Below are 57,671 nucleotides of genomic sequence, written 5' to 3'. Positions count from 1 at the left end.
TGCAATACCAGCAATATCGCCCCCGTTTTAGAGCGCTTTAATGCACTTAATATCGGTTTAATTTCTGACATATTTGCACTCCTTTACTGTACTTTTAGATGTGTTGCAGGTGAGGTTTTACACACCACCCAAGCTGGAAATAACCCTGCAATTAAGCAAGCTAAGATGGAGATAACTGGAGCAACCAGCAGCATTTTCCAATCCATTATCGCGATTAAGTCATACCCGCTCATAGTACCTCGAATGCCAGCAAGGCCGACTTGGGCCAGCAATACCCCTACAATCGAGCCAAGCAGTCCAAGTAATGCGACCTCAACTAAATGCTGACTAAATATCTGTGTTTTACTGGCACCAAGTGCACGTCTAACCCCTGCATCCGGTGCGCGTTTCATAAATTTTGCCAGCAACAGGCCTAAAATATTGGCGACGCACACAGCCAAAAACATAAAGCTCAAACCGACAAGGATTTTATTGTCTGAGCTGACTACATGGTTATATTCCAGCCACTGCGGTACCGTTTTAAGATTGTAATCAAGCGCCTTTCTATTGAATCGGCCAAGCTTTTGCTGCTCAGTCATATAATCCATGACGAATTGCCCATACATGCGCTTTTGCGATTCTGAATCAAACTCGACCCAAAATTGCAACCATACGTTTTCCGAGTTTAAAAAGTCCTCAAATGAATCAATATCCTCACTTTTCCAGCCATTGGTGTTGCCCCAGCTTGGCACCTTGTACGCTTCGATATGAGTAAAAGGCACAAATACTTGCTCCGACGCCTCAAAAGGATCATTATTTACATCGTAGAATTTAACTGTGGGCTGAAAAGTTTTTGTTACGCCAACCACTTCATGTAGGCGTTCACCTAAATATATTGACTCTCCAAGCACATCTGTTTTTCCAAACAGCGTGTTTGCGAGATCTTCACTTATCACAGCAACCAGTGCAGCTTGCTCACTTTGAGACTCACTCCATACATTACCGTGCAAAAAAGGCACATCAAACAGTTCAAAAAAGTGGCGACTGGTTACCCGTAAACTCTGAATAAAGGGCACACTGTCAGGTCTGTCAATGTGCACAGCAGCGCCGGACTTGACCATAGCGACCCGTTTTTCCAGCGGTGAGTTTTCAAGTAAATACTTGGCATCCGGATAAGTTAACTGCAAAGGCACGTCATCTTCTGTCCGCCATGTATAACCGTCATCTAGTACTTGCAATTGTACAGCATGTAATTTGTCACTTTTGTGTGCAATAGGGTCTGCACTCATCATGTGATAAACGGAGAGTGTCGTCATAGTCACGCCGATACCAATGCCAATAGCGATGATCATCAACATGCTGACAAACGGCGTTTGCTTTATATTTCGCCAAGCCAGATCGCAATAGTGTAGCAACATATTAAGCCCCTACCGTTTTGTTGATTGCCTCGCGAGCCACATGTCCACCTTGATAAAGTGTAAAATCAGCAACCTGCCCATCTACAATCTGGATATTTCGCGGTGTTCTTCTTGCAAGCTCTTGGTCGTGCGTCACCATCACAATGGTGGTACCGGATTGATTTAACTCTTCAAGCAATGTCATGACTTGTCTTGCCATTAAGCTATCAAGATTACCAGTTGGTTCATCGGCGAGTAAAAATCGCGGCTCTCCTGCCAGTGCACGTGCAATTGCAACACGCTGCTGTTGACCACCAGAGAGCTGCTGAGGTAAGTGACGCGCTCGACCTGCTAACCCCACTTGCTCAAGGCATTGTTCAACACGCTTTTTGCGCTCTTTGGCTTTAATGCCGCGATAGCGCAGTGGCACTTCAATGTTTTCAAATAAATCCAGATCGGGAATTAGATTAAAACCCTGAAAAATAAACCCTATTTTTTGATTACGTAAATCTGAGCGTTGATTATCATTGAGTTTACCGATATCAATGCCATCTAAGGTATATTGACCTGATGAGTAAGGCTCTAAAAGACCAGCGATATTCAAAAACGTTGTTTTACCAGAGCCTGATGGCCCAGTGACTGCAATAAACTCGCCTTCTTCAACGGTTAAATTAAACTCTCTCAGTGCCTGTGTTTGAACCATTTCAGTTTGGTATAACTTTCCAATATTTTGCATGTGTAGCATGATATGTTTCCTTTATTTTTATCTAATTAGCACTGAGTCAGCATTGCTGAACGCATCATAGCCAGAGATGATGATTTCGTCACCTTCTTGTAGACCAGTGATGATCTCAATGTCTTTTAAACTGCTTGAACCTGTTGATATTTCAACCTTTTGAGCAAAATTGTCGCGCACTCGATAAGCGAAATAGCCGCCATTATTTAAAAATGGGCCACGCCTGACTTTCAGTACGTTTTCTTTATTTTCTAATTGAATACGGCCATGCACACGCTGGTTTTGGCGAATGCCTGTAATATCTTGATTGGTGAACTTAACTCTGGCGGTGACTTCACGGTCACTCACTTCAGGCGAGATAGCACTCAGTTGACCAACAAACTCTGTTGCCCCAACTCGCATCAGTACGACCATTTCTAGCCCCAGCTCATTGGCATAACTTTCTGGTACTCTCAGTTCGGCTTCATAAGCGGACAGGTCGACTAATGTCATCAATGATTGGTTTTGGCTGACTGCAGCTTTATTTTGCACCAGCAAATTACCTACGATGCCATCCACCGTTGCGCGCACTTGTAAATTGTTGACGCGTCGTTTTATTTCCTCTACCACCAGCGCTTGTCTCTCAAAACGGCTCTTTGCGGCAGCAAGTTCAAACTTAAGTGTATCGCTGCCTATTTCCGCTTCTTTTTGCGCATGTGAGAAGTTAACTTTTGCTTTTGCGTAATCGTCTTGCGCTTGCTCTAAGTCAATCTGGCTAATTAAGCTAGATTGAATTGACAGCTGAGCACGGCGGTTTTCACGCTCGGCAGCCTCAAGGGACACTTTTGCCAAATCAAGAGATTTCTCAAGTGTCAGCGCTTGACGACGCGCTTCTAGTTGCTGTCTCTGCCACTCACTTTCAAGACGTGAAAGTTCAGACTCTTGCTGTTTGAGTTCACTGCTCAGCTCTGGGCTGTGTATGTGTGCAACAAGCTGCCCCACTTTAACGTTATCACCAGCGCTGACATGCAAAGTCGTCACGCCGACTTCTGGGCTATATACAGTTGGTGCATGTGCTGCAACTATTCGCCCATGGGCACCAATTTCCCGTGTTAATTTACCGACTTCAACAGTTGCAATATCAAGCTGTCCTTTGTCTACAGAACGTTGCGCTTGTGGCGACATAAATACCCACAAAAATGTTAATAGGAGCACGATTAATATCGCACCACCCCACACTGACTTGCGCTGAAAAAATGCTCTGCGCTCTGGCACATACTGATCCTGTCCACTGGTATCTTTAATCATCTTAGCCTCTCGTTTTATCCTAGTGGATCAAGTGATACCAATAGCATGCCAAAATTAAACCACTGAATATTAGACACTTTTTATTTTTATTGTTATTTAAAAGCGTCCGCGGACAGAAAATGTGTCCGCAGCGGACAGGTTGGTGTAATACGATAAATTTATGGCGCAGCAATCGATGCAAGCTACTAAAGGTGCAGTTATAACGAGAACAAGATATAGTAGTAGATAGAAAAACTGACAGGAAGCCCGATGCGTACTCTTTTTATAATAATCGCTTTTTTGCTGAGCTTTTCAAGCATAGCGATGCCGGAAAATATCATACTGGTTCGCCATGCCGAAAAACAAAAAGGTGTCGATCCAAGTTTAACTCAGCAGGGAATTAAACGCGCTCAAATCATTGCGCAAATGATGCTGCCTTATGAGCCCACTAAACTTTATTCCACAGATTACAATCGAACAAAAGCCACATTGGCACCTCTTGCAGATTTAATTGACACACACATTTCACTATACAACCCTGGTAGGCTTGATGAATTTGCACATATGTTAAAGAAGCAGGCGGGAACAATCATCGTTGCGGGCCATAGCAATACCACACCCGTTCTAGTGAAGCTTTTAACAGGTCGAGATGTCGAAATAGCGGAAGATGAATTTGATAAGGTATTTGTTGTAACATTTGAAGATGAGATGGCTAAATTAAAGATCCATAGCTCAAATCAGTAAGCAATACCTAAACCCGCACCTAATTGCCGTGTAATAATGTGTAATGTTTATACAGGCACAATCTCAATATAATCCTCACATCACGTTGTGGCGCCATTAAGTTAACTTAATGGTGTCGTTATATATAGATAAATGGAGTACTTGAGATATGTCGTTCATTTCACCCCCGGGATCTTATAAATCGAGCTGCCGTAATATCCATTTTGAGGGCATTCCCGGCGAGGAAGATTGCTATATCATCGCATTATGTCAAAAAGAAGATGGTAGCTGGGTTGAAAGCAGACTCAAGTATGATATCGCGAATATCAATGGCAAGCTCACATGGGCGCCAGATAGAAAATAGTATTCCCTTTTAAACACATGCAATTCTATGTCGATACCGGGTCTAGGCATGGACCCTTTTTTCCCTTCAAAGTAACGCAAAAATCGCATCAAGTCCTGCTGTTATTCTCTCTGGTTCTTGCCCTGCAAAACCAAGTCGTATGTGCGTTTCTCTCTCTATTTTAGTGTGGCAAAACGCCTGTTCAGTGTGGGCAAATACCTTTGCTTCCTCAAGCTTGGCAGGTAAATCTGATATATCTCGTTTTAAATCAACCCAAAATGCCATCCCACCATCCGGTTGTTTAAATTCAATATCAAACCCTTGTGCTTTAAGTTCACCGAGTTTTTGTGCCATCAAGTCGCACCGCTGTTGATATAATTTAGTCATTCGACGCAAGTGCCTTTCAAAATTGCCCGTTGCCATCCAATCAGCGATGGCAAGCTGCATCAAAACGTCATTCTTATGATTTATCAGCCTTTTTAATCCTACCAGCTGTTCAAGTACAGCGGGTGCTGCGGTGACATAGCCTAACCTTGCGCCCGCGAACATGATTTTTGAAAAGGTCGAGAGATAAATCACAATTTGCGCGGGGTCATTCGAAGCCATTGGCTGAAGTGGAGGACAGCGGTAGTGAAACTCATGATCATAATCGTCTTCTATGATAAAAACGCCGTGCTGCACACATAACTTATATATCGCCATTCTTCTCGCAACCGACATAGTGAGTGTGGTGGGATATTGATGCAAAGGTGTTAAATACAATAAGCGAATAGCCGAGCTGGCAAAACATTCCGCCAAGGCTTCAACACACAAGCCCTGCTCATCTTGTTTAATATCGTAAATCACACCACCTGCTGCCATAAAAGCTTGCCTTGCTGGCGGGTAGCCAAGTAACTCCATTGCAACCCCTTCACCGGGGTTCAAAAACGCTTGCGCTGTTAAAAACAAGGCTTCCTGTGAGCCATTACAAACCAGTACATCATCACAGGGTAATCCTCGCGCTTTGCGTAAATATGCTTGTAATTGTGCACGTAATTCTGGCTCTCCAGCCACATTTTGATAATGAAGTGCATGGGCATTGCTACTACGACACACTTTATTGATACTGCGCCTGAACTCATCAAATGGAAACTGCGTTATATCCGGCAGTCCACCTGCAAAATTATAGGTATATTCTTCTAAAGACGGTGACGGACTTTTAGGGATGACGGCAGCAAATTTTGGCGTTACAGGCTCAAATGTCACGTCTTGTTCATGGACTTGTTTGCTATGCACGATAGGCAATTGGCTATTAGCCTTATAGCCTTTTCGTAACTCAGACACCAACCATCCTTCAGCAACCAAGTTTTGCAATGCATTCATTACTGTATGACGATTCACAGAAAACAGCTCACCTAAAGCCCGTGCTGAGGGTAACTTTTCGCCGGGCTTAATGCGGCCGCTTTGAATTGCTGAGCGCACTTGCTCTGCAATTTGAATATGTTTTGCTTTATTTTTTTTATCTAATGGGCGCCCTGTAAACATCATTTTATCGCAGCAGTATTAAGTGCTATTGAGCGTATAAAAATCTCAGCCTGCTAGCAAGCTGGTATAGGCAGTTTTTAAAATCTGGTTGTTTAAACCTGACCACAAAAGCGTAATCTTAATTCATAGCAACCATGTATCGCCATAGCCTAAGGAGAAATGTATGTTAAAACCGATATCACTGTGCTCTAACAAAGTGCGCTTAGAACCCCTATCCCATACACACCTTAATGCATTACAAAAAGTTGGTGAAGCCAAGGCGCTTTGGCGTTGGGTCCCGACCAACTATTGTCAAAGCCCTGAGATATTAAAAGACTGGTTTGAGCAAACCGCTCAATTTGACCCACAGGAGCAGCTCGTCTTTGCCATTATTGATATTGCAACTAACCAAGTGACTGGTAATACACGCATATTTAGACTGGATCCCCAAAACCTTCAAGCAGAAATTGGCCATACATTTATCGGCTTAGACTGGCAACGCAGTCACATCAATACACAAGCAAAATACTTATTATTAAAACATGCTTTTGAAACACTAGGATTAGTCAGGGTTGAATTTCAAACGCATGAGCAAAATCACAAATCGCGCAGCGCAATTGCTCGACTAGGTGCACACTTTGAAGCTATCCATCTAAAAAATAGAAAACTACCGGATGGCAGTTTTAGAAATACAGCCCGCTTTTGTATCACAGATGATATGTGGCCCGACATTAAACAGCGTCTAGAGTCTTGGCTATGAAATACCCATTCAAAGAGTATGTTCAACAACAAGATAGCGCGCTTTTTGATGTGATTGAGCGCTTCCCCTTAGCCACTTTTTTTTGTAAAAGTGAAGATCAAACACATATTTGCCATATACCCGTTAGCCTTTGCAAAGGATCAAAAACACTCTTTGGCCATGCGACGGGTTCAAACCCCATAAAGCACTTTGTAGGAACCACCGTGGATATTGTATTTAGGGGACCGGATACCTACCTCTCACCGAATCAAGTAGAGGGCCTGGGCTTACCAACTTGGGACTATGTGACAGTGCAAGGCCAAGGGAAACTGGCTTCTATAGAAGATTATGACAAGCAACTAGAGGTAATGGGACATATACTGCAAGCCTTTGAAGATAAGCGTAATCCTTGGCAATTAACAGCTGTGCCAGAAAAGCGGCTAAAATCTATGTGTAAAAGCTTATTATTTTTCGAGATAAAACTTGAAGCTTTATCTGGCAACTTTAAATTAAGTCAGAATAAAACAGCAGAAACTCGGGCTGGCATTGCCGATCTGTTAAGCAACACCAACCCAGAAATGCGCTCCTACTACGAATAACCCCGTGTTTTAGAGTGCACTGCCATCACAATAGCTTACTGCTTGCCAAGGGTCGTAAGGTCCTGCTCTATCAGGCTCAAAATTGTAACTCCAATGTCGAGCTTGATAGATCACACCTTTATAAGCAACTTGTTGTCCTTTTTTATTGTAAGCAAGGTCCGCTTGCCAAGCAGTTGCTGCACAGCCTCCCATTTCATAGCCGACGGTAACAGGAATAGCTAGCTCACGACCAAAGTCAGGCTGTAATACCGTTATTGCTGAGTCTGCGGCATCACTGTGATGTAACACGATTTCGCCTTTACCCTTGCGCTGATTAAAAAATGGAAATGCAAGGCCATCATGCGCACTGTCTTGGATTTTCAAGGTATAGCAACCCACCGGCACATCCAAAGGCAGGTCATGCCAACTGGCATCTGTAAATTCATCCCAATGTTTTACTGTCGATTGTGTGCGGTCGAATAAAGAAACACGGGTTTCGTCGCCCTGCTTGCCTGTCAGCAGCCGTAAAACCGCACTGGACTCAATCGCAATCGGGCGATTAAACCGAACTGTTTGGCTGTTATTCGCAATTTTTTGGTCATCTGTACTTCGCACAGTTACATTCAACTTCGCTTGCTCTGTGTTAAAAATCCCCAAAAATTCAGCGCCAAATGTAATGCGTTTCTTATCACCTGCTGCAATTTCACCCTGCCAGTAATATTGATTCGCTTGCTGTCCCTCAACGCCATAGTCAAACCACAGTTCATTGATTTTTGTATTTCCTTGGTTTGCTACTTCAACCTCTATCTCACCACATGACAAACCAATGCGATCTGGCATGGCTGCATTTGGTTTAACGATGGTGGTGAGTGCGATATCTTCTTCAACGGTCTGCTCGCCATAGGTGACTAAAACCGCATTAACGATATATCTCGGTGCATCTTTACCATACTGAGAAGGTGCCCAACTATATGCCTGCCAGTTCAAGTCAAATTCTGAATTCACATTAGATATATCAACAGGATAACTAAAAGGCGTAACGGCTTCTCCTGGACACCAATTTGCACGCGCAAATAAATAAGTGCCTCCTTGTGGGAAAGTGGCACTTTGGTCGCAATCATCACGCCACAGGTTTTGCTGAATCACCAAGTTTCCATCTTGATGCAAGGTAAAATATCTATCGCACCATTCACCACATAACTCAGCTTTTCCTTCAGGGTTGTCATAGGACAAAGCATGGCCGTGTGCTGTGACAATCATCTTAATCTCAGCAGATTGCTCACCGGCTTCAAAGGCGACGTTTTTAGCTGGCAATAAAGCAGCAAAGTCTTGTGCTGTTTTATATGGCCAACCTTCAGAGCCTGACTCATACAATGGAATTACACGTTTAACCGCTCTGGTGTGATAGTTTGGCTGTGAAACTAGCTTTGCAGCAATACCAAAAGCACTCTTTTTAGCGCCCCAGCCACCATAATGCACTTTTAAACTGCCTTCACCTGTCAGCACTGGTGCCAAATGAGAAACATCAAAAGAGAAAGTGCGCCGCCAATTTCGGTCAAAACCATGCATGCCGCGTTGCATATATCCAGCATAAGGGGTAATTAAGCGCCCCAGCTCGTAGCGTTTTGTGCCTTGGTGCCATTCAAAGCGCACCGTATAATCCCAATCACTACAACCTTGCGCTGCGCAGCCAAGTTCAACTTCGAGGGTGTGTTTTGCTGAGGGATCAGCGGGTAATAAATCGACCACAAAGCCATGGTCGCCATGCTGTGTAAATGACGTGTACTCTGTCAGTATCTGGGTGGTAGCTAATGCACTATTTGCCAATAACTTAGGGCAAAATAATATCATCAGCAATAAAAAGGTAAGTTTCATCGCTCATTCCTTGGTTACATAAAATTAACACAACCATACGGACATGGGCAAAACATGTAAAGTCCCGTTGTTCCTTTTTATAGTTCATTTTTATTAAACACAAAAAAGCCGCCATACGGCGGCTGGTTGGAAACAACATAACAAGCAAATAAGGGGTTTAGTTATTCTTCTTCAAGTAATTTCGTTGAGCCAATGGCTATTTTTCTTGGTTTCATGGCTTCTGGCACTTCGCGTTCCAAATCTATTTTTAACAAGCCATTTTCTAAATCTGCGCCGATGACTTTAATATGATCACCGAGCTGAAACTTGCGCTCAAAATTGCGTTCTGCAAGGCCTTGATGAATGAACTTACGCTCTTGAGCAGACACTTTATTCTGCTTCTCACCTCTCACTGTGAGCGTATTGTTTTCTGACTCTAGTGACAGCTCTTGCTCACTGAATCCTGCAACGGCCATGGTAATTTGGTACTTATCTTCATCCAAAGCTTCAATATTATAAGGTGGAAAACCAGACTGTTTTTCTGAGCTTCTTTGTGCCGAGTCCATTAATGTAGCTAGGTGATCAAAGCCAATGAATGAACGATAAAGTGGTGATAAATCTACTGTACGCATAATGGTATCCTCATAAAGCGATATTAAGCCTGTTGACTCTTTAAAAAGCAGTTAATAGGCATATAAAACAATGTGTTAAGTTAATTTCAGTCCCTTACGGCGACCTCATAACTCTATCTATGGACGAGGAGGAATGTTTTCAAGAAAATTATTATAAAAAATCAAAATAAATTTATAAGCCACTGTTTTATATGTCAAAAAATATATCTTTACCTGCACCATCACTTTTATGACAGTGCAGTATAAAAACTAAAACAGGGTCGTATCCGCATTGCTGGCACTTTCTTTAAATAAGAATCGGAGTTCTTGAGGGGGCTTTTTCAAACTGCCTAAAATTGCGCTGATCCGCTCAGCATTATCACCAAACGCTTCAACCATACCTACCAATTCATCACTGGAACTCGCGATAAGTTCGTCAAGATCATTTTCGTCTTGTAGATCAAACTGTGAGATCAGCCCAGAATCAAATAGCTGTTGCTTAAGTGTGGTATTCGATTTGCTTTTCGTTTCTTTTAAACTTGCTAGAATTTCTTTATTGGTTTTTTCTATCGATAGAATTTGCTCGACCATCTCTGCTCTGCGGTTTAAATTACTGATAGCAAGCTCTAACGCATCCATAACATGGGCACAAATATCACTCAACTCACCGACATTTTTCACCAACAAAATGCTACTGCGCCAGTTAAACACCATAGGGCCATGGTTAAATTGATGTACACGCTCAAAATCCTCATGGTGCAACAACATTTCATGCTCTAATTTAGCAACACTGCCAGATGTACTGCGAAATAGAGCGCGATTTTTAAAATGAATAATGGCACGCAGCCCAAGCGCGTTTAGGGTATTAATGAATATTTTTTGCAGCACTTCCAGATCACTGCAATAGTGGGTTGCTTGCATAAATAAGCCAATGGACTTCATGCAGGCATTTTGCCTTTGTAAATCCAGTAATAGTGACTCTTTTTGTGCTATGTCCGCATGTGCTTCAAAATAGTCATGATCAGCCTCTAAAATAGCGACTACTTTGGCTTTAAGCTCATCAGGGTGGGTAGTTTTACACACATAGTCATTAGCACCAATTTCAAACGCTTTTAAACGACAATCAGAGGAAGCTAAGTTAGAGATAAATACAATGGGGGTATGTCGTAAGTGCTCTATTTTTCGCAGCTCTGAGCAAGTGGCATATCCATCCATTCCTGCCATCACGATATCGAGTAAAATCACATGCGGCTTCAATTCGATGGCTTTTTGTAATCCCTCTTCACCACTAGATGCGACGCTCACTTCATAATCCGCAAACGTCTGAGAAAGTAAAGTACGGTATGTCTTGTCATCATCAATGACCAAAATACGAACGCTCATCCCAGCTCCCATTCATCTGTTTTCATCTCACACTATAGACGTTAAACGAAACAGTGCCGTATTTAGCTTTAATTTTTTAAATAAAAAAGGGCTGCAACACATGCAAACCCTTTGGTCTCTCTAAGGAGAGTGTGAAAAACGAATTTTTTTGAACCTAAAAATTAAAACTGAATGTTCAGTCCGGCATACACATAACGCCCTAAAGTATCGTATGTATATGGATCTGTATTGGAGTCATTGTTACCAGAATAATAAGGCGGTTGCTTATCGAACAAATTATTAATGCCGCCCGTAAGCTTAACGGTGTCACTGACAAAATAACTGCCAGAAATATCATGATAAACCACACTTGGCGTGCTTGGTGCGTAGCAGCTTGTAGGGTTATCTAAACAGCTAAAACTATCCATCCCCGATAAGTATCTCACCTTGTAATTTGCCCCCCATGTATCGGCTTTTACAGACAAACTTAAACTCGATTTTATGTCTGCATATCCCCCTAAACCTGACGTGATCAAACCGGTATAGTCAACGGTTTCTCCAGCCATAGTAATGGTACGCTCTTTTAAAATCGATGTATCCCACCCTGCTCTCCACGCAAGTCCAGCAGCATCAAACGCGTACGCAACATTAATGTCATACCCTTGCGTTGTCTCATCGCCAATGTTTTGCAACTGGTTGTTAAATGTCGCTTTGCCATTAGATATTTGTACATTTGCCGAAGCGCACACAGCCGAGTCTTGGTTAATTAAATCCCCACTGCTGTTGACGCAGTTATCAATGATATATTGATTATTCACTTCGCTGATCGCATTAGTGATAGCGATATCGTAATAATCTAAAGTCAGTGACAACCCCTCTAAAAAACTTGGTTCATATACCAATCCAAACGTTAACGTATCCGCTTCTTCAGGTGTGAGGTTCACATTTCCTCCAACAATCACTTCAGCTTGGCTATCTAAGTGAGGATGAGATATTTGCTCGAAGGATGGCGATTTACCACCATATAGCTCATCGACCGTCGGTGCGCGAAATGCGGTTGATTTCACACCTCTAAACATTAGCTGTTCATTGAGTTTCCAAGTAAAACCGAGTTTCCATGTTGAGTCACTACCAAAGCTTGAGTAATCAAACGCTCTAATAGCCGCACTTAAATCTAAGTTTTGCGCAAAAGCCACATCAGCAAGTACCGGAATAGCAAACTCAACGAACGCTTCATTCACATCATATGAGCCACTAGTCGGCTCAACTTTTGGGTCGTTAGCCAGCCCTTGTGAGGTCAGTGAGTCGGGTGTGTACCAGGCTTTTTCGGTCCTTTTTTCAATACCCGTTGCAAACCCCAAGTAGCCCGCTGGCAGCGCCATAATCTCACCGGCAAGTGACGCACTGAAGTTCAGCATCTGGCTACCACCTGTATTTTGCTCAGTGTATAGATAATCAGTCATATTATCCGCCGACCACGCTGACTGGTCGAGTGGGTTAAACTTACCCAGCTCGATGTCTTCGGTCAAACTGCCGATATTGTGCAAATTAGACAGTTGATCAACAGAGTCATTACGACCAAAATTAACTGCAACATCCCAGCTCCAGTCGTTATCCAGATATCCTTCTACACCCACCACAGTTCTTACCGTATCAACAACTTGTGAAAAGTCACGAGTTCCCGTATCAGACATACGGCGGCGATAATGAACTGTATCGCCATACTCAGCACCATACTCTATCAAATCATCACCCATACTTTCTGTATAAGTGAAATCAAACCACACAGGCTGAGGTGCCATTTGCTGTTCCGACCAACGCTTTGAATACATGGCTTCGGTGAATAAATTCGTGTTACTGCCAAGCTCATAATTGAGCACACCTGTTAAATTAAGCCTTTGCATAGGTGTATATAAATAGCTGTCAGATGCATAGTTATACGGATCGGTCTCTGGGTTGTACTCTGCGTAGTTTCCGTCAGTATCGCCTTGTAATTCTTTGCCATTTTCAAGATACAAATGACCATTTGGGGTAATGGTTGAACCGCCACAGGTCAGAGACTTTCCGTTATCGACCTCACTGACTGGACAAGACGAAAAATCTCTATCAGCTTGGCTTGCCGATCCGCGCTCCATATATTGAATGCCGAACACCATGTTACCGCGATCAAAGCTGGTACCTACCGTCAGGTCAACATTATGCTGCTCCGCATCCCCTTCCCCAGACAAACCGGTTTGCGCATTCAACTCAGCCCCTTCAAAGTCATCTTTAAGGATAATATTCACCACACCTGCAACCGCGTCGGTTCCATACACCGCCGATGCCCCATCTTTGAGGACTTCAATATGCTTGATCATCGCAACTGGAATCGTATTTAAATCAACTGTTGATGCAGCCCCCGTGCCCGAATTAATCATTCTACGGCCATTCACCAGCACCAAAGTACGTTGCGCGCCAAGACCGCGCAGATTGATACTTGCGTTGCCGCCAGAGCCATTGTTAACACCCGGATTAGTCATAGCGCCAGCGGCGGCTGTAATATCCTGCAAAACATCATCAATGCTCACGGCACCACTCGCTTGGATAGCATCAGCGCCAATAAATGTAACTGGACTTGCTGTCTCCATATCTGAGCGTTTAATACGCGATCCCGTTACTTCTATTTTTTCTATTGATGTTGCTTGATCATTTGCAAATACAGGCGTTATTGCACCTCCTGTCGACATTGCAATCGCAATACTGATAGCGGTTTTTCTCATAGATACTTTCCTAAATAGATGTTGTTTTTAACTTGCCATGGCGCTTAACTGGACATTAGAGCGAGAAAAATGAATGAAAAATTAATAAAAGCGCAATAAAACCCCACCACACTTCAAAAACCAAGAAAAAAGGCTGGGACACAGAATTGAAATCAAAATAACCACTTACAATTCAATCATTTAAGATTAATGAAAAGATAGGAAAAGATGCGTAAAGATGCGTTTTAGGTTGTAAAGCAATGTTATTCTAGCTATCCAGTACCAATTTAAAGACTTTTTACATGCAAGTAACGCAATTATCTGACGCACTATCCAAACAACCTGAGGGTCTGTAGCTTAGAGTTTGAAAATACAAAAAAATCAAAAATATTAATTTATTTATATCAATGACTTATGATTACAAAATAACAAATTTAAAAATTAATTTAATATTTTGTGAAATAAAAGAAAGCAACGTTAGGTCTTGCTTAGTGTCATTCAATTAAGGAGAGAAATTTCATGACAACTCTAAGCAAACCAGCAACTTACTATCCAAACTATGAAGTTAATGCCGACGATATCATGACTGTTATTGAGTTATGTCATCCAAATAGTCCACACAAAAAACGCGCATTCGACATGATCCAAAATGCTGAAGTGAAAAAAAGGCACCTGATCATGCCGCTGACAGATGTTGTTAAGCAAGGAGACTTTGGCGAACGTGCAAAAGTGTATCAGGATGCCGCCATTGAAATGGCTGAAAACGTCGCTCGAGAAGCGATTCACAATGCAAGGCTCAGCATGGATGAGATTGACATGGTCATCGCGACTTCATGTACAGGGTTCATGATGCCTTCACTCACTGCGCATCTCATCAACCGTCTGTCACTTAGACCCGATACTAAACAGATCCCAATTGCACAACTAGGCTGTGTTGCCGGTGCATCAGCCATAGGACGTGCATTTGAGTATTGTGAACACCGCCCTGATAGAAACGTATTAATTGTCTGTGTAGAAACTTCGTCTCTGTGTTTTCATAAAGAAGCGGGGCGCTTGCAGGACTTTATCAGCAACTCGTTATTTGCAGATGGTGCGGCAGCCGTGGTGATGCGTGGTGACGACCAGATATCTGGGCTCAGACTAACCCACAATCAAAGTGTTACAATTGAAGACACCATGCCCTATATTGAATATCAACTCACCGATAAAGGCTTTAAGTTCTCGCTCGATAAAGACGTGATGCATTCAATTCCACACGTTGCGCCCTACCTTCAATCTTTTTGCAAAGACAAATTAGAGATTGATGCCAATGATGTAGACAATACGATATTTCACACTGGGGGTAGACGGATTTTAGATGAACTAGAACGCTGTCTTGACCTAGCACCTGACAAAGTAAAGCATTCGCGGGCTTGCCTTGCAGAAACTGGCAATACCTCAAGTGTCGCGGTTATCGATGTTTTAAGGCGTACATTTGAACATGCAACAAAAGGAGAAACCAGCTTACTCGCCGCGTTTGGTCCGGGTTTTACATCTGAGATGAGTGTGGGGGTCTGGCAGTAATAAAGCCAACCGAAGAAGAGATGATGGGAGGAGCCATTTTACTCATCAAGCTGAGATAAATGGCTTGCCAAACTGACTAAGCATCTGCTTCGAGTTTTAATAACAATGCTTTAATACCGTCTTTGGCACTTAAAATATGATGCTTTAAGTAGTCACATGCACCCACAATGTCTTTGTCTCGGCAAAGCTGCAGTAACTTTCTATGCTCCTCAGGTGCAGTATTTATACCACCAGCAAGTAAGATGTGCATTCGTACATAGCGCTCTGAGTTTTTACTGTATACCGCAACAAGCTCCCGTGTTTGAGGTCTATTTGCACGCGCGTATAACTTATCATGAAACTCGGCATTGAGCTTGCCTGTTGCCAACTGCGAATCTCCAGCAGCAATGGCGTCTTCCAGATCGGCTAAAATGGCTTCTGCTTCAAGTAAATCTCGGTTTGTTAAGTGTGTGATGGAGTGGCTAAGCAGCTCAGCTTCAAGCAAAGCGCGCAGGTCAAATATTTCGTCTATTTGCTCCGCACTGAGGCTTGTCACAGTTGCCCCTTTATGCGCTTCAAAATTAACTAACCCTTCAGCTTCTAATTGTAATAAAGCTTCGCGAACGGGGATACGGCTCACATTAAGCTCTTCTGCTAATGCGGCTTGGCGCAAAGGCTCTCCAGCTTTAATTTCACCGCTTAAAATCTTATCTCTGATCGCTTCGGCAACAAGTTGAGTTCTAGTTTTATGTACAATCGCCATGGGGTTAATCATAAATTTACAGTGAGTTACATTATACGTGGCTAAATTGAAAATGCACGCAGACCAGATGAAAGCCATATTTGTCTGATAAGTATCAAGCCCATAACGATACAGAGCTTGATACCTAGTTACCTAAAGTATTTGCCCTTGTACACAGAGCGGTCTTAAAAACCTCAGTAGTGCCCTTGTACCTACAGACGTACTTTTCACATCTGTAGATGATGGAAATGGACCTCCATGATTCATCGACATACACACTTCAACCCCTGTTGGAGCTTGGTTGTAAATAATTCGCCCAACCTTGTAGCTCAGCGCGTCAATCAAGTGGCTTTTTTGCTGTAATTCGCTCGCCTCACCATAGACACTGGCGGTCAATTGACCTGCAAGCACATCTACGACCTGCTCGAGTTCTTCATCATTGCGATATCTCACTAACATGGCACAAGGACCAAATACTTCTTCTTGAAGCTGAGTATCGTCAATGAAGTCTCTCGCGGCACAGGCATATAACTGCACACAAGCATGATAATTCTTACTTTTAAGGCCTTTTGCTAACAAGGTAACATCAGGGTGCGCTTCTAAATATGCCGTCGCTTGCTTAAATGCCTTTTGAATACCCGGCGTTAATAAGGTGTCTGACGGACTCGACTTAACAGCATCCGTCGCGGCTTGTTCAAAATGATGCGCGTCATCCGGCACCAACCACACACCAGGGCTTGTACAGAACTGACCGTGACCCATGGCCATTGAATTGACCAATTGCTTTGCCAATACAGCACCTTGCTGAACTGCATATTGCTTTAATACAATTTGTGGATTTACGCTACCAAGCTCACCGTAAAAAGGGATCTTCTCAACTCTTTGATTGATTGTGTCTAGCAAAGCACTGGCTGCACCCAGCGATCCAGTAAAGCCGACAGCTTTGACGTGAGGCTCACTCACAAGTTGATGTGAGAGTGAATGTTGACTCCCTTGCAGCATTGAGAATAGTCCACTTGGCATACCGCATTGCTTAATTGCTCGATCAATGGCTCGCGTCATCAGCTCATTGGTTGCGGGATGCGCAGGATGTGCTTTAACAACAACAGGACAACCTGCCGCAAGCGCCGCTGCTGTGTCGCCGCCCAATGTTGAAAACGCATAAGGAAAATTTGATGCACCAAATACCGCAACCACGCCAATCGGAATATGGGTTAGCCTAGTTTGAGGTTTGGCAACAGGCAACCTGTTGTCATCTGCCTCCTCACTGACGCTCAAATGCAGTGGGTTCAGATCTTGGTTTAACACCTCAGCAAACGCTCGTAACTGATTAACTGTACGTCCCCGCTCTCCTTCAAGCCGCTGTCTAGGCAAATTTGTTTCTAACATGGTGGCTTCGATAAGTTCATCACCCAATGCCAGAATCTCATCTGCAATTGTATTTAAAAACTCACCGCGCTGTGCATTGGAGATAGCTCGATATGGCTTAAATGCAGCTTCTGCGGACACTACCGCTTGATGCACAAGCTGCTCACATGATTCATAAAATGCTGCCGGTAAGTACTCATTTGTTCCGGGGCAGAACCCCTTAAAAACCTCATTGCTCGAACCCTTTTGCCAATCCCCTGCAATATAGCTCAATCCGCTAAATACCATCATGACCTCCTGTGTTTATTAATATGAATTGCGTTGCTATATCACTTGGAATCCGAATGCATAAGGATCATCGTCATCCACGGTAATACAATTGGTACCCGTGCTCACAGCCCAACCTTGAATGCTTGGCCGGATTGCCGCTTTGCCAGCAACTTCTGTCACCGCCTCTACACGACCAATAAATTGACTACCTATATAGCTCTCGTGAATAAAGTCCTTTTGAAGCTCCAATTGCCCTTTACTGAATAACTGCGCCATACGTGCGCTTGTGCCCGTCCCACAAGGGGAGCGATCGATGGCTTTGTCTCCATAAAAAACCGCATTGGCGGCATGTGCTTTTGGACTTTTCGAATTACCTGTCCAAAGTACATGTGTGGCACCAAAAACATTTGGGTTCTCGGGGTGAATACAATCAACTTGTTCGTTAACTGCGTCTCGTATATCTCGAGCAAGCCTAATTAACGTATCAGCATCGGTATGCTCTATTCCTTTAAACTTACCCTGAGGCTCTACAATAATGTAAAAGTTACCGCCATAAGCAATGTCGACTGTCAGCATGCCAAGTTCCTCGATATCCACTTGCACATTAGTATGAGCAACAAAAGCCGGCACATTGATCAACTGCACCGATTTCACCTTGCCTTGATGCAGTTCATATCTGGCATCGACTCGACCAGCAGGCGTATCAATTTTGACCAGCCCAGGCTCTTTCGGTGTCAGCAAGCCGTGCTCCAACGCAAAAGTGACCGTGCCTATCGTGCCGTGTCCACACATAGGCAAGCACCCAGAAGTTTCAATAAACAAAATGCTGATATCACCATCATCGCTGCAAGGAGGATATAAAAAAGCACCAGACATCATATCGTGCCCTCTGGGCTCAAACATCAAAGCGGTTCTGATCCAATCAAACTCGGATAAAAAGTGCTGCCTTTTATCTGCCATTGTGGCCCCCCGAAGGTTTGGGTGGCCACTGGTAACAAGGCGCACAGGGTTGCCACAGGTGTGGCCATCAATACAAAAAAATGTACCCCTGTTCATTGCAATCATCCTTAATCAAGATTGTATTTAGTGAGGTCGATACGATTGGTCATCGCTTCATCATATAATCGACTCACGTACGCTTTTTCACTGTCAGTCAAACTCAAACGTGGTGAACGCGTCTTTTCACTCCCACGCCCAGCAAGTTGTTCAGCATATTTAATACACTGAACTAAGGTTGGCACTGTATCTAAGCGGAGTAACGGTAAAAACCAGCGCCAGATTTCGGTGGCCTCAGCAAACCTACCTTGTTGCGCCAACTTATAAATTGCCACTGACTCGCGGGGAAACACATTTGTTAAACCGGAGATCCAGCCAGTTGCACCCAACATTAAACTTTCTAGGGCAACATCATCCACGCCACCAAAAATAACGAACCGCTCACCAAATGCAGAGATTAATTCACTGATTCTGCGTGTATCTTCTGTGGCTTCTTTAACTGAGACAATATTTGGCTCTGTCGCTAACGTGCGCATGCCTTCAATTGATACATCGACGCCATACGTAATTGGGTTGTTATAAATCATAATAGGTAAGGAAGTTGCTCGAGCAACCTGTTGATAATGATAAATTGCTTCACGCTCTGTAGAGCGATAAACCATCCCAGGTAGCACCATAAAACCTTCAGCACCTAATTGCTCGGCGTCTTGAACAAACTCAACTGCCAATGCGGTGGTGGTCTCAGCCACGCCGGCAAGTAAAGGCACTCTACCGGCCACAACCTCTTTCGCTGCACTTAAAACTTGTCGCTTTTCCTCTGCACGTAATGCGCAATTTTCACCGACAGTCCCAAGCACAATAATGCCATGTACCCCCTCTTCAATCAGTGAGTTGATCATGGCCTTGGTTGTTTCAAAGTTAATTGACTCATCTTCATTAAACTGTGTGGTTACTGCGGGATACACCCCTTGCCAATCTACGATCATTGTTTTTCCTCTGTTATGTTTGTTGCTTTTTTTTACTATAGGTATATTGTATACAATAATCAATATGCAATTTTTTAAAAGTATAAATGGGTTCTCATCAACGCTAAGAAAAATACGTAAAACCTTGATTAGTAATATAAAAAAGCATTTAAAACCAAACTAAGCCGATAAAAATCAAAGAAATGCAATCGCAAATAGAGAAAAGAATATGAAGAAAGATTTAACTATTGCAGTCGTAGGCGCAGGTATCGTAGGTTTGTGTAATGCCCTGCAACTACAACAGCTGGGCTACCAAGTGACCCTGTTTGATCCCAAAGGGATCGGCACTCAATGTTCAAAAGGAAACGCTGGTCACTTTGCGACTGAGCAAGTTTTCCCACTGGCCGACCGCGCTCTACTTAAAAAGTTGCCTAGTATGCTACTCGACAAGCTAAGTCCTTTAAGAATTGACTGGCGATATCTATTGCAAGCTTTGCCATGGTTTGCTCGGTTTTGCGCAAATATGCCAACACCGCGTTACAAACGTCATACACAGGCATTAAAAGCCCTTAACCAAGCAGCTCTTGACGCATACAAACGCCTTTTAGGAAATAATTTTAATGCACATATCATCTGTAAAGGCAGTTTGCTCACCTTTGAAAATTACGATTTAGATGCGATAAAAAAGATCCAGCACGCTTATCACTCAAACGGGGTTAAAGTTGAACTGCTAGATAAACCCGCTATCGCAGCGTTAGAGCCCCAAATAAGTGACAAAGTACGCTATGCCCTACTCTTCACAGAGGTAGGACACACGCCAGATCCATTAAAGCTATCAATGCACATATATAAAGAGTTTATTCACTTAGGTGGTCAGTTTGTACAGCAATCTGTCGCAGAAGTCGCGCAACATGAACATAACGCGAGTGTCATCAACTCACTTGGAAAATCAAAACGCTTTAGCAAGGTCATTATCTGTGCTGGTGCATGGAGCAAACAACTTTGCCAGCAATTAGGCTATAAGCTACCGATAGAAGCCGAGCGGGGTTATCATAATATGCTTAGTAACCATGCACTCAGTCGGCCCGTTGCCTCTGCAGATCGACAATTCATTATGACACCGATGCAAGCAGGCCTCAGGTTATCTGGCACTGTGGAATTTGCAGGCTTACACAGACCGCCATTTTATGCACGAGCAGCATCTTTACTTACCCACGCTCAAGCGCTGCTGAAAAAGTTCAACCATATAGAGCAAGGCGAGTACTGGATGGGCCCAAGACCTTCACTACCCGACTCATTACCTGTGATAGGCCAGGCGCCAACGCACCCCAATATTTTATTTGCACTAGGCCATCAACATTTGGGTTTAACACAGGCCGCGATCACCAGTGAACTCATCGCAAACTTAGTTGCAAACCAGCCAACAGTATTTGATATTACCCCCTACAGTATTGCGCGTTTTCAGTAATGCTTGATAAAACAAAATAGGATACAGTTATGATAGGTATCGGTTTTCAAACCAAACAAGCGGCTCTTGCCAACCTCACAGACATGACCCAAGATGCACAGCCCATTGCTGCAGATGAATATCGTGAGAGGATGGAAAAAGCACAAGCATTCATGCTCGCGCAGAATATTGATGCGTTATACCTAAATGCAGGCACAAACTTAAAGTATTTTACGGGTTTAAGCTGGTCGGCCAGTGAGCGACTTGTTGGTGCAATACTTCCGGCTCAAGGCGATGTATGTTTCATTGCACCATTTTTTGAATTAGGCACCATCAGTGATTACCAAATCATCCAAGGTAAAGTATATGCTTGGCAAGAAGAGCAATCACCATATCGGTTACTTGGACAGGCGTTAACCGAACTGGGCTTACCAGACTCTGCGACCTTAGCAATCGATGAAAGTACGGCCTTTTTTACTGTCGACGGCATTCAAAAAGCAAACTCATCTTTAAAAATCATGAATGGGCAATGTGTTACAGGCCATTGCCGCATGCATAAGTCAGACAATGAGCTTGCCTTAATTCAACGCGCAATGGATATGACCTTGGCTGTGCAAAAAGCAGCTGCCTCCATACTGCATGAAGGTATCACCACCACTGAAGTGGAAGCATTTATAGAGCAAGCACATAAAAAGGTTGGTGCTACAGGCAATTACTTCTGTATTGTGTTATTTGGCAAAGCGACATCATTTCCGCATGGTGTAAAGACGCCCCAAACACTTAAAAAAGGCGATGTTGTATTGATAGACACAGGCTGTAAGTTACATGGCTATCTAAGTGACATTACCCGCACTTATGTCTTTGGTGAAGCAACAGATTATCAACGCGCAATATGGGCCCATGAAAAGCAAGCTCAGTTGCACGCTTTCAATGCAGCGCACATTGGCGCGAGCTGTGGTGATGTAGACTATGCTGCAAGAACCTACTTGGCTGAACAAAACTTGGGGCCAGATTATCAACTGCCCGGTTGTCCACATAGAACAGGGCATGGGATCGGCCTAGATATCCATGAGTTGCCTTATTTGGTCAAAGACAACCCGCAACCACTTGCGCCAGGTATGTGTTTTTCTAATGAACCCATGCTGGTTGTTCCCGACCAATTTGGTATTCGCCTTGAGGATCATTTTTACATCACCGAGTCAGGCCCTAAATGGTTTACGGAACCAAGTCATAGTATTGATGACCCTTTTGGTCTAGAGAAGTAGCAATACAAAACGCCGCAGTATCTCGTCTGCGGCGTTGTTTACAAAGACTTAATTTTGCTGGTCGCGGATATTGCTCAAGTTAACCTTGCCAGAACCGTCATCTATTAATTCAAATGATTGCGCATTGCGCACTGAGATACTTCCTGAGCCATCATCGACTGAGACTTTTCCAGTGACATTTTCAACAACGACCTTACCAGATCCATCTTCTATCCGAACATTGCCTTTGATGTCCTCAACAAGAATTTTTCCAGATCCATCCTCAATATCTAGTTCACCTTGCACACTCAAGACCTCAATACCGCCAGAATTATCATCTATCTCAAGCGAAATTAGGTTGTCCTTTATTATAATAGAGCCTGATCCATCATCTATGCGCTGAATACTTGCATGTGAGACATTCATTGACCCAGAGCCGTCCTTAATATGAGTCACAAGGTTTTGAGGTACAGTGATTGAAAGGTGTACCAAGGTATCGTTTTCCCTGTGGTGGCAAACATTTGCTTTAAGCAAGGCTTTGTTATCTTGCTCAGTCAAATCTAAACAATACTCGCCTCCATCACTTAGCTGATATATCTCAGCAGTGACACTAATCTTATCTGTCTGTTCTCCAATCAACTTCAAACTACCCGCCCCTGCATCAATTTTTAGCTGTGCCAGTTCGCTTGCAGGTAAGCTTAAAGAGGTTGTTTTCACAAATTTGTAATCCGAGGAGTAATACGCAGTTGCAGAAACATAAAATGAAGATATTGCTAGAGCCGCCATCATTAAAGCTTTCATCTTGTTGTCCTTGTTTTTTCTATTTAAAAACTTTGACGACCAGAGATAACAGAAAGGTTTAAATGCACGTTCAGTTTTTTTCAGGCGCTTGGTTTAATTTATCAAGTAAGTATCGAAGCTCCTTAACAACTGACTCCGGTTCATATTGAAAAATGTTGTGCTGTGGCGTATTTGCAAAAACAATTTTTTTATCCGAAGACAAACTATGCATCTTATCAATCGCCTCAGCGTACATTGTCTTCATTCTTTGCCAAGCTTTTGGGTGCCAGTCAACAGGGGCATCTCCACCACGCCAAACACCATTTTTAGACCACAGTAAAACATACGGCGTATCACCAAAATCCCTACTGTCTTTTATTAACTGAGCGCTGGCCTTCAAATCAACTTTTTCTGGGTTTTGATCTGGGTTATGCCACCCTGATAGCTCGTCCTGCATGCGCTGAGTAAAGCTGGCTGAATAAGTGTCTTGCTCTGGTGCCCATTTAGCAATGGCATTATTGAACATGCCGTATTGAGTCGGGTCAACCAGTAAAATCGCCGCAACACGCTCTGGAAATGCGTGGTTAAATAATTTTATCGGATAGGAACCATAAGAGTGCCCAACTAGTATGTGTGGCGCTTGAACCTGCGCTTTTTTGAGCAATATTCCTAATTGCTTAGCCATGACTCCAACGTCATAATGGCCAGAAAAGGGCTCACTTTTCCCTAAATTTGCGCGGTCATAAAGGCAAATTTGGTTTGACGGGCTCATGTGCCGGATAACTTCCTCCCAACCACCTTGAGACCCTGCTCCACCAAATCCTGAATTGACGACAATACTCGGAGTGCCCTCGCCATAGCAAACTATATAAAGCTTAACCCCTCCAACATCGACATGCTTGGACACTGCGGGCGCGACTATGTTTGCAGAAGCACAATATGTCTGTAGTAAAATAGCAAGACTGATAAAGGCTGTTATTTTAATCATTGTTATGGCCTTGTAATTTAATATTCCATAAATTTAGATAGAACATAACAATGCATTAGATAACTTGCAATAAAGGTATTTGAATTTAATATGAGTATATTAAATAAGTTGAGAAGCAAACGTTACTTTTTATTTAATAACGTTTGCTCAAAAAAACACATAATAGAACTAAGAGTAAACAGTGAAAAAACCTCTTATCACTTACAACTAAAAGATAAGTTTATTTGATATGGTTCACCCATTGAGTCTTCTGCAATGCCACCACCAATCCACATGGCAGTACCTACGTCATCCACATGACCACCGCCTAAAATGGACATGCCCGCACCTGCCACTTCAACAGCTTCAGCCAAATTGCGATTTTTTAAATATTCTTGCTCAGGCATTGACCCCATGTAAGTGATGGTTTCATTGATAATGTAAGCACGAGTATCACCATTTTCACTGCAGTAATAATTAGCTTGATCTAATGCTTCTTCTCCGGCTTTTTGTCTTGTTTCTGCGGTCAAATTAACATAATGCTTGCCATCTTGCGCAGGTCTAACGTTATTGTGATGTGCACAGCCACTAGCCAAAAGCGCTACTATTGTCATTGTTAAAAGCTTTTTCATTATTTTCCCCAATCATGTTTGATGGGTAAATCATAGTTAAACTCGGTGTAGGAATCAGTCAGGGAATGTGTAAAAGTGTAAAACTTGCAACAAGGAAATTGACAACTAGCAAAGAGGTTGAAAAAACATCAAAAGGACTATTCAAGGTCTCCAAAGCTATGAACGCTGTCTGAGAAGGCTAATTATTAGGCTATTTAATTTAATAACCCATATAACTGCAATTACTTATATATGAAATTACTTAAAAAACACACCTGTTTTTTTAAAGAGAATAAAGCAAAACCAAATAAATGATAAAACAAACAAAGAATAAACCATAAGTTATAACCGCCTATAAAACCATCAAAGTGATAAAAAGATAACATCGAATAGAGCTATATAATATCACTTAACATTAAGGTGATTAAGGTGCCAAGCTAGTAAAAAGAAAAAGTTATGAATTAAATCATCATTTATAAAAAATATTCATATAAGTTCTACCTTACTGATTTTATTAAATAGAATTGAACTCTAAATAAATATTCACCAAGATTTTATATCGGCAGTGTCAAAACCCCAAGCCTAGTCACCATTTATTGTTCAAGCGACAACTGCAATACTCACTCAACCAGACACACAATAAGCTGCTGTGCCTTAACGCAACACTTCAATACAAGTGTACACAAAGCCAAACTAATGCAGATTCAACTTTATCATTGTGAATACTTATTAACCGCAAAAGCCTCGTTTTGTATGAAAAACACCCAAACAAACCGAATAAACATGCATCAAGAAGTGAATTTCTATATCATCCGCGCGATTAAAATTAAAACGTAGGACAACAAGTATGAGTCATTCACAAGCGGGAGATACCGGTAACACGGTAAACACCAGCCATACAGGCTGGACCCAACATGACACTAATTGGGTGCTAAGCCTCTTTGGTACCGCAGTTGGTGCAGGTATTTTATTTTTACCTATTAATATCGGTATAGGTGGGTTTTGGCCGCTATTGATCATGGCTGTACTTGCGTTCCCCATGACGTATTTGGCACACAGAGGGCTTGCACGATTTGTCTTGTCTTCAAAAAAGAGTGATTCAGACTTCACCGACGTCGTTGAAGAGCACTTTGGCGCAACCAGTGGTCGCTTGATTTCACTCCTATATTTCTTCTCAATCTTCCCTATTTTACTTATATATGGTGTGGGACTGACCAATACTGTAGACAGCTTCATGGTCAACCAACTAGAAATGGAGTCTTTACCACGAGTATTACTGTCTGGTGTGCTAGTAGCGGGTATGATTGCCATTATGTTGGGCGGAGAAAAATTACTACTTAGAGCATTTGCAATTCTGGTCTACCCGTTAGTCGGTGTTTTGTTATTTTTGTCTTTATATTTAATACCTAACTGGCAATTACCGACTATTACAACACCTGATGTAGGCTCATTGACAGAAACTTTATGGTTATCTGTTCCTATTGTTGTCTTCTCATTCAGCCATGCTGCAGCAATTTCTAGCTTCGCCAATACACAGCGTAGGCACTACAAATCAGAAGCAACAGTCAAGGCTGAAGCTATTTTGCGAAACACAGCACTTATGCTCATCGCATTCGTATTACTTTTTGTATTCTCTTGTATTTTTTCACTAACACCTGAGCAAATGGCCGAAGCGAAAGAAGCGAATGTGTCTGTACTATCTTATCTTGCAAACGTATACAACAACCCATTCATTGAAACACTTGGGCCACTCGTCGCTTTCATTGCTATCACCTCATCATTCCTAGGGCACTTCTTAGGCGCGAGAGAGAGCTTTAATGGATTGGTAACTAAGCAGACGTCAATGAACTATAAAACAGCTGACAAACTTGGCGTGGTATTAATGTTTATCTCTATTTGGGTGTGTGCAGTTATCAACCCAAGTATTTTAGATATGATGGGCGCAATATCAGGTCCAATTATCGCGTTAATCCTTTTTGTTATGCCGACCATTGCGATTTACAAAGTACCAGCACTGCAAAAGTACAAGGGTAAATTAAGTACTTATTTCGTGCTTAGCGTTGGATTACTCGCTGTATCTGCCTTGTTATTTAATATGTAAAGTCACAATCTAGAAGGTGCAATCACGCGAATTGCACCTTCTACGCCTTAATTTTCATTAAATAAAAATGCCTGATCTCTGCCATTAGATTTGGCCATATACAAGCCTTCATCTGCTTTTTGAATTAACTCTTCAACATTGTCATAGACACCGTACTTGCCAACAGCGACACCTGCGCTCACGGTGACCACGTCAAACTCTGACTTACCGTGTGGGATCTCAAGCCCTCTTACCGCATGTACAATGGACTGCGCTATCTTTAGAGCGCCATCCTCACTGGTATTGGGCAATAAAACCGCGAATTCTTCACCGCCATATCTAAACACGCTATCTAGAGGGCGATTTACCATTTTAACGGCAATTTTTGCCACTTCTTTAAGTGCATCATCCCCTTGCAAATGCCCATATTCATCGTTGAACAACTTAAAGTAGTCAATATCAAGCATAACTACGGCTAAGCACTGTTGCTGCCGCAAGTTTTGCCTAAATAAGCGTTTACACTCCATATCAAAGTAGCGTCGATTAAACACTTCCGTGAGACCATCAAAGAAAGAGTATTGCTTTAAGATATCAGTTTGGCGTTTATACTTAAGGTGAGTTCTAACACGATTAACCAGAGTCCTCGCGACAATAGGCTTGCCTAAAAAGTCTACTGCGCCCGCATCCCAACATAACTCTTGCTGATTTTCATTGGTATTCGATGTGACAAATATGATAGGAATGTCATTGAGTTCATCCATCGCTTGGATTTTTTTACAAGCTTCCAACCCCGTCATACCGCCAAGGATCCAATCCATTAGGATCAAATCAGGGGGTGATTTAAGACAATAGTTAATCGCCTCTTCAGCGCTGTCTACAGCATCTACACGGCATAAGCCATCCAAACAAGCACCAAGCACTTTTTGCGTTAATGCCGAGTCCTCTACGATCAAGACTAAGCTATCACTGAGGTCGTCAATTTCCTTAAACACGTTACCCTCTATAAATATTTACACATGCTTACGTTGTTTATAGCGAATACTTGTTTAGCCCACAAGAACAAAAAGCGAAATCTTATAAAAAATACGTTTATGCCAAATGGGCTATAGATGACTTTTGCAGTCTCGCTTTGTACAAGATGTTAATTCAAAGAGCTATCTGGCCAAAACCGAGTGCCTTTAACAGTCGCCTGTAAAGCCAAGCCACTTTGCGTCAGCGTATAAACCGACATGCCGCCGTAATAGACCTCACCTTGAATGGCTGCTCCTTTATCTGACGCTTTTGCAGCTGCATCAGCATTACCACCAAAAGTCCAGCCATTACTGACAAAGTCATTGAGCGCTTCTGTAGTATGAAAAACCAAAATTAAACGGTAATCTTTAACACCAAGGCCTAAGCCCACACCGCCTTCGGCCATATTCATATATGTGAATTGCCCTGTTTGGCTATTTTTAACAACCCCATAGCCTGTGCCAGCAGACACCAATAGTAAGTTAATGTTGGCATTTGAGAACACCGCGTAACCAACAGCTGAACGTAACTGCGCTCGAGTATCTGGCTTTTCTTTATAGAGCTGCGACAAAGTGTCGTTTTTCATCTTTATTATTTGCGCACGCTTTTGGGCATTATCCCCCGACCCCATAGAGGCACAGCCCGACAGATAAGTAATTGACAGTATCAACCCCATAACAAATAACCGCTTCATATATTGTTCCTCACGACGACAGGTAGTTTCTATCAGCATTATCGATGCCACTTAAGCAAAGGATACACGTTTGAAGTTTAGCGTATGATGAACAAAGACCCGTTATTATTTAAAAAAGTGCAAAACGTAGAAAGGCGCAGTCAATAAATTCACCATGCAAATAAAAAGGCCACCATATAAATGGTGGCCTTTAACACATCATGGGTAATCATGAAAGGGATAAATGTGAAAACAACTTCATTGTAGCGACTAGGTAGTAAATTAAAATCATATTATAACGGTTAATTAGTTCGTTATTATCGATGAATCAGCACCAGTATGGCTAAGTGCAAAACGGGTCCTCAATAAATTTTAACTTTTTGTGCTAATCGCTCGATTTATCCCTGATGACCTTTTACCATAGACAAAAACTCAAACCGGATACTATGCAATACCTTTCTTTTGTCACTCTACTTTGGGCCTTTTCATTTAGTTTGATTGGGGTCTATCTCGCCGGTCAAGTCGACTCTTGGTTTGCGGCTTTTAGTCGTGTTGCTATCGCCTTACTGATATTTTTGCCTTTTACAAGGCTGTCTAGCGTTACCCCGCGTGTCGCGGTGCAATTGATGGTAATTGGCGCAATCCAAATTGGTTTGATGTATGGCTTTTATTATCACTCCTTTTTATATTTAAGTGTGCCAGAGGTCCTGCTCTTTACCGTTATGACGCCGGTTTACATCACCATTATCAATGACTTGATAGAGAAAAGGCTGCATCTTCACTATCTATTTGTTGCATTGCTCGCAACTGCGGGCGCTATAACCATACGCCAAGCACAGGTAAACGAAGACTTTTGGACTGGTTTACTGTTGGTACAAGGGGCAAATTTTTGCTTTGCACTAGGTCAGGTATTATATCAAAAGCTACCCAAGGGTAACGCACTTCCCCCTCAACACACTTGCTTTGGCTTTTTCTTTTTTGGCGCGCTTATTGTTACTGGTTTAAGTTACATGATATTAGGTAATAGTGAAAAGTTGCCAACGACTCAATTGCAATGGGGAATTCTCATTTACCTCGGATTAATTGCATCAGGACTAGGTTATTTCTTATGGAATAAGGGGGCTACGCTTGTTTCTGTTGGCTCTCTCGCCATTATGAACAATGTACTTATCCCCATAGGCGTGTTGGTAAATCTACTCATTTGGAACCGCCAAGCCGATTTATTATCACTCTCACTTGGCAGTGGCATTATTTGTCTCGCACTATTGATAAATTACTATTTTGAAAAGAAAATTATCACAAAGCCAACGAAAAAGCCTCAGCACTCTAGCAATGAATTATAGCTGCTTTAAAAAATGAATTTTGCTATCCGTGCCATCTTCTAGTGGGTGGCATGCGACAATTTGATAATTGTTTTTCAAAAGCATCATTAGCATATTCTTGAATCGATTCATTGATTTAACACCAATGGCTTCATAGCCCAGTGAAGTACACCATCGCTCCTGTTCATTCAACAAGGCTTGTGCGATCCCAGCTTCTCTGAACTCAGGAATAACAGCGCCTAGCCAACTATAAAAGTGTTTTTCATCCAAAGCATAGCCCAGCTTATACGCGACCGGCTGACCATCTGCTTTGGCAACAAGCAGTAGTGTTTTTTTATTTTTTAAACGCGCTTCTATCAATGCTCGCGTTTTTGGCGTTACAAACTCAGGCACTTGATTTTCAATCTCAATGACCTCATCAATGCTCCCCTGTTCGATACTCCAATTCATTTTATACTCCCACTATTTTCATTTCTTTACACTCATGAAATGACAATTAATTTCTTTCATTCAATTTTATAAATTACCTTTCTCCTTGTAAATGACTGTCTATTTTATCGCCCTGAAAAATAGTGTTTTTTTATATATAGCGCATGAATAAAATAGTCAAACAGTAAACTTTAACCCGTAAAAAACAATTCAAAAACTTCGATTAAATTGAACAACTAGCATACCGAATAGTTACAAAACCGTAAAAAAACCTTTGACAAAGTTTAAAATACAACCAATCATTTAAACCGTTCCAATTATTTTTGACATGAAATGAGTTCATAAAAATAAAAAACATCACTTGAGTCAAAATTAATAAGGGAACAAGCCACAATCATTTATTGGAACGATACAAGGTTGGATACACATGAAATCACTAATTACACACAATGCCTTAAATAAAACCAAACTCGCGTGTTTACTTGGCGCATTATTATCGACCGCAGCCATTGCACAAACAGACCTCACTTCAGATAATCCAAATGCCATCCGTGCATCAGGCGAAAATGGTGACTTTGAAGGCCGAATTAAAGCATTTGATGATAACAAGTACAGCAAGTGGCTGACTTTCACCTCTTCAGGATGGATAAGTTATCAATTTGCACAACCTCAAGCTATAACTTCATACACGCTAACTTCAGCCAATGATGCGCCAAATCGTGATCCACAAGATTGGCAATTACAAGGGTCTAATGATGGTGTAAACTGGACAACACTGGATACACGTTACAATCAATCTTTCAGTGCTCGCCATCAAACTAAGCAGTTTAGCATTGCAAATCCACAGAGCTTTTCGTATGTAAAAGTTGATATTTCATCAACCAAGGGCGCAAATATTTTACAACTTGCTGAAATTGAAATGTTTTCAGCCGACATCACCCCACCGAGCAGCTTACCTATCTCGCAAAGTAATAGTTTAAACGCGGGCCAATGGCAGCATTTTGGCCCATTTAATGTTGCAGGCAAAGTGATTGCGACAACAACGGGTAATGGAGACGCCGATTTATATATGCGACGTGCAGCTCAGCCAACAACACAGTTATTTGACTGTAGCAGTACCACACCCAATGCCAATGAATCATGTACATTACAAGGTAATGACGTATATGTCTCAGTATATGGTTACTCAAATACCAGCTACACGATTAATATAAAGGAAGAAACCACCACACCTCCTACAGGTGAATGGAAAAAACCACAAGTTAACTTTGTCGATGTCGACCCTCAAACTCAAGGGGCTATTTTATTCAAACGCATCATCTCAGATCCTGCTGGCCATATGGCAAATCGCTGCGTGGATGTAGCAAAAATACTTTACCGCGACCCTGTCGAGTCCAATCGCTTCAGAAACCTTCAATTCGAACTTAGAGCAAAAGATCATTGGGGCAATGAGTTTGTTGCATACAAGATGGGCCAAGATGGTTCTGGTGAAATGACCATAGTCGTGAGTACGAGCCACCTTGAGAAAATTTACCGTGACAACGGTAATTCAGACGCTGCAATCCGCAATGAAATTGATGGTATTTTATCTCATGAAGTCACCCACGGTTACAACAATTCACCGCTAACTCATGATAATTACGGCGATGGTAAAGCTTATTGGGCTTATACTGAAGGACTTGCGGATGCAGTCAGAATTGGAGAAGGTCTTCACAAAACACGTACGCCTAATGTAAACGACCCTAAAAAATGGCTAGGTGGTTACACCACCACAGGGTTCTTTTTACACTATGTCCGTGTCACACACGATCCAGACTTCCTATACAAATTTAATAAAGCAGCAAAAGATTTAGGAAATTATACTTGGTCTTTTGATGCCGCTTTCCAACAGATTTTAGGAAGAGGTGTAGAGGACCTTTGGCAAGAATATGCCACTTTTATCAATAATGGTGGTCAATTAGAATACTAGGCTTCAACTTGAGTGAGCATGAGTGTGCTCACTCCCTTACACAGTCCAACCCACCGTCCTCCTCTTTCAGTAAATTGTTTATATCCTCAAGCACCTTTTAACCAAAAACTCGCAGCCTTTTATATATCTAGCATAAATATTTAATCCAATAATCAATCCTGAATACTTAGCAGATTATACCGTTGTACACTATGCTGATGAGAGTTAATAAGTTTAACTATCTAGTACAATTTAGTGCAGGAGTAGGTGTACGATGACAGACAAAGCAAAGGTGCTCATAGTTGACGATGAGCAAGCAGTAAGAGACATGATAAGTGCGGCATTAAAACCTTTCTTTGTGTGTGAACAGGCAGCATCAGCCAGTGAAGCTTATGACATACTCGACAACTTTACCCCTCAAGTGGTCTTAATGGATATCAGTATGCCTGGTATAGATGGCTTAGCGGCATGCGAAAAAATTAAGACCGAACTATCACCAACTCACTGCGCGGTGTTTTTAGTCTCTGGATACAACAACTTGGATATGAGACTGCGTGCCTTTGATGTGGGTGCAGATGACTTCATTGCCAAACCTTTTCAAATGAAAGAGCTGGTCACCAAAGTCCAAAAAGTCAGTGAATTTATTCAATCTCAGACCCTACTTAAAGCCAGTGAGCAAGAATCAATAACCCTTGCCATGTCATCAATGCAGCAGGCGTCTCACTACAGCCTAGTCATGCAGTTTTTTAAACTGCTTAATCAATGCAATGATCTACAGCAAGTCGTGAATCAGTTTTTTTCGACGATGAAGCAACTAGGCATGCTCAGCAGTATCATGATAAAGCAAGAGCAAATGCATTTTTACGGTCCAGCTGGTACACAAATTAGTCCAATTGAACAAAATATATTTGAGCTGCTATGCACAAAAGGCCGTTTACACCACTTTGGCAGACGCTTGATTGTCAACGAAAAACATGTGTCTTTTTTAATTAAAAACATGCCTGAATCACCTGAGGAAAGCGGTGCAATACAAGATATCTCCGTCGCCATTATAGAAGGCGTTGAGTCTAAACTGCTAGATTTGGGTCGACAGCAAGCGATGGAGCAAATTGTGTTAGACATCTCTAGCGGTATAAGCTCATTGCAAAACATTTCTGACGAATATAAAAGCTTAATTCTTGATGTAACGAACGATCTAAATCAGCAAATATCATCGAGCTTTCATATTCTCGACTTAACCGAAGAACAAGAACTTTTTATTGCTAACCTGATCGCCAAAGAAGCAAAAAAACTCAGTGCCCTTGAACCAAAAATGGACTTGCTTAAATCAAACCTGACGAGTGTCATTGAGCAAACTGACAAGTACTTTGCCATGGAAAAAATATCCGCACCTGAAAGTGACACGCATATCGATTTAAACACCACAAAACCTGAGCTATTTTGAGCTCAACAGTGCCACTCTATTGAGTAACTCCTGTGGGCGAAACGGCTTTCGCAGTAAGCTTTCATATAAATTTGGATTAAAGTCCGTTACTTGTTCAACATCCACATACCCACTTATCATTTGAATTTTAATATCTGGATATTTTGCGACAGCTCTTTTAGCCAGACTAAACCCATTTAACTCAGGCATGAGCACATCTGAAATAAGTAAATCATAGTGTGTCACTTCCATGGCCTGAAGCGCTTCAGTGCCACTTTCAAAAATATCGACTTGGTGCCCAGCTTGGCGCAGCAGTTTCGCCACCACATCTGCAAGTGACAACTCATCATCAACAACCAAGATCTTACTCAGCTTATGGCTTACCTGATTTGATGCAATGTTTACTTCTTTGCTTTGCTTTATCTCTGAGTCTATTACAGGAAAGTAAATTGAGAATTGCGTCCCTTGGTCGCTGGTTTTCACTTCAACTTGTCCTTTACTACGCTGGATAAATGCATAAACCTGACTCAAGCCTAAGCCAGTGCCCTTGTCCCCTTTTGTAGAAAAGAAAGGATCGAAAATACTATCTAAGTACTCTTTTGGAATGCCCACCCCCGTATCGGCAACATCACACCTCACATGTAAGCTAGGGGAGGCACTAATAAAGTCATTTTGATACCAGTGTATTGACGTCGCCACAGTCACACTACCTGCTTCTTCAATCGCGTGCACACTGTTTATAACTAAATTCAATATCATGTCATCAAAGTCATGCTTATCAACTCTGACATTGGGCAATTCCTCATGCAAAGAAAAATCTAATTTAACATCCGCTTTAAGTGATTTTTCTAATAACTCGCGGCTATCCAATAATGCATTATTCAAACAAAATATTTCTGTGAGCTCACTTTCTTTTCTTGAGAAATTCAGCAGTTTTTGCGTCAAATTGGTAGCCCGCTCCCCCGCTTTAACAATCGCTTTAGCATGACTTTGAGTATCCTCATCTAAAGACTCTTGCATTAAAATTATGTCGCTGTAACCAAGCATAATACCAATCAGGTTGTTAAAATCATGAGCAATTCCACCGGTCAGTTTACCGAGTGCGTCCATTTTCATTGACCGCCTCAGTTGCTCTTCTTTTTCTTTAATATTTGTAAGATCAACACAGTTACCAATAAACCGCCTTACACCATTTGGCATGAGAGGAAGCTCGCTGATAGATAGGTGCATTGGAAAAACACTGCTATCGGCACGCTGCCCAAAGACCTGTCGCCCAATACCAATGACTTGCTTATGCCCTGTCGTCATGTAATTAGATATAAATGTATCGTGATGCATCGCAAACTCATCGGGCATCAACATTTTCACATTTTTTCCGATCACATGATCAGCGTGATATTGAAATGCAGCCTCCGCCGCTTTGTTAAATGTTAAAACCTGCCCTTTATCATTGATGGTGATCACAGGATCCACCATCGACTGTAACACTTCATCTTTTTCAGCTTCTTTTAACTCCAATGATTCAATCACTTCGTGAAGCATCGTGATATCAGACACCAAAGAGGCATAACGGGGCGCTTCGTTTGGACTATCAAACACCATAAAGCTTTGCCATTCAGTGACTCTTTGCTGCCCTTGTGCGTCTGTAATGGCTATAAGCTGCTTTGCTGATTGCTCATTTGAAATAGTACTTAGTAGGTAATTTTCCAGTTCAGTATTAAATTCAGATGTCACCACTTCAGATAAGTTGCTATCAATTAAGCGACTTTGCTCTACGCCAAATAACGTAGATGCGGCTTGATTACAAAATACAATGGTTAGCGATTTATCCCATTCAATAATTGCCAGTGGTGCATGCCTAACAAGCCCTGCCAATCTTTTTTGGGTTTGCTGTAGTGTATGATCCGTGCGTTTTTGATTTGTTATATCCGAGATGACGCCGGCCATGGCATATTTACTATCCGATCTTTTCACAATTGGGAAAAGCGTAATTGCACTGTAAAAAGTTTCTCCCTTGTGCTTATAGTGCACTTCTTCTCGAATATAACTCTCACCACGCATGACTGACTCCATCCGCTGCATAATAAATTCAGCAATATTTTTAGGACATGCCTGGAATAAGTGGGCAGCTTCTTTTATCGGTTTTTCTATTGATAAAAACTGTTTCAGTTGGCTGTTTAAATATGCTATTTCACCGTTTTCTTGCAGTAAAAACACACTCTCTGGAATATTTTCTATTATAGAGTAAAACTTACGCTCACTTAGCTGTAGCTGTAGGTTTAACTCAAACTCTTTTTGCTGATCGACAAAAGCAACCAAATAACATGTCAGCACCTGCTTTTTCATATTTAGCTTAGTCACTGACAAGTTAATAGCATGCCATTTTCCCTCATATAACCAAAAGCTTTTACTACTCTGTCCACGGTTTCGTTCAGCCTCAATCGACAAACTCAAGAGCTGAGATTCATCGCAAGAATGAGATAACTTAAAATGCGCATTAAACTGTGCAAATTTATCAGGTTGTTCAGATAAATAGGCAAGCGCAATGTGGTTAATATCTAAAATCTGCCCTTTTTCATCCACAATGACAACGGCATCCGTAATGCCTTCAAACAAAGCTTGAAAGTAGTCTTTTTGCTCTTTGGTGGCCGCATGGCTACTGGCAAGGTCTTGAAATAATTGATTGCTCCTTCTCGCTAATTCACTGATCTCATCCATACCATTTATCTCTATCAAAGTTGCCCCTTCTTTAGAGTTATAAGTATCAAAGTGACGAAATATTTTCTGTAATCGCTTTTGAATTGAGACATGAAAAATCACTGCAACCAATAGTGCTGTGATCAACATAATAACGAACAATGGGGTGAATGCGTGCATCGTAGAATTGTGGATATACCTTGCGGCTTTTGAATAATCAGCCAATATCAACAAGTGTTTCTGAGTTTGATTGGTATTAAAATGATCAATCGTGCCTGCTAATACGAGCCTTTTTGATTTTTCATCGTACGCCTTAAAATCCACTTTGGACATTAATATTTGTTGCAGGTAATCATCAGAGAGCTCAAAATCATGTAAAACTTGTTCTATTGAGCTGCCTTGATAATGATTATGCGTAGTGGTCTCTACAGCACCTTGTCTGTCAAAGACCAAAGCAATGGCCACATCCGAGTGGGTTTTCATTAAACTCAAGTACTCTTCCACTGCATCCTGTCTGTTTTCAGAAATCATAAATGCAATCGCTGACTTTGCTTGTACAAACAGACTGCTGACTTCATCAATACGTGTCGCTAAATGGTTATCGGTCGTTTGCTTGAGCGTAAATAATTGCAGCGTAGCCGCTTGTGCGAGTAAACCAAACACCACCACGACAAAAATTTTAAGCGCGATAGGAATACGAACAAATTTACTAAACAAATGCACTATCTATTACCAATAGCGAACTTTGACGTCGTTACGATAGTGACAGCCCACAAGGTAGAGGCTTGAATAAGCGGGAAAGTTTTAGTCAATGCACACTCCAACAAAGTTGCCAATGCATTGAGCATAGTACATAGTGTTTAAATCACCTATTTACTATATATTTGTCACTATATATTTGAGAATGCAACCAAACTTGAAGAGTTAGTTGGGATACCAAGACAAGTAACCCAACGATAAGATACATAACTTAACTGCGACACTCATCACTTCTACATGTCTTAATATTGATGAGGTGACTATATGCAACGACCAAACTGCCTACAACAGTCAAAATAGTCTCTCCTGCATCACCGAGTAAATCATGTCCAAAAAATGCAGCAACACTCAAAACAACGAGTCCAAAAATACCACTGTAAAATATTTTCCACTTTTGATGGGATTTACATCCACTATATAAAGCGACAATACTGGTAATTAACACTCCAAATAGCAACATTTGATGAAAAGCTTCCTCTTGCAAAAAACTTGTCGCTACAAACGGCAATGCTAAAACAACAACAGGTAAAACGAGACAGTGAGCTAAACACAAAAAAGCAAGCCCTATAGACACTCTATCTCCAGTTTGTTGAAAACTACCTAGCATTTAACCCTCTCAATAAAGATACAATATAACATCACTATAAAATATAGAAACGGGCTTTAATTAGCAACAGGTATTCACGCTAAGATTGGCTTAAACTCGGCGTATTAGATAAATAGTCATAAAAAGTACACCGCATAATCATCAAGCTTTATCAGTCATCCGTTTTTATAACCCTCAACCAAACAATCAAAAAACAACAATATTAAAATTAATCATACAAACCATTAACTTTATTAAATTTTTTTCAGTACACTAGCGAAAGCAATCAACAGTTCACAAGGATAATCTATGAGTACGACCACAGCAGACATTGAGTTAGCACAACAACAAGAGTCACCGTTGCTAACTGCGCCCATTTTTAAACAGTTTTGCTTTTTGGCAATACCTACAATTTTAGGGATGTTAATAAGCGGGTTATACAGTTTTGTGGATGCACTCTTTATATCGCAAGGTATCGGCACGCAAGCAATGGGCGCCGTTTCGGCAGTATTTCCAATCCAAATGCTATTAATCGCCATTAGCACCATGCTCGGCAGTGGTATGGCGTCACTGATTTCTAGATACCTTGGCGCAAAACGCCAACAGGATGCAAATCAGGTATTTTCAGCCTCCTTTTTACTCGCAGCAGGGTCTGCACTGCTGCTGTGTTCATTAACCTATTTTAATCTAGACGCCATTTTTAACTTATTAGCGGTGCCTGAAGCGTTAAAAGCACAAGCCACCAGCTACATCACACCCATTGTATTATTTTGGGTTGTTGGCTTTGTATGCAATCAAATCACAGAAGGCTTTCGGGCTTCTGGCAACCCCAAAGCAATGATGCAAGTGCTTACAACAGCCTCTGTATTAAATATTGTGCTCGATGCCGTCTTTATATTTGTATTCGAATGGGGAGTAGCAGGTGCTGCGTGGGCGACTATCGCAGCTATCAGCATCGCACTCATCATGGCGATTCAACTACAAATAAAAGGAGAGAGCAAAGTCCAATTTAGCAAGCAGCAACTATTTAGTCCTTTGAAGGTACACAGCAAAATTTTAAGCCTTGGTTTACCTGTACTACTCTCTCATGGCGGTTTCTCAGTGATCCTCGCTGCGACGATATATTCAATCTCGACCATATTTACAAATAACTCCGAGCCGCTCATTACAGCCCATGGCATCTTAGTACGCAGCTATATGTTCCTGTTTCTGCCTATTATCGGCATGATGGTTGCTTTGCAGACACTCGCAGGCTTCAATTATGGTGCTGGCCAATATCAACGGGTATATAAAGCTTATTTAGTAGCCTGTGCAGTGAGCTTTGGTTGGGGGCTTATAGTTACCTTCATACTCGCGTTTAACGCACAGTGGCTCATTACATTATTTACTCAGGATCAGCAAGTCACCGAACTTGGTAAGCAAATCGCATTCGTCTCATTTTGTGCATTCGCCCTATCCGGATTTTGCATGATGTCTAGTGGGCTATTTCAAGGCATGGGCAGAGCACTTCCTGCAACTATGTTGGATGCTGCACGTACCTATATTGTACTTTTACCATTGATGGCAGTATTACCAGATGCATTTAATCCCGACGCTTTATGGTGGTCTTTCCCGATTGCAGATACTGCTGGCGGACTATTTGCACTTGCTTTTTCACTGTACACACTAAAAAGACTAATAAAAAAGAATTAGAACTATACCAAGTTATAAAAAATTCATCTTAGTTTTTACATTGCAAATAAACAAATACCGATTTACCTATTGTTTTACCACTTTAGGTAATCGGTACAAATGAAAATCAAATTCACCGGTAAAATTCAAGCTTTCGGCCACAAGTTTTTGTCATACTCGCACCCACAAAGCGATCCATTGCAAGATAACTGAACACCTCCTGAACTTACAAAAAACAATTAAGATTCATACGCTTAATCAATATTTCAATTTGCCTATTTACACTTTCTGTACCCGGAGAAAGCAACTCGTGTAATGCGTTGAAATTTCACCTCCACATTTCCTACATATTTATCCCCAAATTGAAAACAAAAATTCATGTACCAATCATGAAACTGGCATAGTGCTTTATTCTAAAAAAATAAATTAAAGCCAATTTCGCAATAAAGTAAATGCACAAATTGCAATAAACAAAACAATTTAAAAATTATTACAGACCGAAAATATCATTATTTTAATAACATTATCGTGATCAATGTTAATTATTGCGAACGATAGTGATATCATTCTCCCCAGCAATTACAGCGAGTTTAATTAATCATAATCTATTGATTTTATGGAATACGAATTTAACACTTTCGTGTTTCAGTGAATAAACCGGCTTAACAATGATTTTTAATATTTAAATAATGTTAATTATTAATGAAGTTTCATTTAGAGCTACAAGTTTTTAGGAAAACTCAAGGAAACATGGAACATGACGGTTAGAGAAAATACAATCTCAATCATCGGGGCGGGCATTTCAGGCATCATTTGCGCGCTAACGTTAGCAAAATCAAATGAGTGTAAAAAGAAAACCATTCGGGTTTATGAACACAAAAATCGTGTCGGTGGACGCGCACATGCGATAAAAGTCAATGATCTTTATGTGGACCTCGGCGCTGGACGCTTTTCCTCGGGTCTTCATCATAATGTCAAAGAGCAAGTAAAATCCTTGAACTTGGCCTATGAAAAATTCCCTTTTACACAACTAAAGCGCCCACAAGCATTGCATAAAAGTTTAAAGAGCATTCTGAAAAATTTGAAACCTTTGTGTGACGAGCATGCGCATGACTCCTTTGAAGAGTTTTTAACCATCTATGTTGGCCGAAATCAAGCTCGTGAGATGATCAATGCACTCGGTTATGATTCGTTGTCATTACCTAATATTACGCCGCATATTGCCTTCGACATTATTGAAAAGCATCCTGAGATCCAGGGGTTTTCTGAAAACGCTGGGTATGAATGGTTTAACCTTAAAGAAGGGTTTTCGGCATTACCAGAGAAGCTTTATGAGCAAGCACTTGCGCATGGTGTCGAATTTCACTTTGGCCATGAATTAACAAGTATCGAAGCTGATACTGAAACTCCTGTACTCAAATTAAAAAATGAAAAGCAGCAAGAAGTGATTATCAATGAAGGCGAGATGATTTTAACTTTTCCACCGACAGCGATGAAAAAACTTAATTGTGGTTTCCCGCAAGATTGGAGCAACTATACCTATGGCTCTATCCCGCTGTTCAAGGGCTTCTTATTTTACGATACGCCTTGGTGGCAAGATATGGATTTAGCGGATCATGTGGTGATAGCCAATAACCCTATCCGAAAGCTGTATTTTAAAGATAACAAGTATGTATTTTTTTATACCGACAGTGATTATGCCAACTTTTGGCGTGACGCCACATTAAAAGGTGAAGCACATTACTTACAAACAGTAAAAGAATTAATGGCCGAGGCATTAAAGTGTCATATGAGCCAACTTCCAGATCCGAGCAACCATGTTCATAAACATTGGGTGCATGGCGTTGAATTTTCTCAAGAGTCTTGCCCCAACCACCCTAAAACACTCTCACATAAAAAGTCTCACATCATCTCTGCATCAGATGCTTACACATCTCATTGCGGTTGGATGGAAGGCGGTATTATGGCCGGCACCAGCGCGGCGAATACGCTTCTTGAGAGAGTGAAGCAAAGACAAGTAAAAGCACAAAAAGAATGTGAGCTTGCTCACGTTTAGCTGTCATTAGACACAGACATAATTAAGACCAGTAACTAGGAAGTTTAAATAAATGAGTATTCTCGACTTTCCCCGAGTTCATTTTAAAGGGGTTGCGCGTGTTAATGTGCCAACAGGTAATCGTAATATTAGCAACACGTTAGATATATCGAATAACACGGCTACCATGGATGGCAAACCCTTTGATGTGTCTAAGTCGCCACGCGACTTTCATGACTATATAAAGTCACTTGGCCCCAAGTTTAATGCTCAGGGTAAACTTGACGAAGAAGGTGAATTTAACCTCAGTGCAGGATATAACATGCGCGGGAATAATCACTTTAGCTGGGAAAATACCCTAGTTACGTCAGTGCAGTTACGTCCCGGTGAATACATCACTGATGACAAGCTTGTGGGTAATAAACTGTCTTTATGGGGGCATTACAACGAGTATTTAAGAACCTCATTTAATCGCGCACGTTGGGTTGATAACGATCCGACTAGACGAGATTCAGCCTTAATTTATGCAGGTCAGCTTACAATCACTGACCCTAAATCGTCTGCCAATACGGCCCATATTTTATCTGCAGATATAGACTGCACCCATGGTGTTCGCTGGCTTAATCGTGGATATATTGAAGAGCCAATTAACCACTTTCTGTATGAGGAAATGAGCGAAGCTCGGCTGTTTCAATTCACGGTTAATAAAGATAGTAAAGACTTTATACTCAACCAACTTGGTTTAGACTCTGAATTTTTAACTGAATTAAGAAATAAGCTGCGAGACCCAGCGGTAAAAGGCCTGCTTATTCAATACTGCGTAAGCAACTTGTCTCCACCTAAAGCGCCTAATATGCCTGTATTTTGTGACTTACACGGCACCATTGGTTTATGGTACGACGACGATATGGCCACTTGCCCTACTGGCAGAGTCTTAAGGCCAGATAACAGCGAACAATATGCACCAATCGCTTTATCAATAAGAGATAACTGGTTGAGCCTAAATACAGCTATTAGTTTGCCCCACCAGCGATATGAAGAAACCATGCCAGTTGAAAATGGCATGCCACCAAAACTCAGTGAAAAGGTAGATCTTGGCGACCTTTATTTAAAGTCAAATAATGGTCAAGTGGTAGCCGTCATACCCAAAGAGACTTATCTCAATAACACGACTAACTCAGGCGTAATTGACATCCCACTTCCCGAGTTTGACAGCCAGTTTGAGCAACAATCGTTGAAGTTATGTTCCGAACGTCACACTTGGTATGAAAGCGATTGGTACATCCAAGCTGAACAACACATTATCGCCATGGAAAGCCCAAACTCAGTTACCAAAGAGTCCTGTACAATCGAGTTAGATGTGCGCAGTTATTATCGCGGAAAACCAGCGTCAATATCTCAATTAGCAACACATTCGCTAGCACCTGACACAGTCACCAGCTCTACTTATCTTGATACTAACGAAGATGGCCATGGCAGTATTATTGTTGAGAGTTTATCCGCAGGCGGCGCTGAGCTATTTTTAGGTGAGTTTTACAGTCCAGTGCAAGTGAGAGTGCTCCCTGATGCTTGGGCACTTGCGGATATACCGACGGAACAAGTTGACTACGACTTCCTTTATCAGCACGTCATGGCGTACTACGAACTATTTTACCCGTTTATGACCGAAGCCGTATTTAGTATGGCGGATAAATGTAAATGTGAAACCTATGCACGTTTAATGTGGCAAATGTGCGACCCTAAAAACAGAGATAAAAGCTTTTACATGCCAAGCACACGGGAAATGCCTGAGGTGCACGCGCAACTATTTCTAAAGTACTTATGCAATGTCGAACAATCAGCAATGCCACAAATTTTACCTGCCGAGCAAGAAAAGGCACAAATCAATGGCAATATAAAAACCAAAGCACAGCTGATTAACGCGTTGAAAGATGCCGTCGATCTTGAGCTGTCGATTATGTTGCAATATATCTACAGCGCCTATTCGTTACCTAACTATGCCATTGGTGAACACTTTGTATCGATGGGCCGCTGGAACGAGCAACAGCTTGAGTTAGTTAACGGTGGCGAAGATAGACGTCTCAATAGCGGATGGCGTGGCGCTTTACTCGAAATAGCCCATGAAGAGATGATCCATTATTTGGTCGTCAATAATCTTTTAATGGCCCTTGGTGAGCCGTTTTATCCAGGTAAGCCCGTACTTGGGGAAGAAGCCAAAGACAAGTTTGGTCTCGATACTGAGTTTTCTTTTGAACCTTTCTCTGAGCATATCATCGCTAAGTTTGTCCGCTTTGAGTGGCCCGCGTTTTTTCCAACTGTTGGGAAATCTATCGCAGATTTTTACGCGGATATTACCACCGCTATTGAAGAGATCCCCGACTTATTTTGCAAAGAGCGGGTCAACCTCGGTGGCGAGCATCACTTGTTCTTAAACGAAATAATCAATCGCGAATATCCGGGTTATCAATTTGAAGTATACGACAAAGAAACGGCTCTTTTTGCCATTAACTTTGTCACCGAGCAAGGCGAAGGTGTTGCTGCTGACTCACCACAATTTGAAGTCAGTCACTTTAATCGTCTAAGAGCCATCTCAAAAGCTTTAACAAATAACGACATTCCATTCGAGCCAGCTTACCCCGTATTAAAAAACCCGGTGTTTGAGCCAAGAACGGGTTGTAACCTAGTAACAGATCCTGCTGCCGTAGAGCTTATGCAGTTTTATAAAGGCTGCCACGAACTGATGTTTCAGCTCATGATGCAGCACTTTGCAATAAAACCACTGGGTAGTATGCGCCGCTCTCGTTTAATGAATGGCGCGATAGACTTAATGACCGGTATTTTAAGACCACTATCCGTATTATTAATGACCTTACCATCGGGTACGCCGGGTCGAAACGCAGGCCCCCCCGTACCAGAACCAATTAATACACACGTATTCCCAGACCTAGAGCAAGGGTGTATGGCTATATCAGAGCAATGTAAACAGCTTGCTGATATGGGCAGAGCTATGGTCTGTGCAAAACCTCCAACAACACAAATTGAGTTATTAGAGTTTTTTCAAAATCAGATGCATGAAATCGCAACTGGCAAACTTTCAAGGGAAGCTTAATCATGAAGAAAATAATCGTCATTGGCGGCGGTCTAGCCGGTGGCCTGACAGCCATTTACTTAGCAAAACGTGGATACGATGTACACATCATAGAAAAACGTGGAAACCCCCTACAAAGTCAGGCCGACTATATTGACCAAGTCAGCTCACGCGCTATTGGGGTGAGTATGACCGTAAGAGGTATTGAAGCTGTTGTCGCTGCGGGGATCCCAGTTGAGGAATTACAAGCATGTGGCGTTGAAGTATCTGGTATGTCATTTTTTATCAAAGGTGAGCCTAAGACACGTGAACTGCCACCGCTTGAGAAGCTCAAACCGCTGTCATTAAGTCGCAGTGCATTTCAAGTTTTACTTAATAAATACGCAGAGCTGGCAGGTGTTCATTACCACTATGACCAGCGTTGTATTGAAGTAAACTTAGACAACAGCTCAGTCATGACCAAAGACAGTAATGACAACTTTGTCACTCATAAAGGCGACTTACTGATCGGTGCAGATGGCGCGCGCTCATGTGTACGAGAGGCTATGCAGTCAAACTGTCGACGCTTTGAGTTCCACCAATCTTTCTTTAAGCATGGTTACAAAACTTTGGTAGTGCCTGATGCCTCAAAAGTGGGCTTACGCAAAGATCTACTTTACTTCTTTGGCATGGACTCAGGCGGTCAATTCGCAGGACGTGCAGCGACTATACCTGATGGCAGTATTAGTTTTGCTGTGTGTTTGCCTTATACAGGGCAAGTAAGCTTACATAGTGATGACAGCACCGCAATGCGTGCATTTTTCGATCAGTACTACCCGATGGTGCCAGAAGATATTCGCCAAGATATGTTCGAGCAATTTATGGTGAAGCCAAGCAACGACTTAATTAATGTTCGTTCTTCTACCTTCCACTATAAAAACACTGCGCTACTGATTGGTGACTCAGCCCATGCCACAGCGCCGTTTTTGGGCCAAGGTATGAATATGGCCCTTGAAGATGCATATGTGTTAGATACTTTATTTGAGCAATATGGCGATGACTTTGGCAAGGTGCTGAGCGAATTCACAGAGCTTCGTAAAATAGAAGCCGATGCCATGCAAGATATGGCACGGGCAAACTATGAGGTGCTTAGCTGCTCAGATCCAGTCTTCTTCATGCGAGCACGATTTGCCCGTTACATGAACCAAAAGTTTCCAGACCATTACCCGCCAGATATGGCAGAAAAATTATATTTCACTTCAATGCGTTACAGTGAACTTAGAGACAAGCAAGAAAAGCAAAACGTTTGGTATAAAATAGGGAGAATGAATTAATGAAGATTTTAGTCGTTGGTGCAGGCCCATCTGGCCTGATGTTCGCAAGTGAAACTAAAAAATTACAACCAGATTGGGATATTCGCATCATTGAAAAGAATCATCCAGATGCAAACGTTGTTGGCTGGGGCGTAGTATTACCAGGACGTGCACCGCACCACCCTGCAAACCCGCTGTCGTACTTAGCAAATCATGAAACGCTTGACGCGCAATACTTAGAAGACTTTAAACTCACTCACCACAACCAAAGCGCGCTAAAAAGTACTGGTGTGACCCTGTGTGGTGCAGAGCGAAAGTCTATGGTCAGAGAGCTTAGACAACTTTGCGTCAGCCTAGGTATCACCATTGACTATGAACAGCCAGCCCTTGAAGATGCTGAGCTGCTATGCAATGACTATGATTTAGTGGTGGTCTCAAATGGTATCAACCACACCACCACATACTACCGTGATGCACTGAAACCAAAGATTGAGTTCGGTAAAAACCGCTATATGTGGTATGGCACACCTAAAACTTTTGATGCCATGAACCTGATTTTTAAATCTCATTCTAAAGGCATTTTTGTCGCGCACTCTTACAAGTACTCAAGTACTATGAGCACATTCGTGGTGGAATGTAGCGAAGAAACCTATCAAAAGTCAGGCCTAGATGAAATGTCAGCGCAAGATGCAGAAAAATTCATCGCATCCGTTTTTGAAGATGACTTAGACGGTAACCCTGTAATGGCGCAAGAAGGCCTAAAGTGGCGTAATTTTATGACTTTGAGCCACGAACAGGCGTTTGATGGTAATGTCGCACTGCTTGGTGACGCATTGCAATCAGGCCACTTCTCAATCGGTCACGGTACCACCATGGCTGTAGTTGGGGCACAGATCTTAGTAAAGGCCGTGTATGATAACCCAGACAATGTACAAGCAGCATTGACTGACTTTAACCAGCACGTCATGCCTATCATGCGTTTATTTGACCAACACGCCACTATTAGCCGCTTGTGGTTTGAAACTGTCGAAGACAGAATGCATTTATCTCCCCCAGAAATTGCACAGAGCTTTGCAGAGCGCCGCAGCGAATTACCGCCGTTGCCAGCAGCACTTGGCCAAGCACTAGAAAGAGCGCTGGCTCGTGGAGAGAAGTAATATGGACCTGCAAAAGCAAAAGCAGCGACCAAAGCTACCTGCGCAGTGGAGCACCAGTTATATTTCTTATTGGCAGCCGATGCAGCCGGAAGAGCACATTACATCAGGTTATTGCTGGTTTGACTATACCCGCAACGTGTGCAGAATCGACGGCCTTTTCAATCCATGGTCTGAAGAAAAAACAGGTCATAGATTGTGGATGTCTGAAATCATGTACCCTGCAACCAATGAGTCTTTCAAATCGAAAGTTGCGTATAGCCGTGAGCACATGGATAAACAGAGCTCCTTTAAAGAGCAAGTCTTAAATGACGAAGTTGACCCGTGCCACGAGCTCATTTTGATGCAAGATGTATTGGAATTGTGTGATGCTCAGTTCCAAGGAACATGCGAGGTTCTCGGATTTGAAGCTGATATTTGGCATTTCCAACGCCCGAATGGCAAAGGCCCCGCCACATATTACTTCAAAGCAGATACCAATCAGCTTTTGAGAATGGTCACAGGTGACCCTCAAAAAATGGCTTCCGTTCGAGATTTCCCTAATTTCAACACCCGTGAAATTGACCCAGAAATCTTCCAACACGTGCCATTAAAACAACCTGAGTAATGACCCAAGTGCATTGGGAATGAGGCGTGCCGACCACATTTAACATGTGGTCGGTCACATCATCATCCTTCAAAGAATATTCAAACCAAACGCTTGCTTCACTCTCCCGAGTACTTGTTGTGACTTTTGATTTGCCTGCTCTGTGCCAGCCAATAATACAGCTCTCAGCTGCGCAGGATCCGCAATGTACTGTGCTCTTCTAGCCCTAATTGGGGTGATTAAATTCACTAAACAATCTGCCAATACACCTTTGAGTTTACTGTCTCCCAAGCCGCCTCGACGATAATGCTCTTTGAGTGATGCAACATAGCTCTTATCGTCATGAAAAGCGTCCAAGTAAGTAAATACAACATTCCCTTCAACCTGACCTGGGTCATCAACACGAATATGATTTGGATCTGTATACATAGCACGCACGGCTTTGACTATGTCATCATCAGTACTACCAAAGGTGATCACATTGCCAAGAGATTTCGACATTTTGGATTTACCATCAACTCCAGGTAATCGGGATACCTCACTCAATAACGGCTTAGCCTCGATTAAAACTTGCTTACCAGCAACATGGTTAAGCTTGCGCACAATTTCGTTGGTCAATTCAATCATAGGCAATTGATCCTCACCTACAGGCACCAATGTCGCGTCAAATGCAGTGATGTCAGCGGCTTGGCTTATAGGGTAATTTAAGAAGCCCGCCGGAATGGAAGCGCCAAAGTCTTTACTGGCGATTTCTGCTTTAACTGTGGGGTTACGCTCTAATCGCGCAACACTGACGAGGTTGGCATAATACATTGCCAGTTCAGCCAATGCAGGTAATGCCGATTGCAAACAAATCGTCGTTTTAGTCGGGCAGATCCCCACAGCCAAATAATCAGCCATGACGTTGAAAATGTTGTCTGCAACTTTTTTAGGGTTGTGGCCATTGTCAGTCAACCCCTGCATGTCAGCGATTAATATGGTTTGATTGTGCTGCTCTTGTAAAGATACACGATGCTTTAAGGAACCCACAAAGTGGCCTAAATGCAATGGTCCGGTTGGTCTGTCACCAGTAAGAATGGTATGTGTCATAGCTGTCTCCTTGTTTATTTACTACCGAAAGAGACAGAGTTTGTGTATCAACCTTCACCTTTCGGCAGCAGTTGAACACACGTATTCAAGCGCCGCTCTATTAAGAGCGCCACCAAGATAAATTGATAAGTATTTCAAAATTATAAGTATTCATAACGGGGTTAAGCTAACACAGGGAAAACAATTCGGCAAGACTATTTTTTAAACTCAAATCCTTCCCCTTTGCAACCTTTGCTGCGATTCAAAAAGCTTCAAGAAAAACTCAATAACACAATAAAAATTCACAAGCGTGAAAAATATTCAACTCATTTACAAATCATGAGAAAAAACACAAATAAAATTTAAAAATCATAAATTTAGACATGAAAACCCTTGTGGAAGCCATGCAAAAAAAACAAAAACACCCACCAATAATAGAATACAAATATTTATCATTTGCATATAAATTCACAAAGAAGTAGCTTGGAAAGCCTGCTTAAAAAATGTGTAGCTCGTTTTCAAAGTTAATGACCAAGATGAGCACACCCGTTTTACTGAATTGGGTACACTATGAAACGATATTTATTTGATAAAGACCTCGATAAGTCTAGTTGTGGTGTCGGCTTTATTACTCACAAGCAGAGCTTAAAAACACATCAACTTATCCAACACGCACATCAGGCACTATGTATGATCCCACATAGAGGTGGTATGAATGCCGAAGGAATTGGCGATGGCGCTGGTGTAAATATTGATTTATCTCTCACATTTTTTAGAAAAGTGACCAAACAACCACATCTAGAATTAGGTGCGTTTGGCGTCGCTAACTTTTTTCTGCCCAATGACAGTACCAATCGTGAAGATGCACTGTCATTGATCAGCCGTGTTCTAACTGAACATAATCTAGAGGTTATAACAACACGAGATGTTGCAACAGACAGCTCTGTACTCAACCCTGAAAGTCAAAAAGCACAGTTAGCTATAAAGCAATTTGTTTTTTCAAGACCCGTTCATATCAGCAGCGAATCCGTCTTTGAGTCGCTAATACATCAAGCACTTGAAGAGATTGAGCTGCATGCATTTACCTCAGAACACCTTCGTGGTTTATATCCGCTCTCAATGAGCTCACAAACGCAAGTATTAAAGGGTCGATTAAATAGCTGGGAAGTGATCCCCTATTTCAAAGACCTCAGTGATCCGGAACAGCAGGTTCATACTTTATTCTTCCATACTCGATTTTCAACCAATACAGCACCTAACCCCATGTTTGCTCAGCCATTTAGACGCATGGCACATAATGGAGAGTTAAATACCGACAGGAAAAATAGACTCAGTGAAAATGCCATTGCTAAATATAAAAACAAGCGTTTGATATTCCCTGCTGGTCAATCTGATTCGGCAAGACTTGACCAAACACTTGCAAGACGCGTTATCGAAGACGACATGCCGATTGATGTGGCAGCGCTGGCTATGATGCCACCGGCTTGGGAAAACGATGAGAGCTTATCTAAGCCCGTGCGCGCGATGCTTGAGTACTTTTCACTATATGAAGAGAAAAACGACGGCCCAGCGGCCTTTATTTTTGGCGACGGCGTTAAAGTTGGCGCACGATTGGATAGACTCGGGTTGAGGCCACTTCGCAGCGTTGAAACCCATGACTATTTAGCAGTAATGAGTGAAGCTGGGCAAATTGACTTTCCCGACGAGGAGATTATTCGCAGAGGCCGTATTGAAGCTGGCGGCATGATTGTCTTTGACCATCAAAAAAAAGAAATAAAACTCACCGCACAGATCATGGAAGAACTCGCAGCTGAACACGATTATGCGGCGATGTTAAACAAAGCAAGGCTCACGCTGGCAGAACTCCCCGCCATTAATCAAAGCGATGTCACCCACAATACTCAACTCAACATAGCAGCACAACATGTTGCGTATAGCATGAACCAAGAGAGCTTTAAGTTTATGCTTGACCCCATGTTGCAAGATGGCTCTGAAAAAATATCAGCAATGGGTTATGGCCTCGCGCCTAACGTACTTACTCGTGAGGAGGGGGGAGTATCACGTTACTTCAGTCAGCGTTTTGCACAAGTGACTAACCCACCGCTAGACAGCATTCGCGAAGTCGATGGTATGACTTTACGTGTAGCGCTAGGAGCAAAGCCCAATATTAGCCCAACAAGTCATCGCCAAATTGTGCTCAATTCACCACTCTTAAAACCTCAAGATTTGGCGAAGATCAGTGCCCAAACGGCACTCAAGGTGAGCACTTTGCCCATGTTGTTTAATGTTGACCCAGAACACACAGACCATCAACAGCAATTACTTGATGCACTCAAAACTCTGGCTTGTCGCGCCGAGCAATTAGCTCAGGACGGCTGCGATATTATCATCTTGAGTGACCAAGCGGTTACCCATCAGCAGGCAGCGATCCCGGCACTGTTAGCTGTTGCGACCATTAACCAAAAGCTAATCGCCGAAGGGCTGCGTTTTAATACCAGTTTAGTCTGCCATACAGGTCAAGCCGCCAGCACCCATGACCTTGCTTGCCTACTTGGGTTTGGTGCATCCGCGGTGTGCCCTATTACTGTCTACAATCGCGCCGTTGAGCTATTCGAAAATGAACAAGCGGTACTCGATGCACTCGCTCGATATCAAAAAGCCGCAGAAAAAGCCTTGATGAAAACCATGGGTAAATTCGGTTTGTGTACCGTTGAGAGCTACATTGGCGGTGAATTTTTTGAAGCCAACTTCATAGATACTCATGACCCATTGCTCAAAGCCATTTTCCCGAATATTCACTCACCAGTTGGCGGAGCGCGCTTTAAAGACCTCGTAGAAAGTGCCGTAAGCTGGCATAAAAAAGTATTCGAAGTGCAAGCTGAAGATCAAATACCTGTGCTCGGTTTATTCAAAGAGCGTGCGCAAGGAGCCGGTCACAGTTTTGGTACAACTGCCGTACGTGAATACATCAATATGACAGAAGAGAAAATTCAATATATTGATGAATCACAGCTGGAGTCCACAGACACAGGCGTGATCTTGCCTGAGGACGATGGTTATAAAGACTTAGGCTTCGAAGCCAGGACGCCTGAGCAAATCGCTCAATTTAAGATAACACAAGCTTACAGGGAGTTTAGCCACAACTTACTGGTTGAACGCCATCATCGGCCTGCTGCACTGCGAGACGTGCTCGCCCTACCCTTAGACTTTACCCAACTTAACAGCACGCAAGCCTTCATTGATGCGCTCAAGTTGATTGAGATTTCAGGCTCCTTCCAAGTACATGTGAGAGGGTTAAATGTTGAACCTATCGCACAGCACAAATGGCTATTGAGCCACAGCGCCAATAATGTAGATACCAATAACTTTCTGGCTGAGGCACTCAATCAACTATTCAAAGCAGAAGTGTATGAAGTTCTGCCAGCCAATGACAAAATACTCATTGAAACACGAACTAACTCTACGCTTGATAAGTTGTGTAACAAATTAGTGAGCGGCGCAGATGAAATTTCTCTCACTGATGTGCAGCCCGCTCATGAAATAACGGCGACATTCGCCTCTGGCGCAATGAGTCATGGCGCCTTGGTCGAAAAGGCCCACGAGGCTGTTGCGCAAGGTACTAATATCGCAGGTGCGATGAGTAACTCAGGTGAAGGCGGTGAAAACTCACGCCGCTACAATACGGTCAAAGCCAGTAAAATAAAGCAGTTTGCCTCAGGACGCTTTGGTGTTTGGACTGGCTACCTTGCCGATCCTGCACTACAGGAAATCGAAATCAAAATTGGCCAAGGTGCAAAACCAGGCGAAGGCGGACAATTACCCGCACCAAAAGTGAACGTAGTTATCGCCGCAGCGAGAGGCGGTACGCCAGGGGTCGAACTCGTCTCTCCTCCACCGCATCATGATACCTATTCAATCGAAGACTTAGGCCAGTTAATTCATGATGCAAAAGCTGCGCGCGTACGCGTGATTGTTAAGCTAGTGTCTTCTGAAGGCATTGGTACTATTGCTGTGGGTGTCGCCAAGGCTGGCGCTGATGTTATCAATGTTGCAGGTAATACAGGTGGCACGGGGGCTGCGCAAGTAACCAGTTTAAAACACACGGGGCGTGCTGCCGACATTGGCATTGCAGAAGTGCATCAAGCGCTGGCTGAAAATGGCCTGCGCGACAAAATAATGCTTCGCTGCTCTAATGCACACCAAACTGGTAGTGACGTGGTGAAATCAGCGATGCTTGGAGGGGATTCCTTTGAATTTGGTACCACCGCCTTGATGATGCTCAAATGTGTGATGGCCAAAAACTGTAATTTAAAATGTCCTGCTGGATTGACCACAAACCCTGAAGTGTATCGAGGCGACCCAAGAGCACTTGCACAGTATTTTATGAATGTAGCCCACGAAGTCCGCGAAATCTTAGCCAGCATTGGTTATCGCTCCCTAGCTGAAGTTCGAGGACGCTCAGATCTGTTGCATTTAGTATCTCACCCAGCCATGGTCGGTAAGCTGGATATGACAGCAATGTTGAAGCCAGCCCAAGAAATAAAGATTACTACACCAATTTATTTAGAAGCTAACTTTGACATCGACAGTGCTTGGTTGCAGCAATTAGAAAGTGATTTTCTTACCACTAAGCTCACCCAGTTTGAAAGCGATCCTGTCAAGCTCAACAACTGCAACAAAACCGTGGGTGGTCAATTGGCCATCGATATTGAGCGTATTTTGAATTATCGCTTATCGGATGCTGACATTGAAAACCACCCCGCCATAATGCGCCTTGAAAATGGTCGTAAAACGCTCAAACCCAATAGCATTAAACTGCATACAACCGGTTCCGCGGGCCAAAGCTACGGTGCTTTTAATAACTCAGGCATGTTACTGCAACATATAGGCACTTGTAATGACGGTGTCGGAAAAGGCGCAAGTGGCGGACAAATCGTCGTTACCAGTGGTAATAACTCTATAGAAGAAAATGTCCTCATTGGAAACTTTGCCTTGTTTGGTGCGACAGGCGGACAGCTATACGTTAACGGCCAAGCGGGTGATAGATTTGGCGTCAGGAACTCAGGAGCCGTTGCTGTAATTGAAGGCGTTGGCGATTTTTGTTGCGAGTATATGACCAATGGTGCCATTGTGAATATTGGCACGTATGGCAAAGGCTTTGGTAACGGCATGAGCGGTGGCACCGCTTATCAATACGACCCGTCAGGACGAATAAGTGAACTCTGCTCCCAAGATTCAGTCACGGCTTTGCACCTAGGAGAAGACGATGCACTTTGCAAAGGGCAAGAACAAGCACTATTGCAACATTTAACTGATCATGTCACAGCAACACGCTCCTTAAAAGTTCAAGCGCTTCTAGATGACTGGCAAACAGCCAAACAGCACTTTTATGTGCTTATCCCGAATGCGTTGTTCCAGTATCACTGTGCGGATCGCATTGTGCAAACGCTCAATAGACGCGCCATGTTGGAAGAGCTATCACAAGGTTGGGCTGAAAAGTCGGTTAAAACGATAAAGCATGCATATCAGGACTATCAAGACACCAATATCAGCTTATTTGATGGTGAACTCCCCGACTATGGGGACTGTGATACAGATCTTGTGTATCGCTACATCAGCAGCGCAGGCATTTTACATAGGGCTGACCAGCTTGTGCAAAAGCAACATGCGCAAGGCTATACAGAGGTCAATGCACACTACTTGTTTGATACGTTAGATCACAAGCTTATCGATGCATTAGCTAAAGACGCCAAAGAAGCACTTGCCAGTTATGACGACCAAGCACTTAGTTGCTTGCTGGCGCAAAAACGTGTGCAAGATTACAAAGATGCCCTCTCTCTTAGAGAGGTATGTGACTCACCAGCGATTGGGACAAGTGTGTGGATCATTCACAGAGACAAAGCGGTGCAACAAGCCTTGCTTGAATATCGCAGTTTAAATGAATTACTCGCCACACATTATTGCCATGTACTTTCAGAAGCCGTCAGGCACGCTGCGTAAGTAGGAGAAGATTATGGAACACATTAAAAGCAACAAAAAAGTCCCGTTTTTACCACAGGATATCCCATTTAACGACGATCAAAGACAATGGCTAGGCGGCTTTTTAGCAGGTCTGCATACACGTTTGCTGGTCAAAGAAGAGCATGTATCAACCACCAGCGCGCCGCAACAGCAGGTTAAACCCATCACCATTATTTATGGTTCTCAAACAGGGAACGCCGAGGGCGTTGCCGAAGAAGCAGCTGAAATAGCCAAAAATCACGGTCTTTCTCCTGTGGTACTAGATATGGATGATGCTGACCTTGCTCAGCTCAGCCAAGCTGAACGGCTACTGGTTATTACCAGTACATATGGTGAAGGCGAGATGCCTGATAACGCGCAGGCACTGTGGGATGATATATCTAGTGACACAGCGCCTCGCTTCGACAACACCTATTTCTCTGTGCTGGCTCTTGGTGATACTAATTACGATGATTTTTGCCTTGCTGGTATTCAATGGGATGAGCGCCTTGAAGCGCTTGGCGCAACACGCATCGCAGACAGAGTCGATTGCGATGTGGCCTTTGAGTCGCCCGCGCAAGAGTGGATTGCCGAAACCTTACCGACCATTGCACAAAAAGGCAGTAACGGGCAAAGTGAAGTCATTCCCACTAGTGCACCTGTGGCCACTAAAAAAGCCAAACCCAAATTCACACGCGAAAACCCATTTGAAGCCGAATTGGTGAACGCGTATACACTGAATAAGCCGGGCTCTGGTAAAGAGACATGCCACTACGAGTTTTCGTTACTTGATTCAAAGGAAGTGTATGACGCAGGAGATGCCATTAATTTGATCCCTGTTAATCGTGCAGGTTTGGTTGAAGAATTAATCGCATTACTTGGGGCGCGCCCTGAGCAGCAAGAGCAGCACGATGGCCATACGCTTGAACTGCAAACTATTTTTAGTGAACATTTAGAGATCAGAATACCTAGCAAAGAGTTTGTCGCTGAAGTGGCTGCCCGAAGTGGTGATGCTCAATTTATTGCTAAATTAGAAGAAGATGCTCAAGCCTTAAATGATTTTATTTGGGGTCTCGATTGTGTTGACCTATTGAGAAAATATGCACCCAATGCATTCACCGCAAGCGACTTTATCCGCTTATCAAAACCCCTTGCGCCAAGAGCTTATTCAATTTCATCGAGTATTAAGAAACATAACAATCAAGTACATTTAACCATTGCCAGCGTCCGTTATGAGCAAGAAAACCGCGCCCACAATGGGGTCTGCTCCACCTTTTTGGCCGATGTCTGTAAACCCGGTGATAAAGTGAAATGCTACTTTGCACCAAACAAACATTTTTCGGTACCTGAAGACCAATCAGCGCCAATTATCATGGTCGGTCCAGGAACCGGTATTGCGCCATTTAGGGGCTTTTTAGAGGAACGCACGGCCACTGAGGCCACTGGTGACAACTGGTTATTTTTTGGCGATAGGCAAAAAGCATGTGACTTTTTATATCAAGAAGAGCTTGAGCAAATGCAGCAAAGCGGCTTGCTTACCCGTTTAGATTTGGCATTCTCTCGTGACCAAGCGCAAAAAGTCTATGTACAAGACAAAATGCAAGAAGAAGGCGCTGAGCTCTTTAGCTGGTTAGAACGCGGTGCCTATTTTTATGTGTGTGGTGATGCGTTTAGAATGGCCAAAGATGTTGATAAGGCCTTGCATGATGTCATTGCTAAGCACGGCGGTTTTGATGCAGCAGAGGCTCAGGCCTATGTCGCAAGCCTTAAAAAACAAAAACGTTATGTGCGAGACGTCTATTAAAGATGAAAAAAGGCTGCACACGCAGCCTTTTCTCTATTCAAACACGCTGATTTACTTGCTTTTAGCACCTTCAGATAAGCCAAACATATCAGCAGTAAACAGGCCAATGCCCTGCTCTCTTAAATCACTGCTTGATGAATAAGGCTGCTTAGTTTGATAAAGGTATACTTCACTGCCATTTTGCTGAGCGCGTGCAGCAAATTGTTCAGGCCATCCCCATAAAATCTTACCAAACTGCTCTGGAATTACGAGGGTTGTATTACTACAAGAGCCGGGGTAGTAACGTGACCAACCAATAAAAATGTACTTAACAAGGCAGCGTTTGCCGACCTCTTTTGAGTACGTCATTTGCTCAGGAAATTGCTCAATAATTTCCTCTGATACACTTTGAATACCCATAAAGCTAATACGGCTGCGCTGTTCAACAGTCAGCTTATTTAAATGACTCGTCAAGACTTCGATTGACTCTGGACCTGCTGTTTTCACATTAAGTAAAAACGATTTTTCTGGGAATTTCGTAAGCACTTCAGTTAAAGATGGAATAAGGCCAACCCCTTTGCCTCTAAGTGGGTATATTTCCTCTTCACCGACACTATAGCCGTATCCTGTATCTAAAGTTTTTAAATATTCCATGGTTTGCTTTGAGGTCACCCCTTCGCCATTGGTTCGGCAACCTAGTGTCCAATCATGAAAAATAGCCAGCTCTTTATCTGCTGTCGCATGTACGTTTAGGTGCACAGTATCTGCCCCTAATTCAAATGCTTTCTCAATTGCGGGGAGCGTATTTTCGATAAATGGATGTTCAATAGACGTCAACCTGTTTGCTGTACAAGTTTCGTTAGTCACACCTCTGTAGTCAGTAGGTTGTACTAATCCTTTGTAAGAAATAACCTTTCCGGGATTTTGTAGCTCAAGATCAGGTTGTCTTACAGCTAAAATAATGAGTATTAAAATGGATAAACGTACAGCCCAGTGTTTCATGAATTCCTCAAAAATAAACCTTTAAGCCTCGCATTTTAGCAAAGTTAGTAGGCTTAAGGAATTATCTAGCCTCTAATCACAGCGCTATGGTCGCTGGTTACTACTTAAATATCGTCATTTGCTTTATTTTTATTCATCTTAATGATATTACTGAAGTTTACTTAAAAGCATGTCCGCCGCGCTTATAACTTAGACTGTTTCCAATAAAAATGACAATACAAAGAAACACGATTTACAGCACCTTAGTTATATTAATTTTGCTGTTACTAATGATTACTAACTCAGGGCAAGATCATGAACTTT

At 42.4% G+C, this 57,671-nt stretch carries 42 protein-coding genes (1 of these 42 running past the window's edge); 19 read left to right on the top strand and 23 right to left on the bottom strand.

Annotated features, from left to right (window positions below):
- The 4 genes in view from N477_RS16365 to N477_RS16350 are tightly spaced (at most 18 nt apart) and all read right to left on the bottom strand, a layout consistent with a single transcriptional unit that may run on beyond the window.
- Window positions 1-71: the 5' portion of an ABC transporter permease gene (locus N477_RS16365; protein WP_063362639.1), read on the bottom strand. The gene continues 1,132 nt to the left of window position 1, outside the view; only the first 71 of its 1,203 coding nucleotides appear in the window; its start codon is at window positions 69-71; its stop codon lies off the left edge, out of view.
- A gap of 12 nt (window positions 72-83) precedes the next feature.
- Complete coding sequence (locus N477_RS16360; RefSeq protein WP_063362640.1) at window positions 84-1,397, bottom strand: ABC transporter permease; 1,314 nt, start codon at window positions 1,395-1,397, stop codon at window positions 84-86.
- A 1-nt stretch (window position 1,398) separates the two neighbouring features.
- Window positions 1,399-2,121: an ABC transporter ATP-binding protein gene (locus N477_RS16355; RefSeq protein ID WP_063362641.1), complete on the bottom strand. Its 723-nt coding sequence runs from the start codon at window positions 2,119-2,121 to the stop codon at window positions 1,399-1,401.
- Between the two features lie 18 nt (window positions 2,122-2,139).
- Window positions 2,140-3,399: an efflux RND transporter periplasmic adaptor subunit gene (locus N477_RS16350; RefSeq protein WP_063362642.1), complete on the bottom strand. Its 1,260-nt coding sequence runs from the start codon at window positions 3,397-3,399 to the stop codon at window positions 2,140-2,142.
- A 249-nt stretch (window positions 3,400-3,648) separates the two neighbouring features.
- Here N477_RS16350 and N477_RS16345 point away from each other — a divergent pair, with 249 nt between their 5' ends.
- Window positions 3,649-4,122 carry a SixA phosphatase family protein gene (locus N477_RS16345; protein ID WP_063362643.1) on the top strand — a complete coding sequence of 158 codons (474 nt, stop codon included), beginning with the start codon at window positions 3,649-3,651 and terminating at the stop codon, window positions 4,120-4,122.
- 148 nt (window positions 4,123-4,270) lie between these two features.
- Window positions 4,271-4,465: a CVNH domain-containing protein gene (locus tag N477_RS16340; RefSeq protein WP_039609201.1), complete on the top strand. Its 195-nt coding sequence runs from the start codon at window positions 4,271-4,273 to the stop codon at window positions 4,463-4,465.
- 66 nt (window positions 4,466-4,531) lie between these two features.
- Here the strand turns inward: N477_RS16340 and N477_RS16335 are convergent, their stop codons facing one another.
- On the bottom strand, window positions 4,532-5,968 hold the full coding sequence (locus tag N477_RS16335; RefSeq protein ID WP_063362681.1) for a PLP-dependent aminotransferase family protein: 1,437 nt from the start codon (window positions 5,966-5,968) through the stop codon (window positions 4,532-4,534).
- Between the two features lie 163 nt (window positions 5,969-6,131).
- Between N477_RS16335 and N477_RS16330 the strand changes: the two genes are divergently transcribed.
- Together N477_RS16330 and N477_RS16325 are read left to right on the top strand one after the other, a co-directional pair.
- On the top strand, window positions 6,132-6,707 hold the full coding sequence (locus tag N477_RS16330; RefSeq protein WP_063362644.1) for a GNAT family N-acetyltransferase: 576 nt from the start codon (window positions 6,132-6,134) through the stop codon (window positions 6,705-6,707).
- Entirely contained in the window at window positions 6,704-7,285 is a 582-nt protein-coding gene (locus tag N477_RS16325) for an FMN-binding negative transcriptional regulator (RefSeq protein WP_063362645.1), read from the top strand. The genes N477_RS16330 and N477_RS16325 overlap by 4 nt, the downstream gene beginning before the upstream one ends.
- 9 nt (window positions 7,286-7,294) lie before the next feature.
- On the opposite strand, the gene N477_RS16320 is transcribed toward N477_RS16325, so the two are convergent.
- The 4 genes from N477_RS16320 to N477_RS16305 all read right to left on the bottom strand — a co-directional run bounded on the left by N477_RS16320 (window position 7,295) and on the right by N477_RS16305 (window position 13,850).
- Window positions 7,295-9,139, bottom strand: coding sequence for a peptide-N-glycosidase F-related protein (locus N477_RS16320; protein ID WP_063362646.1), 1,845 nt, complete (start codon window positions 9,137-9,139; stop codon window positions 7,295-7,297).
- A 161-nt stretch (window positions 9,140-9,300) separates the two neighbouring features.
- Window positions 9,301-9,750, bottom strand: a complete 450-nt coding sequence (locus tag N477_RS16315; protein WP_063362647.1) for an Hsp20 family protein — start codon at window positions 9,748-9,750, stop codon at window positions 9,301-9,303.
- 249 nt (window positions 9,751-9,999) lie between these two features.
- Window positions 10,000-11,112: a response regulator gene (locus N477_RS16310; RefSeq protein WP_063362648.1), complete on the bottom strand. Its 1,113-nt coding sequence runs from the start codon at window positions 11,110-11,112 to the stop codon at window positions 10,000-10,002.
- 161 nt (window positions 11,113-11,273) lie between these two features.
- Window positions 11,274-13,850, bottom strand: coding sequence for a TonB-dependent receptor (locus N477_RS16305; RefSeq protein ID WP_063362649.1), 2,577 nt, complete (start codon window positions 13,848-13,850; stop codon window positions 11,274-11,276).
- Between the two features lie 498 nt (window positions 13,851-14,348).
- Between N477_RS16305 and N477_RS16300 the strand changes: the two genes are divergently transcribed.
- Window positions 14,349-15,392, top strand: coding sequence for a type III polyketide synthase (locus N477_RS16300; protein ID WP_063362650.1), 1,044 nt, complete (start codon window positions 14,349-14,351; stop codon window positions 15,390-15,392).
- A 76-nt stretch (window positions 15,393-15,468) separates the two neighbouring features.
- On the opposite strand, the gene N477_RS16295 is transcribed toward N477_RS16300, so the two are convergent.
- The 4 genes from N477_RS16295 to N477_RS16280 all read right to left on the bottom strand — a co-directional run bounded on the left by N477_RS16295 (window position 15,469) and on the right by N477_RS16280 (window position 19,733).
- On the bottom strand, window positions 15,469-16,134 hold the full coding sequence (locus tag N477_RS16295) for a GntR family transcriptional regulator (protein ID WP_063362651.1): 666 nt from the start codon (window positions 16,132-16,134) through the stop codon (window positions 15,469-15,471).
- 132 nt (window positions 16,135-16,266) lie between these two features.
- The gene (locus tag N477_RS16290; RefSeq protein ID WP_331245845.1) at window positions 16,267-17,772 is read right to left on the bottom strand and encodes an aldehyde dehydrogenase (NADP(+)); all 1,506 of its coding nucleotides are present in this window, start codon (window positions 17,770-17,772) and stop codon (window positions 16,267-16,269) included.
- Between the two features lie 33 nt (window positions 17,773-17,805).
- Window positions 17,806-18,807, bottom strand: a complete 1,002-nt coding sequence (locus tag N477_RS16285; RefSeq protein ID WP_063362653.1) for a 4-hydroxyproline epimerase — start codon at window positions 18,805-18,807, stop codon at window positions 17,806-17,808.
- A gap of 11 nt (window positions 18,808-18,818) precedes the next feature.
- Window positions 18,819-19,733: a dihydrodipicolinate synthase family protein gene (locus tag N477_RS16280; protein ID WP_063362654.1), complete on the bottom strand. Its 915-nt coding sequence runs from the start codon at window positions 19,731-19,733 to the stop codon at window positions 18,819-18,821.
- A 208-nt stretch (window positions 19,734-19,941) separates the two neighbouring features.
- On the opposite strand from N477_RS16280, the gene N477_RS16275 reads away from it, so the two are divergent.
- Together N477_RS16275 and N477_RS16270 are read left to right on the top strand one after the other, a co-directional pair.
- Window positions 19,942-21,180: an NAD(P)/FAD-dependent oxidoreductase gene (locus N477_RS16275; protein ID WP_063362655.1), complete on the top strand. Its 1,239-nt coding sequence runs from the start codon at window positions 19,942-19,944 to the stop codon at window positions 21,178-21,180.
- 29 nt (window positions 21,181-21,209) lie between these two features.
- Complete coding sequence (locus N477_RS16270; protein ID WP_063362656.1) at window positions 21,210-22,424, top strand: M24 family metallopeptidase; 1,215 nt, start codon at window positions 21,210-21,212, stop codon at window positions 22,422-22,424.
- A gap of 48 nt (window positions 22,425-22,472) precedes the next feature.
- Here the strand turns inward: N477_RS16270 and N477_RS16265 are convergent, their stop codons facing one another.
- The 3 genes from N477_RS16265 to N477_RS16255 form a co-directional block, all read right to left on the bottom strand.
- The gene (locus tag N477_RS16265) at window positions 22,473-23,204 is read right to left on the bottom strand and encodes a hypothetical protein (RefSeq protein WP_063362657.1); all 732 of its coding nucleotides are present in this window, start codon (window positions 23,202-23,204) and stop codon (window positions 22,473-22,475) included.
- Between the two features lie 70 nt (window positions 23,205-23,274).
- Window positions 23,275-24,171 (bottom strand): alpha/beta fold hydrolase, encoded by an 897-nt coding sequence (locus tag N477_RS16260; protein ID WP_063362658.1) that lies wholly within the window; start codon window positions 24,169-24,171, stop codon window positions 23,275-23,277.
- Window positions 24,172-24,368: 197 nt separating this feature from the next.
- A complete protein-coding gene (locus tag N477_RS16255; protein ID WP_063362659.1) occupies window positions 24,369-24,782 on the bottom strand; it encodes a hypothetical protein in 414 nt (137 codons plus the stop codon).
- Between the two features lie 826 nt (window positions 24,783-25,608).
- Here N477_RS16255 and N477_RS16250 point away from each other — a divergent pair.
- Window positions 25,609-26,862, top strand: a complete 1,254-nt coding sequence (locus tag N477_RS16250; RefSeq protein WP_063362660.1) for an aromatic amino acid transport family protein — start codon at window positions 25,609-25,611, stop codon at window positions 26,860-26,862.
- A gap of 47 nt (window positions 26,863-26,909) precedes the next feature.
- On the opposite strand, the gene N477_RS16245 is transcribed toward N477_RS16250, so the two are convergent.
- Window positions 26,910-27,833 carry a diguanylate cyclase gene (locus tag N477_RS16245; protein WP_063362661.1) on the bottom strand — a complete coding sequence of 308 codons (924 nt, stop codon included), beginning with the start codon at window positions 27,831-27,833 and terminating at the stop codon, window positions 26,910-26,912.
- A 149-nt stretch (window positions 27,834-27,982) separates the two neighbouring features.
- Window positions 27,983-28,546, bottom strand: a complete 564-nt coding sequence (locus N477_RS16240) for a YSC84-related protein (protein WP_063362662.1) — start codon at window positions 28,544-28,546, stop codon at window positions 27,983-27,985.
- A gap of 425 nt (window positions 28,547-28,971) precedes the next feature.
- Between N477_RS16240 and N477_RS16235 the strand changes: the two genes are divergently transcribed.
- Window positions 28,972-29,868 carry a DMT family transporter gene (locus N477_RS16235; protein ID WP_063362663.1) on the top strand — a complete coding sequence of 299 codons (897 nt, stop codon included), beginning with the start codon at window positions 28,972-28,974 and terminating at the stop codon, window positions 29,866-29,868.
- Here N477_RS16235 and N477_RS16230 read toward each other — a convergent pair.
- Window positions 29,863-30,297 carry a GNAT family N-acetyltransferase gene (locus N477_RS16230; RefSeq protein ID WP_063362664.1) on the bottom strand — a complete coding sequence of 145 codons (435 nt, stop codon included), beginning with the start codon at window positions 30,295-30,297 and terminating at the stop codon, window positions 29,863-29,865. The genes N477_RS16235 and N477_RS16230 overlap by 6 nt on opposite strands.
- Before the next feature lie 406 nt (window positions 30,298-30,703).
- On the opposite strand from N477_RS16230, the gene N477_RS16225 reads away from it, so the two are divergent.
- Both N477_RS16225 and N477_RS16220 read left to right on the top strand, forming a co-directional pair.
- Window positions 30,704-32,245 carry a basic secretory protein-like protein gene (locus tag N477_RS16225; protein WP_063362665.1) on the top strand — a complete coding sequence of 514 codons (1,542 nt, stop codon included), beginning with the start codon at window positions 30,704-30,706 and terminating at the stop codon, window positions 32,243-32,245.
- Between the two features lie 253 nt (window positions 32,246-32,498).
- A complete protein-coding gene (locus tag N477_RS16220; protein ID WP_063362666.1) occupies window positions 32,499-33,668 on the top strand; it encodes a response regulator in 1,170 nt (389 codons plus the stop codon).
- Here the strand turns inward: N477_RS16220 and N477_RS16215 are convergent.
- Complete coding sequence (locus tag N477_RS16215) at window positions 33,660-37,061, bottom strand: PAS domain S-box protein (RefSeq protein WP_155731928.1); 3,402 nt, start codon at window positions 37,059-37,061, stop codon at window positions 33,660-33,662. The two genes, N477_RS16220 and N477_RS16215, sit on opposite strands and share 9 nt — an antisense overlap.
- A 253-nt stretch (window positions 37,062-37,314) precedes the next feature.
- The gene (locus N477_RS16210; protein WP_063362668.1) at window positions 37,315-37,710 is read right to left on the bottom strand and encodes a MerC domain-containing protein; all 396 of its coding nucleotides are present in this window, start codon (window positions 37,708-37,710) and stop codon (window positions 37,315-37,317) included.
- A 288-nt stretch (window positions 37,711-37,998) separates the two neighbouring features.
- Here N477_RS16210 and N477_RS16205 point away from each other — a divergent pair, with 288 nt between their 5' ends.
- From N477_RS16205 to vioE, 6 genes are all read left to right on the top strand, one after another.
- Complete coding sequence (locus N477_RS16205) at window positions 37,999-39,381, top strand: MATE family efflux transporter (RefSeq protein ID WP_063362669.1); 1,383 nt, start codon at window positions 37,999-38,001, stop codon at window positions 39,379-39,381.
- A gap of 736 nt (window positions 39,382-40,117) precedes the next feature.
- Complete coding sequence (locus tag N477_RS16200) at window positions 40,118-41,416, top strand: FAD-dependent oxidoreductase (protein ID WP_063362670.1); 1,299 nt, start codon at window positions 40,118-40,120, stop codon at window positions 41,414-41,416.
- A gap of 52 nt (window positions 41,417-41,468) precedes the next feature.
- The gene (gene vioB, locus N477_RS16195; RefSeq protein ID WP_063362671.1) at window positions 41,469-44,504 is read left to right on the top strand and encodes an iminophenyl-pyruvate dimer synthase VioB; all 3,036 of its coding nucleotides are present in this window, start codon (window positions 41,469-41,471) and stop codon (window positions 44,502-44,504) included.
- A gap of 2 nt (window positions 44,505-44,506) precedes the next feature.
- Window positions 44,507-45,796 carry an FAD-dependent oxidoreductase gene (locus N477_RS16190; RefSeq protein WP_063362672.1) on the top strand — a complete coding sequence of 430 codons (1,290 nt, stop codon included), beginning with the start codon at window positions 44,507-44,509 and terminating at the stop codon, window positions 45,794-45,796.
- Complete coding sequence (locus N477_RS16185) at window positions 45,796-46,932, top strand: hypothetical protein (protein WP_063362673.1); 1,137 nt, start codon at window positions 45,796-45,798, stop codon at window positions 46,930-46,932. The genes N477_RS16190 and N477_RS16185 overlap by 1 nt, the downstream gene beginning before the upstream one ends.
- Before the next feature lies 1 nt (window position 46,933).
- Window positions 46,934-47,536, top strand: coding sequence for a violacein biosynthesis enzyme VioE (vioE, locus tag N477_RS16180; RefSeq protein ID WP_063362674.1), 603 nt, complete (start codon window positions 46,934-46,936; stop codon window positions 47,534-47,536).
- Between the two features lie 69 nt (window positions 47,537-47,605).
- Here vioE and trpS read toward each other — a convergent pair whose 3' ends face one another.
- A complete protein-coding gene (trpS, locus tag N477_RS16175; protein WP_063362675.1) occupies window positions 47,606-48,604 on the bottom strand; it encodes a tryptophan--tRNA ligase in 999 nt (332 codons plus the stop codon).
- Between the two features lie 549 nt (window positions 48,605-49,153).
- On the opposite strand from trpS, the gene N477_RS16170 reads away from it, so the two are divergent.
- Together N477_RS16170 and N477_RS16165 are read left to right on the top strand one after the other, a co-directional pair.
- A complete protein-coding gene (locus N477_RS16170) occupies window positions 49,154-54,583 on the top strand; it encodes a glutamate synthase-related protein (protein WP_063362676.1) in 5,430 nt (1,809 codons plus the stop codon).
- 13 nt (window positions 54,584-54,596) lie between these two features.
- Window positions 54,597-56,387, top strand: a complete 1,791-nt coding sequence (locus N477_RS16165) for a sulfite reductase subunit alpha (protein WP_063362677.1) — start codon at window positions 54,597-54,599, stop codon at window positions 56,385-56,387.
- A 51-nt stretch (window positions 56,388-56,438) separates the two neighbouring features.
- Here the strand turns inward: N477_RS16165 and N477_RS16160 are convergent, their stop codons facing one another.
- Window positions 56,439-57,368: a glycerophosphodiester phosphodiesterase family protein gene (locus tag N477_RS16160; RefSeq protein WP_063362678.1), complete on the bottom strand. Its 930-nt coding sequence runs from the start codon at window positions 57,366-57,368 to the stop codon at window positions 56,439-56,441.
- Window positions 57,369-57,671: the final 303 nt, after the last annotated feature.

The sequence above is a fragment of the Pseudoalteromonas luteoviolacea H33-S genome (genome assembly GCF_001625695.1).
Taxonomy (GTDB): domain Bacteria; phylum Pseudomonadota; class Gammaproteobacteria; order Enterobacterales; family Alteromonadaceae; genus Pseudoalteromonas; species Pseudoalteromonas luteoviolacea_B.
This window is presented reverse-complemented; position numbering and strand designations above follow the sequence as displayed.

Excerpts from the sequence above, each read along its gene's own strand:
- N477_RS16360 (WP_063362640.1), bottom strand. The coding sequence starts at position 1,397 with ATGTTGCTACACTATTGCGATCTGGCTTGGCGAAATATAAAGCAAACG.
- N477_RS16355 (WP_063362641.1), bottom strand. The coding sequence starts at position 2,121 with ATGCTACACATGCAAAATATTGGAAAGTTATACCAAACTGAAATGGTT.
- N477_RS16350 (WP_063362642.1), bottom strand. The coding sequence starts at position 3,399 with ATGATTAAAGATACCAGTGGACAGGATCAGTATGTGCCAGAGCGCAGA.
- N477_RS16345 (WP_063362643.1), top strand. The coding sequence starts at position 3,649 with ATGCGTACTCTTTTTATAATAATCGCTTTTTTGCTGAGCTTTTCAAGC.
- N477_RS16340 (WP_039609201.1), top strand. The coding sequence starts at position 4,271 with ATGTCGTTCATTTCACCCCCGGGATCTTATAAATCGAGCTGCCGTAAT.
- N477_RS16335 (WP_063362681.1), bottom strand. The coding sequence starts at position 5,968 with ATGTTTACAGGGCGCCCATTAGATAAAAAAAATAAAGCAAAACATATT.
- N477_RS16330 (WP_063362644.1), top strand. The coding sequence starts at position 6,132 with ATGTTAAAACCGATATCACTGTGCTCTAACAAAGTGCGCTTAGAACCC.
- N477_RS16325 (WP_063362645.1), top strand. The coding sequence starts at position 6,704 with ATGAAATACCCATTCAAAGAGTATGTTCAACAACAAGATAGCGCGCTT.
- N477_RS16320 (WP_063362646.1), bottom strand. The coding sequence starts at position 9,139 with ATGAAACTTACCTTTTTATTGCTGATGATATTATTTTGCCCTAAGTTA.
- N477_RS16315 (WP_063362647.1), bottom strand. The coding sequence starts at position 9,750 with ATGCGTACAGTAGATTTATCACCACTTTATCGTTCATTCATTGGCTTT.
- N477_RS16310 (WP_063362648.1), bottom strand. The coding sequence starts at position 11,112 with ATGAGCGTTCGTATTTTGGTCATTGATGATGACAAGACATACCGTACT.
- N477_RS16305 (WP_063362649.1), bottom strand. The coding sequence starts at position 13,850 with ATGAGAAAAACCGCTATCAGTATTGCGATTGCAATGTCGACAGGAGGT.
- N477_RS16300 (WP_063362650.1), top strand. The coding sequence starts at position 14,349 with ATGACAACTCTAAGCAAACCAGCAACTTACTATCCAAACTATGAAGTT.
- N477_RS16295 (WP_063362651.1), bottom strand. The coding sequence starts at position 16,134 with ATGGCGATTGTACATAAAACTAGAACTCAACTTGTTGCCGAAGCGATC.
- N477_RS16290 (WP_331245845.1), bottom strand. The coding sequence starts at position 17,772 with ATGATGGTATTTAGCGGATTGAGCTATATTGCAGGGGATTGGCAAAAG.
- N477_RS16285 (WP_063362653.1), bottom strand. The coding sequence starts at position 18,807 with ATGAACAGGGGTACATTTTTTTGTATTGATGGCCACACCTGTGGCAAC.
- N477_RS16280 (WP_063362654.1), bottom strand. The coding sequence starts at position 19,733 with ATGATCGTAGATTGGCAAGGGGTGTATCCCGCAGTAACCACACAGTTT.
- N477_RS16275 (WP_063362655.1), top strand. The coding sequence starts at position 19,942 with ATGAAGAAAGATTTAACTATTGCAGTCGTAGGCGCAGGTATCGTAGGT.
- N477_RS16270 (WP_063362656.1), top strand. The coding sequence starts at position 21,210 with ATGATAGGTATCGGTTTTCAAACCAAACAAGCGGCTCTTGCCAACCTC.
- N477_RS16265 (WP_063362657.1), bottom strand. The coding sequence starts at position 23,204 with ATGAAAGCTTTAATGATGGCGGCTCTAGCAATATCTTCATTTTATGTT.
- N477_RS16260 (WP_063362658.1), bottom strand. The coding sequence starts at position 24,171 with ATGATTAAAATAACAGCCTTTATCAGTCTTGCTATTTTACTACAGACA.
- N477_RS16255 (WP_063362659.1), bottom strand. The coding sequence starts at position 24,782 with ATGAAAAAGCTTTTAACAATGACAATAGTAGCGCTTTTGGCTAGTGGC.
- N477_RS16250 (WP_063362660.1), top strand. The coding sequence starts at position 25,609 with ATGAGTCATTCACAAGCGGGAGATACCGGTAACACGGTAAACACCAGC.
- N477_RS16240 (WP_063362662.1), bottom strand. The coding sequence starts at position 28,546 with ATGAAGCGGTTATTTGTTATGGGGTTGATACTGTCAATTACTTATCTG.
- N477_RS16235 (WP_063362663.1), top strand. The coding sequence starts at position 28,972 with ATGCAATACCTTTCTTTTGTCACTCTACTTTGGGCCTTTTCATTTAGT.
- N477_RS16230 (WP_063362664.1), bottom strand. The coding sequence starts at position 30,297 with ATGAATTGGAGTATCGAACAGGGGAGCATTGATGAGGTCATTGAGATT.
- N477_RS16225 (WP_063362665.1), top strand. The coding sequence starts at position 30,704 with ATGAAATCACTAATTACACACAATGCCTTAAATAAAACCAAACTCGCG.
- N477_RS16220 (WP_063362666.1), top strand. The coding sequence starts at position 32,499 with ATGACAGACAAAGCAAAGGTGCTCATAGTTGACGATGAGCAAGCAGTA.
- N477_RS16210 (WP_063362668.1), bottom strand. The coding sequence starts at position 37,710 with ATGCTAGGTAGTTTTCAACAAACTGGAGATAGAGTGTCTATAGGGCTT.
- N477_RS16205 (WP_063362669.1), top strand. The coding sequence starts at position 37,999 with ATGAGTACGACCACAGCAGACATTGAGTTAGCACAACAACAAGAGTCA.
- N477_RS16200 (WP_063362670.1), top strand. The coding sequence starts at position 40,118 with ATGACGGTTAGAGAAAATACAATCTCAATCATCGGGGCGGGCATTTCA.
- vioB (WP_063362671.1), top strand. The coding sequence starts at position 41,469 with ATGAGTATTCTCGACTTTCCCCGAGTTCATTTTAAAGGGGTTGCGCGT.
- N477_RS16190 (WP_063362672.1), top strand. The coding sequence starts at position 44,507 with ATGAAGAAAATAATCGTCATTGGCGGCGGTCTAGCCGGTGGCCTGACA.
- N477_RS16185 (WP_063362673.1), top strand. The coding sequence starts at position 45,796 with ATGAAGATTTTAGTCGTTGGTGCAGGCCCATCTGGCCTGATGTTCGCA.
- vioE (WP_063362674.1), top strand. The coding sequence starts at position 46,934 with ATGGACCTGCAAAAGCAAAAGCAGCGACCAAAGCTACCTGCGCAGTGG.
- trpS (WP_063362675.1), bottom strand. The coding sequence starts at position 48,604 with ATGACACATACCATTCTTACTGGTGACAGACCAACCGGACCATTGCAT.
- N477_RS16170 (WP_063362676.1), top strand. The coding sequence starts at position 49,154 with ATGAAACGATATTTATTTGATAAAGACCTCGATAAGTCTAGTTGTGGT.
- N477_RS16165 (WP_063362677.1), top strand. The coding sequence starts at position 54,597 with ATGGAACACATTAAAAGCAACAAAAAAGTCCCGTTTTTACCACAGGAT.
- N477_RS16160 (WP_063362678.1), bottom strand. The coding sequence starts at position 57,368 with ATGAAACACTGGGCTGTACGTTTATCCATTTTAATACTCATTATTTTA.